The sequence below is a fragment of the Cohnella baijiui genome (assembly GCF_020731285.1).
Classification (GTDB): Bacteria; Bacillota; Bacilli; order Paenibacillales; family Paenibacillaceae; genus Cohnella.
On the sequence record NZ_JAJFOW010000017.1, the window covers coordinates 57,255 to 111,992 of the forward strand.

Consider the following 54,738-nt stretch of genomic DNA (forward strand, 5'->3'; position numbering starts at 1 on the left):
AAGTGCGCCAAAGCTCGAATACTTCGGATATGATTTTTCCGGTAGATGAAATTGTAAGTTACGTGTCGCAGCATATGACCTTGCTTCCCGGGGACGTCATTCTTACGGGAACGCCGGAAGGCGTCGTTCTCGGCTATTCGCCGGAACGGCAGATCTATTTGAAGCCGGGAGACGAAGTCGTCATCGAAATCGAAAAGCTCGGCCGTTTGGTGAATACGTTCGTGGCCGAGGAAGAGGTCGTTCTTTGAATAAGCGATCTTGGGATATATCGTGTACGATACGTTGCTCTGAGGGGGAACAAGAATGGTTTTGTCCGGAAAAACGGCGATCGTAACCGGCGGCTCGTCGGGCATTGGCGAATCCATCGTGCGTTTATTTGCCTCGCAAGGGGCAAACGTGGTTATTGCCGACCGGAACGGGAAAGAGGCTTCCGGCGTTGCCGATCATTTGAAGTCCGAAGGATTCAACGCGATTGCCGTTAAAACGGATGTATCGCGAGATGATGAAGTTCGGTTGCTCGTTCAAGAAACGGTGAGACACTTCGGACAGATCGATATCTTGGTCAATAACGCAGCCGTAATCATGCCTAAATATTTGGAAGAGTTCGAGGAGGAGGAATGGGATCGCGTTTTCAATGTGAATTTAAAAAGCGTGTTTCTGATGGTGAAGCATTCGATCGCGAAATTGAAGGAAACGCGCGGGTCCATCGTAAACATGTCTTCTCTGAACGGCTTGATCGGTCAAAAGATGAACCCGGTCTACGCGGCTACCAAAGGCGGAATGAACGCGATCACGAAGTCGTTGGCGTTGGATTATGCGCCCTTTGGCGTACGCGTGAACAGTGTTTGTCCTGCCGGCGTTACGACGCCGTTGCTGGAACAATGGATTAAGGAGCAGGATGATCCGGCCAAGACCGTACAAGATTTGAATGACATGCACGCGCTCGGTAGGCCAGCGACTTCGGAGGAAGTGGCGCAAGCCGTTCTTTTCTTGGCCAGCGAAACGTCCGGTTTCGTAACCGGCGTCGTTCTTCCCGTCGACGGCGGCGCGTCGCTCGGTTATTGATCCATTTCATACTGCATGCTAAGGGAGAGTTTGAGGATGAAAATCACAAAAGCGGAAAGCTTTGTCTTGCATGTGCCGATTACGCCCCCTATTACCGATGCCATTAACGTCGCCACGCATTGGGGACTGGCGGGAGTACGCATCTACACGGACGAAGGATTCGTCGGTTATGGCTATACGGGTACTTGCGCGCATGGCGATGATATGATCGCGGATACGATCGATAAATACTACGCGCCGTTGCTGATCGGCAAGGATCCGTTCATGGTGAAACAGCTGTGGGACGAGATGCGCTTCGGCAAGATGCACTGGATCGGTCGATCCGGCATTACGCACATGGCGCTGGCGGCCGTCGACATCGCGCTTTGGGACATTATGGCGAAGGCTTCGAATAAGCCGCTGTGGCAATATCTCGGAGGGGCGAAGTCCAAACGAATCGAAGCTTATAATACGAACGGCGGATGGCTCAATTGGTCGAAAGAGCGCTTGTTAAAAGACGTAACGGAGATCATCGAATCCGGCTTCAAAGGCGTTAAAATCAAAGTCGGCAAACCGGATCCCCGCGAAGATTACGATCGCTGCAAAGCGGTCCGCAAGGCCATTGGCGACAATGTGATATTCATGATCGATGTCAATCAGCAGTGGAACATCAACACGGCCATGACATGGGGCAAGAAGCTGGAAGAGTTCGATTTGTTCTGGCTGGAAGAACCGCTGAATCCCGACGATATCATGGGCCACAAAAAACTCGCCGACGAGTTGAACGTCCCGATCGCTCTGGGCGAACATGTGTACAATAAGTATGCTTTCAGGGATTATATTCATCATGGCGCCGTGGAATATTGCCAGGTCGACGTTACCCGCGTAGGGGGAATAACGGAATGGCTGCAAGTCGCCGGATTGGCCGCGTCTTACGATATTCCGATTTGTCCGCACGTTGGAGATATGGGACAAATTCATCAGCATCTCGTCGCGTCTACGCAAAATGCCATTATGCTCGAGTATATTCCTTGGATTCGGCACATTTTTGTGGAACCGGTTACGGTGAGAAATGGACAGTATGTGCTGCCGGAAATGCCGGGGGCCTCGACTGAGATCATACCGGAGCTTTTTGCTGAATACAGGGTGAGATAATAGGGGAGGAGGTCGTGGAAAGGGTGAGAGTCGACGCCCATCAGCATTTCTGGAACATGGAGAAGCTGAGCTATCCATGGCTCATCCCGGCATACGGACCGATCTTCCGTACGTTCGAAGCGCCGGAACTGGAGCCGCAGCTGAGAAGTGCCGGCATGGACAAAACGGTGATCGTGCAGGCGGCGAACGCCTTCGAGGACACGGATTACATGCTGGAAACGGCTGAAGCGTACGATTGGGTCGGAGGCGTGGTCGGTTGGGTGCCGCTCGACCGTCCGGACGAGGTTTCCCGCAAACTGGAAGCTTACGCGAAAAATCCATATTTGAAAGGCGTCCGCCACCTGATTCACGAAGAGCCGGATCCGGACTGGGTCATCCGTCCGGAAGTCATCGAAGGATTGAAGGTGCTTGCGCAGTTCAATATGTCCTTCGACGTTGTCGCCGTATTTCCTAACCATTTGAAGCATATCCCCACTCTCGCCGAGAAGGTCCCGAATCTGCGCATGGTCATCGACCATCTGGCAAAACCGCCGATCAAGGACCGGGGCTGGGAGCCGTGGGCCGGACAGCTGGCGGCGGCAGCGGCTTCTCCGAACGTGTACGCGAAGATCTCCGGACTGAATACGGCGGCATCGGAAAAGTGGTCGGCGGCGGAACTGCAACGGTACACGGATTACGCCATCGAGGTCTTCGGCGCGTCCCGCCTCATGTTCGGCAGCGACTGGCCCGTCGCGATCCTGAACGGAGACTATGCTTCGGTATGGCGGGAAACGAACGCGCTGCTCGAGGGACGTACCCGCGAAGAAATCGACGCGATTCTAGGCGGCACGGCCGTGGAGTTTTACCGACTCTGAGGGGGCGAGCGCCATACAGCGTTTAGGGAGCGTCATTAATGGTGGGATTATTGCGAACCCTGCCAAGTACCGCTAGACACGCGCGGCCAGGTGAATGGTGGGCGAACATGGAAGAAGTGTTCCACCATGATTGACGTCTGCGGTTAACCCCCTTACCCATCCGGTAGAATGAAGTTTGACAGCAAGACAATGCTTCGCGGTAGTCGGTCGGAAGCAAGACAGTGGAGTGCAGCCGCGCCGACGGCATTTTTTCGTCAAAACACAGTACCGTCGGCGCTGGGTTTCGACTTCGCGCCCGTAAGCAGCTGCCGTCAAGGGTTGCCCGCAAGCGCCTCCCCCGCCTCCCGTTCCGCAACTGCGCTTGGGGACTTCGCCGCCTCGGTCTTTGCTTTTCTCCGCAGGAGAATCCGCTCCGCTTTCCCGGCTTCCTCCCACAAAATCGCCTCGAACGCCCGCCGCTGAAACTGCTCGAGCCGCTGGCTCGCGAGGGTGTACGTCACGCCGAACCTGCTCGACAGCAGCTCGATCGCGTCCCCTTGCCGATCCGGCAGCTTCAGCTCCTTGATCAGGTAATAAGGCATGGACGCGTACAGCACGAACCGCTTGGCCTCCGCCTCCTGATGCTCGAGGAACGGCAGCGGCATGACGGTCTGATTGCCGGCATGACGCAGCAGATGGCACAACTCGTGGAGGAAGTCCTCCCACTGCTCCGCCCTGCTGAGCCGCCGGTCGATCAGGATCGAGCGCAACCCCATCCATTCCAATGCCCGGCTGGAGTAGTTCAGGTAGTGAACCCACACGTTCAGGCGGCCGGCTACCTCTTCGATCGTCAATTGGGAAGCGGACGCGATGCCGGCTTTCGTCCACAGCGTCTCGATCCACTGCTCCAGCGGGGTCGGGTGATAGTATTGAAGCATCAGAGCACCTCGTTTATGGGAATGTATGTTCGGTTTTTGGCGGTAAAGAAACGCCCTTTCGGGCGCATAGGTGACTAGAAGGCGTTACGTTTCTCCCTGACGATCGGACGGGCGGCGTCCGCGCTCCTTTTCCCGAAGAAACTCCCAGAATCGGAGCATCTCCTCCTTGCGCGCTTCCGGGGCATCCAAGTAATCCTTGAAAAACATGCCGTGCTCCGGATTGCGGATAAACGCCTCGAAGGCGGAGGACGCTCTCGCATCCATCGTCGGATCGTCCGTCCGGCCCAACAGGTAATCCGTGGTCGTCTTATAGTACTCGGCAAAGCGGCTCAGGATCTCCGGTTCCGGCTTGCGGTCGTCCGACTCGTAACGAGACAACTGAACGTTGCTGATGCCCAGCGCTCTGGCGGCTTCGAGCTGCGATTTACCGAATTGATCCCGCCGCTCCCGAAGGCGGCTTCCCAATGACATCCCGATCTTCCTTCCGAAAGTGGTGCTCCCATTATAGCATTGATTTTCCTAATTGGCAAAATAAATCAAATCAAGTGCCAAAATTTGCTTGACAATTACCGTATTGGCAATATATGATCGTTTCACCGAATCGAATAGGAACACTTGTTCTTGTTTTGCGAAAGGACATGCACTTTCCCTTGCCATCGCGTTTGTCGACGGTTGGGACGAGGGGAAGGATTCGGAAAGCGTTGGATATCGTCATGGGGTTGAATTCACGATAGACTTTGCCAATTTGGCAAAATAAAAGGAGCGTGAAGGCAAATGAAGATCGTGGAAGAGGGCAACGCGACGCCGGCGTCTTATCGGGCGGCCCGGACCATGCTGCTGCTGGCGGCGGATCGGCTGACGCGGCGGATCCACGAGCTCGAACCGGTACGAACGATGGACGAAATGAACGCGCTGCTTCGGCTCGACCGCGAACGCCGGATCGTGTTTGAAATGATCGCGGACTGCTCGTACGTGATCGACTGGCTGGAGTCGGGGCGCAGGCCGGGCAACCGGCGGGGGATCGAGCGGCGGGCGGGCTATCAGCGGGAAGTGCCGACCGATCCGGCGAAGCTGTCGACGGTCCGGTCCGCGTGCGGAGACGGCCAAGCAGCCGGCCGGCCTGGGGACGAGCGGCGGAAACGACTGGAGGCGGCGCTTCGCGGGCTGACGGAGCGGGAGCGGGAGTGCTATAGGCTGGCGCTCGGAGAGGGATTCTCCTATGCGGAGGTCGCCGGGCTGCTCGACATCAGCAAGTCCAGCGTGGGCACTTACATCATTCGGGCGCAGCGGAAAATCGCCATGAATATCGGAGAACGGAACGATCGGGTCGGATGAGCAATAGGGTGGGAGGAGGGCTCGCGATCGGAAGGGTCGGGTTCAGGGAGGCTGTCGTACGATTGCCACCTAAGGATGAGAGGGTCGCAGCGCATCAAGCGGCCTGCTCGCCATCAACTCATACCGGGGAGGGCAAACGCGGGATGGGGACGGAAGAAAGGAGGACGGCGCGATGCGAAACGGGATTCGGCAGCGGCTGATCGCGGAAATCCCGGCGGTCGGCGGCCGCGTGCTCGACCGACATGAAGCCGAGGGCGCGGTGGACAAGCCGTACCTCGTGCTGGCCCAGGGAATCGAGACCGAGGAGGAAGGCTGGCCGGGCTGGCGGCGCACCTACAAGGTCTGGCCGTATGCGGATCGAACGGTCGGCTTCGCTGCTGTCGATGCGCTCTGCGAAGCGATTATCCGGGCGCTGCACGAAGTGCGGCTGACCGACCCGGATTCGGGCGAGACGTTCACCTGCCGCTACCAAGGCGCGATCGGCACAGAGCGGGCAGACGGCAAGCTGGACGCCCTCACGCATGGCCTGCGATTCCGGGTGGACGCCGTTCATCCGGAGGGACTGGCGGAAACGGCCCCGGCCGATCCGTGGCTGGAGGCGCTGGGAGCTTGGACGTCGCAGTCGCTGGGGGCGCCGTGGCGCGTTTATCTGGGGCGATGGCCGACGGATTACGAGCGACCGGCGGTGCTGTGGCGGCTGGAAGGCGTCGAAGCGCTGCTCGGCAACGCGGCGGCGGCCGAGACGCGCAAGCGCTTCGTCGGCCATGTGCTCGGCCGCAGCGACGGCGAACGCGAGACGGGCGTAGCGGCGCTGGCCGAACGACTGGCGCTCGCGGGCAAGCTCGCGCTGAACGCCGGGGAACGGCGGTACATGACCGTCCGCAGCCAGGCGGCCGATCCGTCGGCGGACGAATGGACGGAGGGCCAAGTCCGGCTGACGCTGGGCAGGCGCGTGCTTCGTCCGCACGAGGAAGAACCGCTGATGGAGGAAGTTGCTTTTCGCAGATCCATTCGATGAGGAAGAGGTGATGACGCATGGCTAGCAAAAAATCGGCGGCCGCCGAAGCTGCCGTCTATGCCCGGCGCGAGCTGGAGCAGCACGCGGATCAATTGTTCGGCGTCCGGCCGGAAGTATTGCAAGGCGCGCTGCATGGTGCGGCGCCGGAAGCCGAGTTGTCTATTAACGAGGTAAAGGAAATGATCGACCAATTTCTGAACAGGAAGGTGAACTGAAATGGCAGGAGGCACTTGGAATTTGACGGATATGCCGGTGTTGCCGGGATTTTATATGGCGTTTCGGTCGGCGGCCGCTGCGGCCATTCAACCGGGAGAGCGCGGCGTCGTCGTCGTGCCGGTCAAGGCGCATTGGGGGCCGGCGCGCCAGTTCGTGGAGCTGACGCGCGAAGCGGACATCGCGGAAGCATACTCGCTGGATGCGACGGGCGGCGCGACCGCCGCGCAGACGATCCGGCTCGCCCTGCTGGGCGGCGCGAGCAAGGTGCTCGCCTATCGCCTGACGGACGGCACCGAGGCCAAGGCGTCCAAGACGCTGCAGGACACGGCCGCGACGCCGGCGAACGTCCTGAAGCTCGAGGCCAAGCAGACCGGCTCGCGGGGCAACGCCTTCAAGGTGACGGTCCAGGCCAACCCGGTCGACGGGACGAAAAGGGACATCAAGCTCTATGAAGGCACGACGCTGCTGCGTACGTTCACCTTTGCGGGCAGCACGATCCAAGCCGCGGTAGATGCCGTCAACGGCGACGCCGCCAACAAATGGATCGTCGCGACGAAGATGGCGGACGGCAACGGCACGCTCGCGAATCTCTCGGGGTCCGCCCTGAGCGGCGGCGCTTCGGGCATCGCCGGCATCGCGACTTCCGACTACGTGAACGCCATGTCGGCGTTCGAGACCCAATCCTTCAATGTCGTCGCGCTCGACGGCGTGACCGACGCGGCGCTTCAGACGAGCCTCGCCTCGTGGGTGTCGCGTATCCGCAGCGAGGGCAACGGCGTCATCGCCGTGGTCGGCGGCACGGCGGCGGACGACAAGGCGGCCGATGCCGTCGCCAAAGCTTCCGCGCGCAGCGCGGGCTTTAACCAGGAGGGCATCGTCAACGTCGGTACCGGCGCGCTGCTGGACGGCACGGAGTACAGCTCCGCCCAGCTCTCTGCCTACGTGGCCGGCCTGATCGCGGGTCAGGCGCTGAGCGCGTCCACGACCTACGCCCCGACGCCGTTCGACGATGTGACCCGGCGCTGGACCCGTTCCGAGCAGGAGCAGGCGGTGCGCGGCGGCGTGTTCCTGTTCGTCCATGACGGTCGCCTGGTGAAGGCGCTGCGCGGGATCAACAGCCTCGTGACGCTCGGCGGCACCCAGAATGCCGCCTGGAAAAAGATCCGCACGATTCGCGTGCTGGACAGCATCAACGCCGATCTGCAGCGCACGGCGGAGGACCAGTACATCGGCAAGGTGAACAACACCGAAGAAGGCCGTCTGGCGCTGGTCGGCGCGTGCAAGCAGTATCTGAACACGCTCGCCCAAGCCGGCGTCATCGAGGCGACCGGGTTCGACGTCGCCGTCGATACTTCGATCGTCGCGGCGCCTGATCAGGTGTTCCTGAAGTGGGAAGCTCGTCTGACCGATGTGGTCGAACAAATTTTCGGCACGTTTATCGTGCAATAAGGGGGATAACGGAACATGATGGATCCAACCAGAGCGATTCTCGGCACTTATGGCCAAGTCTTCATCGACGGCGTTTGGCAGACGAACATTAACCATCTCGAGGCGTCCGTCGAGGTGGAGAAGCGCGAGCTCAAGCTCGCCGGCGCGGAGTGGACCGTACACAAGCTGGGCGCCAAAAAAGGCACCGGCACGATGAGCGGCTACAAAGTGACGAGCGACATGCTCCGCCGCGGCTTCGCCAAGTTCGACGTCATCAACAAGCTGGCCGACCCGGAAGCGTACGGCTTCGAGCGCATCCGCCTGATCAACTGCGTCGCGGACAAGCTGCAGCTGGCCAACTGGACGGCGGGCGAGGAAGTGGCGGAGGAGACGGCGTTCACGTTCGAAGGCTACGAGCTGCTGGATCCGATCGTGGCCGGCTAACCGAAGGAGGAGAAGATACGCATGTCAATCGACTACGAAACGATGACCGAAGAGCAGATGCTCCAGCGCTTGCTGGACGCCGATACGCTCCCGGAGCGCACGGTGCTGCTCGAGCGCCTCGGCGTGCCGGTGAAGCTGCGCGGCCTGACGGGCAAGCAGGTATTCAGCATCCGCGAACGCTCCACGGAGCGGAAGGAGAAGCGGGGTCAGACGATCGAGCGACTGGACGAGGAGCTGTTCAACGTGTCGCTGATCGCGGCGGCCACGACCTCGCCTAGCTGGGGCGCGTCCCAACTGCTCGCCAAGTTCGGCGCGAGCAGCGCCGAGGAGGTCATCAAGCGCATTCTGCTCGCGGGCGAGCTCTCGGCGCTGGGCGATGTGGTGCTGGACCTGTCGGGCTTCAACACGGAGCTTGAAGACGTAAAAAACTAATTCGATCCGGGGCGCTGGCCGGCATGCTACATGCCATCTGGGTGCGGCACCATCTGCGCCCCGGAGCGTTCTGGTTGCTCCCTCGGGGGGAGCAGCTTTTCCTGATGGCAAGCATGGAGCTCGAGCTCGAAGGCGAGCGCGACAAGTACGGCGGGAGAGGAGGATGAGCGTATGGCAGATATGAAACTTGCGGGCGTGGATTTCGTCATCGACGCGGACGGCTTCAAGCAGACGGAGTCCGCCCTTCAGGCGATGGACAAGTTCATGGAGAAGCTGCAGCTGCGCGCGGAGCGGCTGAGTCGGATCCGCATCACGCCGATCGTGAAGCTGAGCGACTGCCTGTGCGAGCCGCTAAGGAAGATCCGGACGAGCCTGGAGTCGCTGATGAGCAAATCTTGGGTGGTGTCGGTGAGGGCCGAGATGAGTGATTATTCGGCTATCGTCAACAGCGGCAAGGACGCGGGCCGGGCCTTTAGCGGCAGCTTCACGGCCGGGTTTGATGCTAGTGGGATTGCGGATAAGGTGCAAGAGGCGTTGAACGGTATTACGCTGAATGCTTCTGTTGCGATCGGCTCAGGAAGTGAAGGAAATAAGGACGATAAAAGCAACGGACTTGACTGGACTGCCATTATCCAAGATACGATTTCCGGCACGGCTAGTGACCTTCTTGCATCAGCAATAAAAAAAAGCTTGACTAAGGGGGTCGATGTTTATAAAAGCCGCAAGGGAGGAAAATCTTCGGGGGCGTCTAGTACCAGCAGTGGTATCTTAAAACCTGATGGAAAAGAATACTATCCGTCACCGCAGCCAGCAAAGAAACCTTCTTTATGGAATAGGCTTTTTAAAGGGAACAAAGCGGCGCAACCGTCCCCTATAAATGCATTAACGGGAAATAATGCAACCGCGCAGCCCTCCCCAGGTGGAAAAATACAAACAGGGAGTCATGTAGCTCCCAATGCACCAAAGGTAATTTACGGTGCTGATGGAAAGGTGCTCTCCACTGTCTCGTCTGAACCTTCAGCAAAAGTAGAATCTAAACTGAGCCGTGTTGTCGGAAAAACGAAGTCTTTCGGCTCGAAGGTGCTGGATAGCGCCTTGATAGCCGGCTCGACTCAAGCTACCAAAGGCGTGCTCAAAGCTTCCAAATTCCTAGGGAAAATCTCCAAGCCCTTGGGGATCGTATCCGATGTGGCGCAAATTGCCACCGCAAGCAACGGTACCGAACGGGCTAAAGCCGTAGGCAGCGTTGCTGGAGGCTGGGGCGGAGCTGCGGCAGGAGCTGCCGCAGGCGCGGCTATCGGTTCGATCTTTCCCGTCGTTGGAACGGCAATCGGCGGACTGATTGGCGGCGCTCTTGGCGGGCTCGGAGGCAGCAAAGTAGGGGACATGGTCGGGGGCTGGACTGCCTCGCTGTTTGGTAAGAAGAAAAAGAAGAAAGATCCCGTAAGTCTACCTCAACCAGAGGAAACCTCTAACCAGTTGAACGGAGGTGCGCAGGGCGTGCTTATGGGAGCTGCTATATCGGCCTCATTAACAAGCTCGCCGCCCGCTCCTACACCAGCACCAGCGCCAACGATTAACGTTCCGGCTGGTGCCGTTCAGATTACTGTCAAAGAGACGGAACTGGATTATGATGCTATCGCACTAACGATCGGTTCCAAGCTGGCTGCATCTATGAAGCAGACGATGGAAAACAGGGCCTAGCCCTTTCATATAAAAGAGTTTCTCGGAGAGAGGGTGAGGCAGCCGTGGAATTCTATCTCATTGATCCCGCAACGAAAAACCGATTCCAATTCCCCGTCAATCCGGAGGAAGTCTCGATTCGGCGGGACAAGCAATTCGAGACGACGAATATCCTCGCGCTGGACGAAGTGGATTTTGCGCAAGGTGCGAAGATTAAGGAGATTTCTTTTTCTTCGTTTTTTCCGTTGGTTCATCCCTTCGACGAACAGACGGCGACGCCCCATCCGGTCGAGGCCATGAACCTGCTGACCACCTATATGGATAGCAAGAAGCCGGTGCAGCTCTTAATCACGGAGACCGGCATCAATGTGTTGGTCTTTATCTCCAGTCATTCGACCACGCTGCGGGGAGGAGAACCGGGCGATGTCTACTTCGACATTACCTTTCGTACCTGGCGTGAATTGAAAACGCGAACCACACTTCCCGTCGGATCGGCGTCGCCTCGGACGGATACGAAGCAGGTACCGAAGGTATACAACGTTCGCAGCGGAGATACGTTGACCGCCATCGCCAAACGGGAGCTGGGCAGCAGCGCGAAGTGGAGCGCCATTTACGATAAGAATAAGACGTTGATCGGCAAAGATCCGAACCACATCGCACCTGGGCAAAAGCTGGTGATGCCATGAGCTACGAAGTCGTATACGCAAACAAGCATTATCTCAAGCATTTCGTAGAAGAAGTCTCGTTGGAAGACTCACTCGAGGAGATCGCCTATCGCGCGAATATTCGACTCGCCGTCACGTCCGACCTACCGGTCATCACGCCGGGTCAGGAGATTCGAATTTCTGGCGTCGCTTACGGCGGAAGTCAGATGTCTTACCTGCTGAATCCGGGCGTCGTCTGGGAGTGCGAAAGCTCGAACAACGGCACCAAACATCTCTCGGTGACCGTATACGATCGTACGATCTATTTGGCGAAGTCGGAGGACGAGCTGCTTCTGCAAGCCGGACAGACCGCCTCCCAACGGCTCCGGCAATACGCGCAATCTTGGAACATCCCGATCGGCAATGTGCCGGATACGAAGATTGTGCTAGCCAGGAGCGTCAAGCGCAGCCAGTCCATTTTTTCCATGATGATGGAGGATTTGAAGGAGACCGCCGACAAAGGCGGAGACCTCTATCGGCCACGCATGACACCGAACGGCTTGGAGCTGGCGAAGCTGGGGAACAACGCGAAAGTTTGGGAGCTGGAGTATGTACAAGACACGACGCAAAAGCGGACGTTGGAAGGCGCGGTAACCCAGGTTAAAGTATTGGGGAACCAGGGCAGCGATACCAAGCTCTCCCCTGTACTAGCCGTGGTGAAAGGCGAAACCGACAAGTACGGCACGCTTCAGAAAGTGCTTCAGGATTGCAAGATCGAGACGGCGCAGCAGGCCCGGGAAGCGGCCAATCGAATGCTGCTCGGGATGCAGGAGACGTTCTCGGTCAACGCGCCCGATATCAATACGCTGCGGGCGGGCGATCGGGTCAAGCTGAATGGCATAGAGCTGTTCGTCACGAACGTGCGGCACCAGCTCGGCGAGCCCGGACATATGCAGCTGGAGCTGGCCAAAGAAGCCAAAGTCAGGAGGGATTGGTGTGCCTGATCCGTTCAAAAAACTCGCCTCGACGCTTGAAAGCCGGTTCAACCGCATTGCTACCCAAGCGGTGTCCGGTCTGCCGGCCGAGCTCGGCGTTATTACGAATGCCGGCTTGAAGCTGGATTCGTTCAAGCACGAAATTCCCGACTATCTCGTCTCCGAACAGCTGCAAACCGGTCTTCGCGTCGGCGATCGGGTGCTGGCCGTTCCGGTGAACGCGGGCAATCATGCTGTGGTCGTGTGCAGGGTGGTGAGTCGAGGTGGCTAATCTTTTTCCGACGCAAGAGGTTCCGATCGAAATGGAGCAAGACGAACTGAGCGCCGAACCCGTATTCGGCAGAAGCTGGCGGTTCGACTTCGAACGGGGTGAATTCGTGCTGACGCCGACAGGCAAAGTCGCCTCCTCGGAAGGCCGAGAGGCTTGGTTGGAGTGGTGCAAAAAGGCCCTCATGACCGAGCGCTACCGATACCTGGCTTATTCGCGCGACTACGGACAGGAGTACGAGGACTACATCGGACTGGGCCTATCCCGCGCGGCGACGGAAAGCGAAATCCAACGGATTTCGACGGAAACGTTGATGGCGGACCCGCGCACCGCGAAGGTCGGCGGATTCACATTCCGTTGGGACGGCGACCGCTGCAGCTTCGCCTGTGAAGTGACGAGCGTTCGAGATGAAAACGGAACTTTACAAGGAAGTGTGGTGAATCGATAATGGCGGAATTGCCGGATTATTTGGCGGAACAGACGGAAGAAGCGATACTTCAGCGGATGTTGGGACGCATCCCAGCTGATGTGGATCGTTCGGAAGGATCCTATATTTGGGATGCTCTTGCGCCTGTGGCTTATGAACTTTTTCGATCTTCCGAGCAGGCAAAAGAAGTGTTGCGCAGAGGCTTTGCGTCAACTACATTCGGCCCCTATCTCGATCTCCGATGCGAAGAACATGGCATCGCGCGCCGCCCTGCGACGAAGGCGACTGGGAGTGTGAAATTTTTGGGTGCTGCAGGTACTATTCTTCCAATGAGGACGAGGGTAGCGACGGCTGCAGACCCGGTCACCAACTCGCCTTCGGTCGAGTTTGAGATAACAGGAAGCGAACCTGTGACGTTGGATGCGCAGGGACAAGCTGTTGTAAAGGTAGAGGCGGTCGATCCCGGAACAATCGGGAATGTGCCGGCTGGCGCAATTGTCATCTTAGTAACGCCTGTGCCGGGTATCACCGGTGTAAGCAATGAAGTGGGACTTTCCGGCGGTGTGAATGTAGAAAGCGACGAGTCCTTATTGGAGCGCTACCTGTTAAAAGTGCGCAGCCCTGGGACTAGCGGGAACAAGGCGGATTACGTGCAATGGGCGATGCAGGTCGAAGGTGTCGGCGGAGCACAGGTTCAACCCCTATGGAACGGACCGGGAACGGTCAAGCTGTTCGTGCTCGGCTCGGACAAACGCGCGCCTAGCCAGACTATTGTAAAGGCTGTGCAGGACTACATCGCACCGAATGCAGGTACGGGGGAAGGCAAAGCCCCGATCGGGGCCAGCGTTACAGTTGAAGCAGCAACGGAAGTGCCGATCAATGTGAGCGCCCGGTTGACGCTGAAGGCCGGAGCGACTTTGGAGCAGGCAGCTCTATCGTTTCAGTCGGAGTTAGAAGAATACCTTAAGAAGCTTGCGTTTACAGATTCGGTTGTTAGATATTCTCAAGTGACTGGCCTTCTGTTAGATAATCCTTATCTATTGGATTTCGATAGTCTTGTCATGAACGGCGGTTCTATTAATGTTCCCATTCAGCTCGGTCAAGTTGCTGTTAAGGGGACGGTAAATGTCAATGGATAATTCAAAGAAAAGCCAGCATGGCAACTTGTTGATCAATTCTCTTCCACCGTACTATGGAACATCTCGAATCATGCAGTCTCTGCAAGAATCACAAGGCTATGAGTTGGATGATCTCGATTATTCTTTGGATGAAGTGCTGAACCAGCTTTTTATAAACACCTCTACCTGGGGGCTTGCGACTTGGGAGCATGAGCTCGGCATTCCGTCTGATTCGTCGAAGCCAATCGATCAGCGTCGAAGTGTTGTGATGTCCAAAATTCGTGGAGTAGGTACGGTTACGGTGAGTTTGGTCAAGAACGTTGCGGAAGCTTATGATGGCGGGAAGGTTGACGTTACTCAATATCCGGAAAAACACAGTGTCACGATTAAATTCGTCGATACGCTTGGTATTCCGCCTAATTTGGACGACCTCAAGCAAGCCATTTATGAATTGATGCCCGCACATTTAGCTGTAAATTACGAATTCTCTTATTCTACTTGGCTCGATGTAAAACGTGCACAATGGAATTTGCTCTCGGAATTTACTTGGGGAGAAGTCAATACACGGAGGTGGAACTGATGCCGAATACGACAACGAACCTGGGTTTGAAAAAACCGCTTCTCAACGAAAATGCAGACATTACAGTCCTTAATGAAAATGCGGACAAGGTGGATCAGGCCCTTGGTCCGATGTCGTCTGTGCCAACGGCGGCGAAAAATGTGGCTGGGGCGATTACGGAGCTTTTTACCTCTGTCGGTAATGGGAAGACCGCGGTAGCCGCCGCTATTACCGACAAGGGCGTGGCAACGTCGCCGACAGATGCCTTCGCGACGATGGCGGCTAATATAAATTCGATTCGAGTCGGTATCGACACGAGCGATGCGACAGCTGCGGCGGGGGATATTCGCAGCGGAATAACGGCCTATGGAAAAGGTGCAATGATAAAGGGTACGCTGCCGGTTCTAGCTACTCAGGCCCAGACGGTTACCCCTGGGACGGCAGATATTATAAAAGGTGCGGGCATCTATGATGGGACGATTACCATCAAGGGAGATGCTGACCTGGTATCTGCGAATATTAAGGCTGGAGTCGATCTTTTCGGTGTCCAAGGCAAGGCTGAAGTCGTTGACACCAAGGAAACCTCTGCACCCGCATCTGCCCCGCAGGTTCTTTCGGGTAGGGTTGCTTATGTGAATGGGGCAAGACTCGCTGGCACCATGGCGAATCAAGCAGCACTTACTTGGGCTGTTAATGTTGCTTCCAATCCAACTGATTTGTATTTAAGAATTCCGCAGGGTGCATACCTTACCACAACCGCAGCTGGCTATCCTGAAATTAGATATATTGATAATAATTTCACTCCCGCTAATATTCGTGCTGGTGTTGGTATGCTTGGACTTACTGGTACATTTACAGGTGTTGCGGCTAGTGGTGTTACACCTACTGTTTATACAAATAGCAATCCCGTCTTTTCGTACTACAGTCGCTATGCGAGTTCTTATGATGGTCTTCCATACATGCAGTTAGTGACTAGTCAAAACTATATCGAGGTTGGCGGCCTTAATTTTAAACCATCAAGAATTTTGATGTTCGCTAATAAACCAGATGGTAGATATGCTTATACAACTGTCTACTATGGACAACAGATTGTTTCTAGTCTTGATCCATCTCTTAACATCGTATCGACTTCTGCTCTTATTACTGATCAAGCAAGTCAATATATGGGCGGCGTTATTTGGCGATGTTATTCTAATTGGAGTATTGATTGGGCTTATGTGGCTAATGGTGGGTTTAGGCTTCCTATTGGTGAGTTTGGTACTGCGACTAATGGAATGAGTGTTACTTGGTATGCATTTGCATAATAGGGGTGAAGTGAATGAAACAACTTGGACGAAAGATTTATTATGATCTCGCATCTGGTGATGTGATTTTTGCTACAGGTGAAATGCAAGGTGAAGTACGTAAAACTACAAATGAAGAAGATTTTCGGGTTTACCTTCCTTTGCGTGATAGGGTGCCTGAAACAGTTGGAGTATTGAAACTGGAATACGGACAATATCAGCAGGACTTCACCGCCTGCAGCGGGTACCGTGTAGACGTTAGCGGAATTGAACCAAAATTGACATTTTCATATCCGGATCCTTCCGATCCACAGGAACCGCAAGCTCCTCCAGTCTTCGTCCCGCCTTTGTCGACTGAGGTCGAGAGGCTGAAGTCTGAAAACCTCATCCTCATGGAAGCAGTAGCCGATCTATACGAGATGCTGCTAGCCCAGAAGGCGACAGTCTAATACGCGTTCTTCTCAACTCTTTTCCCAACAACCCAACAAAGGAGGCCATACCCCTTGGCAATCGCATCCGTATACGTTTCTCTTATCCTAGCGGGCCGCCGCGCGTTCGCGCAGGTCCCGGCGACGATCCAGCCGTCCGTGGAGGCCGAGCTGGCCGACATGGGGTTCGATACCGACGGTCACCCCCTCTAGTTCGTCGCGCGACCCACGGAACTTTCGCTGAATGGCGGGGCCTACTTCATTCCGATCGAGGTGAGGCGAATGTCTAGCGAGGAAGTGTTGTCCGAAATTCGGGAGCGCATGGTCCGAGTCGAGACGAAGATCGACAATATGAACGAAGTCAAAAAGATGGCCGAGGAGGCGAGGGACACCGCCAAGGAGTCCCTGCAGTCCACGCGCACGGCGAACCGTCAGATCGACGAGCAGAGCCGCCGCCTGGACGAAGCGGCCAAGCATTACGAATACGAGGTCCGGGCGCTCAACGCCCGGATCGACAGCGAGAACGAGAAACGGCGGGCGGGGCAGCGTTGGCTGATCGGCACGACATTGACGGTCATCGGATTGTTCCTGACCGCCATCGGTCTCCTCTGGAAGGTGGTGGCACCCTGATGGAATCCAGCCAATTGTTCACCTGGGAGGCGCTCTCCACGATGGGGGGCGCTTCTTTGTTGACCTTTTTTGTCGTCCAATATACGAAAAACTACCTGGACCGCGTCGCGGAAAAGCTGCCGACCGACCTGTTCGCCGTAGGGGTGGCAACGCTCATCCTGGTCGTCGCGCAGTTGGCGGCCGGGGCGAACGGGCGGGATTGGCGGCTGTATCTGCTATCGCTGGCCAACGGCTTCCTCGTGGCTGCCGCGGCGGGACAGATGCAGCACAAGGCGATGAACCCGCCCGGCGCCTCGAGCGGGGAAAAGGGCGGCCGGCAAGCCGAGTAGCCGAATGCCGCCGGACATCCGCCGTTCCGCGGACCGGGCGTCCAAGCATACGCTAATGACATGCACATTGGAGAAAGGAGGGAGACGCATGCCCGATTCTGCCGCGTTTATCGCGAAGATCGCCCCCGCCGCGCAGGCGGATCAAGCGCGCACGGGCATACCGGCGTCGCTGACGATCGCGCAAGCCGCGCTCGAATCGGCTTGGGGCACGAGCGGCTTGACGCGTCAGGCGAACAATCTGTTCGGCATCAAAGGCGCCGGCCCCGCGGGGAGCGTGACGATGTCGACGACCGAGTACGTGAACGGGCAGTTCGTGCAAATGCCGGCAACTTTCCGCGCGTACCGCAGCTGGAACGATTCGATCGCCGATCACTCCGTACTGCTCCAGACCAAGCGGTACGCAGCCGTTCTACGCGCGGACGGGCGCAAGGCAGCGAGAGCGGTCGCCACGGCTGGCTATGCGACCGATCCGCGATACGCCGACAAGCTCATCCAGCTCATGGACGAATACCATCTCTATGCCTACGATCAGACCGGCGTCGGCGAGCCGACGGTCCCTGCGCCCTATCGGATCGCGGAAGCCGACGCGGAGAAGATCATTCGCTTTTTGTCGGCCGGATGGGATGCAGCCGTTTCGCCGGCAGGGCGCGAGGAATACCACCGGCTGGCGAATGAAGTGCGGTCGTCGGCCGGTCTCCCCGGTCAGTAGCGCAGCAGTTGGTCCGAGTTTGCAAGGCAAGGTCTCTCCTGACGGACCGCCGGATGCAACCGGCAGCGCCCTCTCCGAATACCCTATGTCAGATGGCTGCGTCAGAAGGGAGGCAACGATGCAATGACCCAAGGAATTGACTGCTCCTCGCCGCTCACGGAGCAGACGGCAACAGCGATCGCGAAAGCGGGATACAAGTTCGCAGCACGATACTTGGTGCCGGATACGTACGCTTGGAAACGTCTGACTCCATCCGAAGCCCAGGCGATTACCGCCGCCGGCATGCAGATCGTCTCCGTCTTCGAGACGTCCGCCAACCGTCCGGAAGGCGGCGCGCCCGCGGGGCAGAGCGATGGGACCGCCGCCTACAAGGAGGCGCGGAGCATCGGTCAACCACTCGGGAGCACCATTTACTTCGCGGTGGATTACGACGCTTCCCCTTCGGATTTCAACGCGATCGAAGCTTATCTGCGGGCGGCTTCCGCCCAGATCCCGGGTTATCAGACCGGCGTTTACGGCTCTTACGCCGTCATCGAGGAGATGGCGAAGCGCAAGGCTTGCCGCAATTTCTGGCAAACATACGCCTGGAGCAGGGGCAAGACGAGCGAATCCGCCAACATCTATCAATACCAGAACAACGTCCAAGTGGTCGGCGTGACCGTCGATCTGAATCGATCGTTCGGCAACGAAGGCTGGTGGAATACGAACGGAGAGGAGGCGGTCACGATGACTGCGGATGACGCCAACAAGATCATCAAGTTCCTGTCGGCTGCCTGGTTCGCGGCGATCAACCAACAGGACAAGGACGAGTTCAACCGGCTCGCCAACGAGGTGCGCAAGGCGGCCGGCCTGCCTCCCCAATAACGCAATCCGCACCGGCAAAAAGGCTCCCGGCGGTCGTTTGACCGCACGGGAGCCTTTTTCCATCGTTGTTTATTCAATCCTCTTCCCGCCAAGCCGTGATGTCGTCTTCGAGAATGTCGGCGACGCTGCGGACGAAGTTGCTTCCCGCACCCCAGTCGATGTTGAAGAACAAGCCCTCGGAGCTTCCGGTGGCCACCGCCCGAACCTCGGTCTCTCCGCGCAGGCTATCCACGATGACGACGAGCGCCGCCCGGTTGCTCGTGCGGAAGTAGTACTTTTCAAATACCAAGGTTCCGATTCCCCGCCCGTCCCCCAGGTCATGATATTCCTCGTGCACCAATTCGGCGTCGTGCGAGTCCCTGACTTTCTCGAAGGCTCCATATGCCGATAGACCGACCGCGAATACCAATTTGCTCATCCGCCATCCTCCCATTCCTGCGTTTAAAGGTACCTATAATACGATTTCGTTTCCGAAATGTTTCGGCGCGTCTCGTTCGACAGGAGTTTCCAACAATCCGGCGAAGGTTATATCTAAAGAGGTAACCAAATTGAAAGCCGGGTGAACGTCTATGCCGCAGGGCAAATATTTCCGTATCGGATACGGCATCATCGTCGTACTGCTGATTATCCTTCTCGCTTCCAAAGTAAACTTTATTTTTCAGCCGTTTTTGAAAGTCTTGGAGACGCTGCTGCTGCCGATGCTGCTGTCGGTTATCATGTACTATTTGCTGCGTCCGATCGTCAATCTGCTGGAGAAACAGCGGGTGAACCGTTCACTCGCCATCGCGGTCGTTTATCTGGCCCTCGCAGCGCTGGTCACCTTTCTCATCATGCTGATCGGCCCGATCATCCGCACCCAGATCGACAGCCTGATGGACAATCTTCCCGAGCTCGTCAGACTAGCCGAGGCTCAGGTCGCGAAGCTCCAGCAAAACGAATGGGCGGCCAGGTATTTGAAGGAACACCAAATCGATCTGACTTCGAAGATCCCGGACCTCGTGAACGGCGTCATTTCGAATACCGGCAACGCGTTCAACAGCGTTATCGGCTTCGTTTCCAACATCGTCCTGCTGCTGTCGACGGTGCCTTTTATCGCCTACTATTTGCTGAAGACGGGGTACAAAGTGCCGGAATTCGTCATCAAGCTCGTGCCCGACAAGCATGACGAAGAAGCGAAACAGATCATGTACGAAATGGACTCCGCGCTCAGCGCCTACATCCAGGGGAAGATTCTCGTCAGCATCGGTCTGAGCATCCTGATGCTCATCGGCTATTTGATCATCGGACTGCCGTATGCGCTGCTGCTCGCGATCGTGTTCACGTTTCTCAACGTGATCCCGTACGTCGGCGTGCTGATCGGGGCGGTGCCGAGCGTCATCGTGGCGTTCATCGACTCGCCATGGATGGCTGTCGAGACCATCATCGTGATCGTGATCGCCCAGCAGATCGAAGACCGCGTCCTTTCCCCCCAGATTATGGGCAAAAAGCTTGATATTCACCCGCTCACGATCATCATCGTGCTCCTGTGCGTTGGCAGCTTGTTCGGTCTGCTGGGGATGTTTGTCGCCGTCCCGAGCTACGCGCTGCTCAAGGTCGTCGTCACGCACGTCTACCGGATCTGGCGTCTGCGCCGCATTGAGATCATCGAATGACAGTGATCGTTGGCGGCATTACCCTCTAGTCACGCCTAGCCTAGCTAGCTGCATATACTGGCAGCAACTAGGCACCATCTGCCGCCCTTCACGCGACAGATGGTCCGGACGAAGGGAGCGGTGGCCGTGCCGACGATACCGAACTTTCCGCAGGCGCTGCTGGATGAGCATATGACTTGGCATCATGCCAATCACGTAGACGATGTGACGAGATTGCCGCCGGGATACGGGCAGGCATTTTTGCAGTTTCACCGCCATTACATCCGCAAGGCGCTCGCGTGGTACAACCAACAGGGCTACGATCCTGCGCTGGTCGCGCCGTGGACGTCCGTGCCGGAACAGATTCGGCAATCGCCTTGCTACGATCAGCGGGCGGAAGCGCGGATTCTCTATCAGCCGCAGACGATTCGATCGGCCGAAGAGCTGGGGCGTTTGATCGAAGGCTCGGGCATGCACGGATGCATTCATCAGGGAGCGGCAGAGTTGTACGGCGACCCCGATCTTCAGGATTTTGACATTTCGCCTCGCAGCACGATCTTCTACAACATCCATGGCATGATCGACCGCTGGTACCAGAACTGGGAAGGGCTCGGCCGGTTCGCCGAGGGGTTGTCCTACTGGAACGGGCGCTTCGAGCGGAACGACGACGAGATGCTGCGCTACGTGCCGGAGGAGAGTCAATGGAAGCTGGGACGTCCTGAAGGGACGGAGCTCATATGGCGTACCGCCGGAGACAGCTCCGCATTCGGGCGTCTGGACGACGGCCGCCCTTTTCGCGTCTGGGATGCGGACGGCGACGGCCGGCTCGAGGTGCTCTTCCGGCAGCCGGCGGACGGCACCTGGTGGGAGGGGCGCGTCGTAGACGACACACTCGCATGGAGTCAGGTGCAGCTAAGCTTCGTGGAGTGGAAGTAGGACGAAAGTTGTTCGGGAGAGTGTGGATAGTTCGGAGGGCGGGGTTGAAAAGGTCATTCGGTACCGCGACCGACGTCCTGTTCCAAATCGAATGTTGACGAAAAAAGGGGATTAGACGTATAATATCCAAAAATAGGATAGCATCTTGCGAGGAAGCACCCGCAGACGAATGATAGACGTCTTCGTGCTTCCTTTTTTGCGTTATGAGGATTTTGCTTCCCTAAAGCTCATCAAACTTGGAGGGATTTATGATGAAAACAATGGCAAAAGCAACTGTCACTTTTAGTCTGGCTTATATTCTCTTTGCTGCTTCTGTTGCGGCAGCCACAGATGTCAAATTTACAGATGTGCCTCCGAAGCATTGGGCGAAGTCTTACATTCAAAGCGCGGTAGGGGTAGGTTGGATCGGAGGCTACGCAGATCAATCCTTCAAGCCGGAAAATAACATTACGCGCGCAGAGTTTCTTAAAGCGCTCATTGGCGCCATGAAATTCAATGTTACCGACGAAGACACGTCTTTCACGGACGATACCGGATGGTTCCGGCCGTACATTGCAACGGGTCTGAATCAAGGTGTCATTGTCGCCGGTGCGTATCCGAACGACGAGTTTAAGCCTAACCAAAAAATCACGCGCGGCGAAATCGCGGAGATGGCTGTACGGGCGCTTGGGAAAAACGATGAAGGGCAAAGCAAGGGATATGTGGCCGTGGCGAAGTCTCTGGGCATTTTGAGCGGCTACGCGGACGGCACGATGGGAGAAAACAAGAACGCGACTCGCGCCGAAGCAGTCGTCATGATCTCACGCGTACTTAATCCGGAATCGGCTCCAAAACCTCCGGTAAAAGTAACGGGCTTCCCGAAGACGACACAATCGATTATGGATATGGTTAACGCCGCCAAAAACAAATACGGTACCGTTGCAGAAGGCTTTGACGGGGCTGTCATTGTTCATTCCGGAAATGGTGAAAGCTACGATGATATAATATTCCAAATAATATACAATTCATCCAAAAAACTCTTACGCATTGAAATGTATGAAACAGGCGAAAAAGAGCTAGCTTTATTAAAAGATCTCTTAAAGGTTTATCTGCCTTCTTCCTATGAAAAAGCCTATAAGGATAGCGTCAGAGTAAGCAAGACCACCTATACTCCCGGTAACGATGAGAACCGTTCGGAGGCGAAATATGATAACCATAAATTTATAACGTATAAGCCCAATGACAATGTTGGTTTGTCGATTGTCATTTACGAGGAGTGACTTCTTTGAAATGTAAGCTATCTAAGTTACTCTCATTTCTTTTGATTGTCGTCATTGCCTTTCAGTCATTTCCTGTTTCGACGCACACAGCTAGCGCGGCTACATTATCGGAAGAAGCGAAAGCCGTTTTGCGAAAATACGGGATTCCCGAAACAGCTAGCGGAAGACAAATTAACGAGAAATATCTTCTTAATAAAATGGGGTACGGGGAGGCTATCGTAGTATATGGTGATCCGGGTGATGTCCCAGGTAATAGCGACATGCGGAACGGGCAGAAGCGTTACTTAGGCTGGGATACCCAGGGGAATCTGTTTACGAACTGGAAGTTCCCTCACGACGTGGATGTAACCGGAAGCATCGGCAAGCGCTGGATTACCAAGCCTTGGGATGAGGATGAAGGTATGAGACGAAACTTGCACATAGACTCATACCGATCTAACCTCTCGATTGTCAATGCAATAAAAGACAACATGATAGATACCTACACACAGGGTAACTGGCTCAACAGCTATAACCGCCTATCAGGAAATAACTGGACGGTAACTACTCTTCTAAATCATGCAATTATTCTTACTCCGCCAACAAGCTTTTCTCCGGGTTCGGTCCAAATGTGGAGCATGGGCGGGGACGGCAAATGGTGGTATCAGACCTTTCCTGTAAAGCCGCTGATCCCCATCGTTCCGAATGTTCCAACCATCGACCTGACGATTACGTATGTTGATCATCCAGCTGCGGTATACGTGAATGATCCGGTAACGATCAAGGTAACGGCGAAAAACTTGGGGGATGCCAACAGCGGACCGTTCGAGATCGGTCTGTTCGGAGTAACGGTTCCGAACGTTAGAGTCTCGAACCTGGCTCCGAGCGCTACAACTGTCGCGACCTATAACACTTCTTTCGCCACCAAGGGATTGAAGAATCTAAGTGCAAAGGTTGACATAACCGGCATCGTACAAGAAACCAATGAGGACAACAACGTTTATCCGTTTCAGATTATGGTGAATGTGAAGGGACAACCAGGACAGCCGGCCGAACCGGTTGACCCGATCGCCATCATCAGCCACTTGGAAGGGGACAACCAAGAGAAGTCCAACATCACTATAAAGCCCAATACGGACCCGAAGCTTGGGAGCGAGAAGTCATACTCTCCGGATGGCTCCGCGATCGTAAAAAGCGAGTGGCGCTTTAAGCCTCCGATCGGTGAAAACAAGCTGAATCGTAAACCGACCGTAGACGATTTCGCCAAGGAAGGCACTTTTGTAGTTGAGCTCCGCGTCACCAACGCCAATAACAGAGTGTCGGAGTGGACACATCTCACGATTCAGGTTGACGATAATCGGCCACCGCCAAAGCCGGAAATCGGGGTTAATGCCGTTTTTGTCCCGAGCACGATCATTACGGGAGAAACCTCCACGATCCAAGGCACCGGGTTCGGATACGACAATTTTAGTTGGTCGTTCTCCCCGAACCTACAACCGCTGGTCTCCGATTCTTCTGGCATGAACGTAGGACCGTTAACGTTTTCGGAGCCGGGCGTATACTCCGCCAAAATCACAGTAACCAATTCGTACGGCGACGAAGCGAACAGCACAGCATTCTTGACCGTCATTGACCCTCGGCCGACTGCTGTCGTATCCGGGATTAGCCGCTGGATTCAGGGGCGCCCTCTGCCTCGGCCATATGACTTGCTCAATTCGTTTACGCCTTTAGCGGATCGCGGTGTCACGATCAACCACGACAAAGACGAGATGCGTTACAAAAAGGAAGACGCCGACTCTTATACGTCCGGCTGGCCTACTGTAGCGCCTACGGAGCTCGGCAACTATTCCATCGAAGGGAAGGTCTACGATTCGCAAGGGCGCGTGAGCGAATGGGGATCGACGATACTCGAAGTGGTTCCGGATCAGCCGCCGGTTGTTGAACTGGTCGCTCCGGAGGAAACATACCGCAACGCAGACACGACGATCTACATCGACGCGTATAGCCCGGACAACGACAACATTACGTATCTCAAGCTCGAAGAACGGTACGATTCTAACAACGACGGCAACTTCGAGGACGAAAGCTGGAGAACCGTTTACGATGGCGATTTTACGCTAACCTACAAGGCGAAATATACGACCGTAGGCAAGCGGCAGTATCGAGCTACCGTTAAGGAAGAGTATGGCTTGTCGGCCACATCCAATATCGTAACGATCGATGTTTTAAACCTGGCTCCAACGGTTAACTTCAACGCCTATGGGATCACCCAGCAACCGGGTCAAGATCCGGACAGCGGCCCGCCTGTGACGAATTACGCGCCGGAGTCCATTCTGCGATCATGGGTGTTCAAAAAGCCTTACACGGGCGGCAACGCAAATAAAGTGGCTTGGAAAGCGGATGCCTCCACCCTCTCAACGAAGGCTGCCGTGAAAGCCAACTTCTTCGTTGGGTTTCCGGATTCGGGGAAAGGGGCAAACGCACAATCCCGGTATGACCTTAACCCTGACAACTTGGAGCTAAAAGATCCCTGGAGACTCTCTCTTGGTGATGCGTTCTCTGAACCGAACGGTAGCGGCCAAATGCAAAGCTACCAGGTTGTCGCTCCTGTTATCTCTAACCAAATTACAAGCACGGGGAAGATGTTAACGGTTGGAGAAGTCAGACCTTATTCTGCATGGGACTGTACAGATCCGAAATACGATAAATGCGGGTTCAGATATCAGGTCTATGATGCAAACTCGGGAACGGTATTAAAAACCTGGTACGTCACAAAAAATTCCCCGGAGTACGGATACTTCTTAGGGATTGGCCCTGACGAGAACATCTATACATTAGCAGGAACGTCCATTGTCGTTTATGATTTTGATGGGCAAATCGTGAGGGCGTATCCGGGGGCCAGCGGTTTAGCGGTTTATGATTATCAATTTTCGAGCGATGGCAAGTCGATATACTATGTAGGCTTGGGCTTGGATCTGAAATTACATCTCGTTCATTATTCTTTGCAGTATCAAACCGTGCTCTACAATGCCGTTATGTCTCGCGTTGGGGGTGACATGGTTGGCGCATATCTGACGCTAGCTCGTGATGGGAGCGCCTATGTATCCGCGCAGTACAAGACGCCTTGGGGCGGATCTAGCGGCACCTGTAACGGATGTACCCAATTTAATACGATCCTGTTTGGGATTAATCCAAGCGGCGTAGTCAAAGGCTCATTCGACTGGGGACTTGGATTTTCCTCCTACCCAATCGTGTCCGATGACGGCAGCAAAGTTTATACGCATACCCTATGGAGGGCTTGGCAGGAGTTAGAAGGCCTCTTTGCTTTCGATTCCAGCAATATGTCTTCGTTGGGGAACACGTGGGAATATTCGAGTATTTCGTTCCTGGACAAGAATCTGCTGTTCTCCAATCCAGTCTATAAGTCGGATGGGAACGTCCCGTGGTACAACCAGCAATATAGAGGCTATATGCACAATTTAGCGTGGGATTACTACTTTACAACCACAGCATTGCGTTATTGGGGCCAGTCTGACGGGTCGGATATTGGCATTGTCCCGTTTACAACCCGGGAAGATGCCAATTCTTCTGACGCTCGGATCGAGAATAACAAAGTATCCTTCTTCAAAAACGGGACGCTGGTTAAGCAGCTGCAGTACCCGACATACGTACCGCCAAGGCAATACCCTTATTCCAATTCGTCGTATTCGAATATTCTGCCGAACGGATCGATGTACATCTTCACCCAGCTTAGGGACTGGGGCGGCAATCAAATGGGCGAAATTGTAAACGCAACCCAAGTGTACCCGACGCTGGTTTCGCCGCTTCTTTCGAAGACATCGAATAACTTCCCGATTGGCAAAAATGCGGATACGGTCGAAATCATTGACGATGACTGGGGCGGTTTAACGTACGACCCGGCATCCAAGTTTATCAACCAAACGCTCGAATTCAATGTCGGGGTGAACCATGCGGCAAACGACAAAACGGTTGGAGCCGCGATTCAGATCCAAGACGAGAAAAACATGTATGCGGTCGAATGGACCAACAACACCCTATCCTTGTACCGGGTGGTAAACGGAACGAAGACGCTGCTCCAAGCGAACCCGTTGAATCGTTCGCCTTATATTGCTTACCCGGTAAAAATCGAGTCCGTTGCAGGGGTGCTAAAGGTATTCGTCAATAATGTCCTTCGCCTCGAAGTGAACGACAACACGTTCACCAAAGGATCGGCAGGCATCATGTCGCTTGGCCAGCAGCAAGCGTCCTTTAGCAATATGAAGCGTACGAATTACGGGACGACGGTTCCGCAGCCGACCTACGAAACGGCGCTCGTCGGAGATCCGATCATGTACGAAAAGCTGTTCATCGACATCGAGGGAGATCCGAAGCACGCGGAGGAGTGGACATACCGTCACAACCAGTACTACTTCGAAAACCCTGAAGGTGTCAGCGCCTATGACGGCAAGACGTTTAGCGAAACGATCAATGCGTTGGACAAGCCCGGCAAGTACGAGATCACGTTCCGAGCGCAAGACGATCCAGGCTTCGAGGGGTACCGACTGTTCTCCGAGCCCGTTACCAAAACCTTGTATGTCCATCGGCGGCCGGTAGCGGTGCCAAACGTGACCTTTACCGGGATCGTTTATCCGGAAGGCGAAGCGTTGGATTACTTAACGAACGACCAATCGTACGATCTGGACGTTCCCGGAAGGCTTCAAGACCGGCTTTTCCGGACACGTTGGGGAGATGAAACGAATTGGACCTATGGGCAGCGGAATTTTTACAATCGGCCAGGCGTGGAGCTCATCATCCAGGAGCAGGTTCAGGACATCCATGGGGCATGGTCCTATTGGGCGGAACAACGTCTCTACAAAGATGCACTTAACCCAATAAATCAGACCAAGCCGTCGATGATGATCACGGTTCCGAATGGCACTGCGACTAACCCAACCGTGTATTTGAAGGACCCGACCACGCATTGGAATTACTACGATGCACAAAACGACCCGCAGGAGATGTTCAGTCTGACGTTTACGTACGTCGATAGCGGGGAAACGGCGTTCTTCATTCAGCAAGCTAGCTCCGATAAGTTTTTCGAAGCTGCCCAAGGAACATTCGATACCGGGCGGGTTATCAAGGTACAGGGTCGCGTCTTCTTAAAGGGAGCATGGTCCGACCCGAGTAACATCGTATACTTCATCATCAACAAGCCGCCAATCGTGACGCTCCTGAACTATAACGGACCGGATGCGGATCACCCTATCTACATCAATTCCAATCAGCCTTTGTTCCAGGTGTCGGTCAAAGATCCGGAGAACGACCCGATCCGGTACGTGGATTACGAGACGTTCCTGGCGGAATTGGGCTTGAAGGTAGTGGACACGGAAACCGCGACTTCGGCCATATCTTACAAACCGACATCTCCGCTGCCGGAGGGCTTGCAGATATGGCGAGCGCGGGCGCACGACGGTTATCAATGGGGACCCTATTCGACGAACGGATTCTTCTTCGTGGATACCGTGCAGCCGGAAGACACGAACGAAGTGCTCGACATCAAGCCCACGTCGGTCAAGGTTACATTCGATGCTTTCAAGGATGCAGCTCCGTCGTCCGGGCACGACTACAGGCGTTTCTATATGCAAAAGGTGAACGCCGACGGCTCTACAACGAACATCGATTTGAACGGAGACGGGGTTGCCGAGAACTACGTGACGCTGCCCAACGCTTCGCGGTCCTATGAGGTCGGAGGCCTCATTCCGGGTCAAACCTATCGATTAATGGTCGTCGACTGGGATCGCGCGGGGAATATGGGCAAGTATGCGTACATTTACTTCGTGACGAATCGGCCGCCTACAGGCGACTTCGGGTGGACGCCGACACTCGTGTACGAGGGGGATACGGTCGCGTTCCGCTCCGAGGTCGACGACCCGGATCATGACGATCTGGACGTCATCTACGAATTGGTTTCTCCTTCGGGAGAGAAGAAAAGCTACAGCTACGTTTTGAAGTATCCATACCCTGCGACCGCTCCGACGCTGCGGACGTTGGAGGTCGGCGATTGGACCGTCACGATGACGGTAAGCGACCGGATTGCGCCACCGGTGACCGTCCGCAAGACGGTCAAGGTATGGCCGCTCGGCATCACCGGTGCGGTGCGCCATACGGAGGCGTGGGAAGCGAACCGGCTGCGCTACAACGAAGCCAACCCGAAGTCCCCGCGTCCGGCTCACTGGTTCTGGGCGGGCGAAGCGTTTGTCCTGGAAGCCTCCGTAACGGATACGGGCGCTTCCGAGACCAAGCCGCTGTCCGTGACGGTGCAGGCGGAGCAGGGACTGCGAGCCGATTTGCGTACGACGGACGCGGCGAGACCGGTATTCTGGAAAGGGACGATCCAGAGCCGGGACTACGGCCGCCCGTTGACGGAGCTTCCCGAAGGTCCGTACACCTTCGTCTTTAAGGTGAAGTACAGCAACGGCATTGAAAAGACCGCGGAAGCGGGCATCGTCATCCGGGATACGATCGACGACTATGTGCAGGTCCATCGGGTCCAATAACGCAAGGATGGCCGGGCGATGCGCCGCCAGACCTGCCGGTCAGCGTCGAAAAGGGCTGACGGCATAAGATGAGGCACGCTAACACGAAAAAAGAGGGGCATACGGGTTCGTAAACGAACCGTATGCCCCTCTTTTCATGTCTCGTCGAAGGCTTCCAAGTCGGATGTCGCCATGGCGTTCAGCGCCTCGAAGCAGCGAATATAGTAGGCCGGATCGCGCGGGACGAAGGCGTCCGCCGAGACTTCCGCCTCCACCGGGGCGAGCCGTCCGTCTTTCGTCAGCCCGACGCCTCGGGCGAGCACAGAGGCGACTTCCCCCCGAACGAGCGCGAGCAGCGCCTCGGCATCCGCTTCGTACAGGCCGGCGACTTCCTCCGGCTGCAGTTGGAACGCGTTCAGAGCGCGCACGGTCAGGCAGCCGAAGACGACGCTCTCCTCGCGGTCGATATACGGCACGCCGCCGGCCACGCCGCTGTCCTCTTCGCGGAACGTTCCGAGCGGGATCAGCCGCTCGAACGGCACCGCGAAGCCGATCTCCTCCTCCATCTCTCGCGCCGCGTCCCGGACCGTCTCTCCGGCTGACAGGTGGCCGGCTACGGTAATGTCGTAGCACCCGGGATTCGTATCCTTAGTCGCCGTGCGCCGTTGAAACAAGATCCGAGCCCGGCCATCCTCGCCGCGCCTGGCCAGCCAGCAGTGAAAGGAGCGGTGCCACAGCCCCTTCGCATGCGTCTCCGCCCGCGTAGCCGTGCCGATCCATTGGCCTTGCTCATCGTAGATGTCGAACCGCTCTGCCATATCCCCACTCCTCGCATCGTTCAGCCGCTTACGAATTCCCAGCCCCCGCGATTGCGCGCCTTCCAGTCGTTAGACAAGCCTTAACCGGCTTGTCCGGCGCCTTCTTCCAGCACCGACGTGCAATGAGAGCAGCGCGAGGCTTTGAGCGGAATGACGGAAAGGCAATACGGGCACTCCTTGGACGTCGGTTCCTCGGGAGCCGCTTCCTCCGTTTTCTTTTTCGCGGTCAGCTTGTTGACGACTTTTACCATCATGAAGACGCTGAACGCGATGATGAGGAAATTCAGGATGATGTTGATGAACTGGCCGTAGGCGATGACGGGCACGCCATTTTTCTTTGCCACATCCAAAGTATCGATCGTTACCTGGACGTTATCCTTCACCGGCGTCGCCCCGATCTGCCAGAACAGATCCTTGAAGTCCACGCCGCCCAGCAGGAGCCCGATCGGAGGCATCACGATGTCGTTGACGAGCGAGTTGACGATCTGCCCGAAGGCGCCGCCGATGATGACCCCGACCGCGAGGTCGATGACGTTGCCGCGCATGGCAAAAGTTTTGAATTCGGTAAGAGTTTGCCGAAACATGCCGATAACCTCCACTTTTTGGTTAGAATTAGGAGAGGATTTTTGGAAAATCCGTCGAAGATTAAGTTTATCACGAAATAATTGTCATTTTAGCCTGAAGATGCGAGGGATTGGCTTATGAACGGTACCGGAGCGGTGTGGTCCGCTAGTTTTCTGCTGCTGGCGCTGTTAATCAGCATACTCGCATCATATACCATGTTTAACTTCACCGGCAATCTAAGGCGCAAAAACAATCAATTTCGCGTCTTTTGGCTGTTAGGCGGCGCATTCGTTTTCGGCATCGGCATGTGGGTGAAGCACTTCGTCGGCATCCTCGCGGAGGGCGAGCCGATCTTCATCACCTGGAGCATGCCCGTCGCGCTGCTATTCACGATTTTCTTCTCGCTGATGGCGTTCGTCATGCTTACCTTCCACAATGTCATCCGCTACCGCCTGCTCGTCGGCAGCTTGATCCTCGGCTTCGGCGTCACCTTCATGAATTACTTCAGCGTGCTGGGTCAGCCGATTCGCGCGCCGGTCGTCGAGCCTTCGCTGCTCGTGCTGTCGCTGCTCTTTTTGTTCAGCGGCACGTACGCCTCGCTTTGGCTGTCGGAGTTGTCGGCGGAGCGCTTCACCTGGCTGGCGAGCCTCGTACTCGGATTCTCGGTCTTCGTCGAGCAGCTGCTCGGCTCCAAGGCGCTGCAGATCGAGTACCTGTCCCCTTTCTACGGCGCCAGCGTCGACAAGATGAATCAGGACATCAACCTGCTCACGCTGATCATCGGCCTGGGCATGCTGCTGCTTCTGGTGTCCACGCTGTTCACCTGGTACATCGACAAGCGGATGAACCAGATGGACGAGCGGTACAAGCTGCTGGTCGAAAATTCGCTCGACACGATCGCCATCTTCAAACGGGACAAGTGGGTGTTCGTCAACGCGGCGGGACTGCGCATGTTCGAGGCGGAGGAGCCGAGCGAGCTGCTTGGCGCTTCGATCTTCGCCTTTCTCCGTCCGGAGGATCACGAGGCGGTGCGGGAGCGGATGCACAATCTCGTCATCACGGGCAATAGCGGGCCGCTTGAGCAGGAGTGGTATACGCTGAAGGGCAAGATGCTGAACACGGAGATCGTGGAACTCATGACGACGCTCGAGAACGAACCTGCCATACAGGTCATCATCCGCGACATCTCCGAGCGCAAGAAAAACGAGGAGCTGCTCATCAACTCCGAAAAGCTGTACGTCGCCGGCCAGCTCGCCGCCGGCATCGCCCACGAGATCCGCAATCCGCTCACTTCTTTGAAGGGGTTTCTGCAGCTGCTCGCATCGGGACGCAAGGACTCCGGCACTTACTACGACATCATGAAGTCGGAGCTCACCCGGATCGAGGGCATCGTCAGCGAGATGCTCATGCTATCCAAGCCGCAGGTCTACGACTTGTCCTACCACGACGTGCGCAGCAGCATGAGAGAGACGGTCACGCTGCTCGAGACGCAGGCGATTTTGCACAGCATCATGATCGAGACGGACTTCGGACCCGACCCTCTATGGGTGTATGGGGTGGAGAACCAGGTCAAGCAGGTGTTCATTAACGTCATCAAAAACGCGATCGAAGCGATGGTCGACGGCGGGGCGATCCGGGTGCGCATGCGGCGCGTGGACGATACCGTCCAGATCCGCATTTCCGACGAAGGACCGGGCATCGAAGAGACGCAGCTGTCCAAGATGGGACAACCGTTTTATACGACCAAAGACAAAGGCACGGGCCTCGGTCTGATGGTCAGCTACAAAATCGTCGACAACCACCAGGGAAGCATCCGCGTCGACAGCGAGCTCGGCAGCGGCACGACCTTCGTGATCACGTTCCCCTTTCGCTATCCGGAAGCCAGCAGCATCAAGAAGAGCGGTTGATCGAGCCGTTCCCGGCCGTCATCCCCGATTTCCGCCCTCGCGCGACATTCCCGTCCCGCGCCGTCTCTTGATTTCTCCGATTCACTTTTCTTTCCCAAGGCCTCCGAATCCGCTCGTCCCCTCCGATAGGCACACCTAAGCCCGATCACCGGGCGGCCGAGAGGTCGTCCCTGGCGTCGGGCTCGATTCGTTTTTGGCGCGGAATGCAGCCATTAGGGACGAAAGGACGAGATCTTCGATCCAAACGAGGCGAAAATGGGTTATAGTGAAGTGGAAGGATATGGAGAAACGGAGAGCGGGAGGGTGAACTCGGTTGGCGGATACGCAAATGGTGGTCTTCACGGCCCGAGGGAGGGCTACGTTCACGGAAGCGCAAGCTTCGCGTCTGGAAGCCGCGGCACGCGCGACGTTCGTCGAGGCCGCGTCGCCGATTTCCGAAGACGAGCTGGTCCGGCTGCTGAGGGATGCGCAGGTTTGCGGCTTGACGCCGCGTTCCGTCCCGGTCATCGGCGAGAGTTGGCTGTCCCGGCTGCCGCATCTATCGGACATCGCGGTGTTCGCGACCGGCGTAGACTATATCGACACCGCCTGGCTTCGGGAGCGGGGGATCCGGCTGAGCCATCTGCCGGACTATTCGACCGTGTCCGTCGCGGAGCATGCGATCGGCCTGATGCTGACGATGTCCCGCCGCATCCATCTCAGCCAGGATCGCGTGCGGGGACGCGTGCCGGCCGGCACGAGCGTGCTCGGCTTCGAGCTGAGGGGCAAGACGCTCGGCATCGTCGGGACGGGACGCATCGGAAGCCGCGTGGCGGAGCTCGGGCGAGCCTTCGGCATGCGCGTGCTGGCCTACGACCCGAAGGAGCGCGAGCAGGAGGGCGTGGCGGCCGTCGGACTGGACGAGCTGCTCGCTTCGAGCGACATCGTCAGCCTGCATTTTCCGGCGGCGTGGCGTGGAGAGGCGGCGATCGGCCGGTCGGAGCTGGCCCGGATGAAGGCGGGAGCGACGCTCATCAACGTTTCGCGCTGCGCACTCGTGGAACCGCTTGCCGTCGTCGAAGCGATCGAAGCGGGCCGGCTGCGGGGCTACGCGGTAGACGACCGCTTTCCGCTGGCGGAGACGGACGCGCGGGCGGCGCGTCAGATTGCGGAGGGCCGGCTGCTGCAGACGGGCCATACCGCTTGGTACTCGGCCGAGGTGATCGAGCGCGGATACGAGATGTGGGTGGACAATTTGTGCGCGATGGCCGCCGGGGAGCCGCGCCGTCTGGTGGATGCCCGATGATGCGGCAGGATCGCAAGCGGGCGTCCGACCGTTGGACGCGGGCGGAGCGGCTGCTCCTGCTCGCCTTGTGGGTGGCCGTCGCCGCGTTCACGAGCGGGATGTTGGCGGCGGGCTGGCCGCGGTATTGGACCTACGTGGCGGCGGAAACGACACCCCAGGCTTGGCTCGAGAGCGTGCTCCTCGTGCTGGCGGCTGCGATCGCGGGTTTGAACGCCCTGCTGGCGGCGGGCGCGCCTGAGCTCCTTGCCGATACGGGGCCGAACGCGAGACGGCGCATCCGGTTTCTCGAGCGCCGGCAGGGGCTGGCCTGGACGGTCGTCGCGGCCGCCTTTGCCTGGCTGGCGCTCGATGAGCGGTTCGCGATCCACGAACGGCTGCGGGACCGGTACTTCAAGCAGACCGGAATCCGGCTGCTGCCCTGGATGGAAGCGGGGGACTGGCTGATCCCGATCTATGCCGTATGCGGGCTGATCGCGATGTGGAGCTTGTGGCGATTGCTAAGCGCCCGCAGAAGCGCTCGGGCGTTCTTTGCTTTCGGGGTCGTTGTGGCGGCGGTGGCCGTCGGGCTGGATACGATCGACATTCGCCAATTGGACAAGGACGCCGAGCGGCTGCTCCAGACGATCGAGGAAGTGCTGGAGACGACCGCGATGACCGCCTTCGTTTCGGCATACCTTGGCGCGCTTGGCGCCAAGATTTGCCGGGCGGCGGGCATCGGCGACAGGTCGGACCGAGCGGAGAAGGCCCGGCGGATGTTATAATAAGGGATCGAACGAACCGACGGAATCGGGCAAGGGGGAACTGAAGCATGGCCGAACCGCTAAAAGCGATATACGACGACAACTTCCTGCGGCAGTTCGGCGAGCAGGTCAAGCGGCATTGGGCCGCATTCGACGCGGACGGCTTCGTCCGGCGCGTCATGGGAGAAGGCTGGGAGGCGCTCGAGCTCAAGGGGCGGATCCGGCGCATCGCCGAAAGCCTCGGCGCGGAGCTGCCGGATCGGTACGAGGAAGCGCTGGATATACTCGAAGGGATCGCGGATGTGTGCCAAGGGTTTCCGTATTTGTTTTTCCCGGACTTCGTGGCGCGATTCGGACTGGCGCATTGGGAACGGTCGATGCGGGCGCTCGAGAAGTTCACGGCGCTGTCTACGGCCGAGTTCGCCGTGCGCCCGTTCATCGAGCGGGACCCGGCGCGGATGATGGCGCAGATGGAGACTTGGAGCCGTCATCCGAACGAGCATGTGCGAAGGCTGGCTAGCGAGGGCTGCAGGCCCAGGCTGCCGTGGGCGGACGCGCTGCCGGCATTTAAACGGGATCCCTCGCCGATTCTGCCGATCCTGGAGACGTTGAAGGCCGACCCGTCCGAATACGTCCGGCGCAGCGTCGCCAACAACCTCAACGACATTTCCAAGGACCATCCCGCCCTCGTGCTGGAGCTGGCCAAGCGATGGCACGGCGAGGATCCGCTGACGGACGCCATGCTTCGGCATGCGTGCCGCAGCCTCATCCGGCGCTCCGCCGATCCCGAGGCGCTGATGCTGTTCGGCTTGCCCCCGCTCGCGGACATCGAGGTGACCGCCTGGTCGGCATCGCCGGTCGTCGTACCGCTCGGAGGAGCGGCCGAGGTCCGTTATGCGCTCCGCATGCCGGAGGGAGCGGGGGCCAAGCTCCGGCTGGAGCTGGCGGTCGACTATCCGCGTCCCGGCGGCAAAACATACCGCAAGCTGTTCAAGCTGAGCGAGCGCGAAGTCGCCGGCGGCGAGGCCGTCGGCGGGACGCGGCGGCACGCCTTCGCCGACCTGTCGACCCGCCGCCACCATCCGGGCGTCCATCGGCTCGTTCTGGTGGCCAACGGACAGGCCGTCGCCGAGACGGAGATCCGGCTCGCGGGAGAGGAGGCCGGCTCGCCATGAAGATCGGCGCCCGCGTTTTCAAGACCGGGCTCGCGGTGGCGATCTCCCTCTGGGTCGGCGAACTGGTCGGGCTTCAATCGCCGCTTATCGCGGCCATCGCGGCGATCGTCATGATCCAGCCGTCGATTTACCGCAGCTGGGTGCAGGTGCTGCAGCAGCTGCAGAGCAACCTGATCGGCGCCTGCATGGCGCTGCTCGCGGTCTGGCTCTTCGGCAGCAGTCCGCTCGCCATCGGCCTCGTCGCGATCCTCGTCATCCTGCTTTGCATTCGGCTGAAGGCGGAGGAGACGATCGGCCTCACCGTCGTGACGGTCGTCGTCCTGATGGAGGCGCACGGCCTCGGCTGGCCGCTCATTTGGGACCGTCTCGCGGCGCTGCTGACGGGGATCGTCTCGTCGTTCGTCGTCAATATCGCCATCGCTCCGCCGAGACACCGCAGCCGGTTTTTGAACTTTGTTCAGGATGCCCAGTCGCAGCTGTCCCGCCTCCTGCGCACCTCCGTCTCCAACGAGCTGAAGGAGAAGGTGTTCAAGGACGAGCTGTCCGCCCTTCGGGCCCAACTGCGTAAGCTCGACGGCTTCTACGACCTGTTCGCGGAGGAGCGGGTGCTCCGCCGCAAGTCGCGAGTCCACCGCGCGCGGCTGCTTGTCGTGTACAAAGCGATGCTGGCGGCGCTGGAGCGGGGCGTCACGCTGGTCGACGCGGTGGAGGAATACTATTTTCCGGCGGCGCCGGAAGGCTCCTGGAGCCGTCTTGTGGATCGTCAGATCGAGACGCTGTGCAGCTATCACGAGCAGCTGCTCTGGAAGTGGGAAGGCAAGCTCAAGTCGCACGCCTCCGCCGCCGCGCCGCCGCCCGAGGGCACGATTCTGCTCACCGAGCTGATCAACGAGGGCGCGGCGGATCCCGTCGCCCGGACCCGTCTGCTAACCGTCGCGGCGGCCATTTTCGCCTACGAAGACCGGCTGCGCCGGCTGGACAAGCTCACCGAGCAGTGGCTGGACCGTCAGGAGGGCCCGGAGTCGGAAGCGTAGGCGGGGTGAGGCTAACGGAACCCTAGTAGGAAGATCCTGAAATAACGTACTAAAGCCCCAACCCGGGGATTAACGGGGCTTCCGGATCAAAACCGATATCGGTGCTTCGCCGGAGGAGCAGATGCGAGTGCGTACAAGCGGGCGAAAATGCTAACGGTTGTGAGCGACGCTATTTAGGTAAAAATGGGGTTAGAAAAATGTAACGGTTGCCAGCGAGCCTATTCCCCGTTATTTCGTAGGTAGAGGGGCTGTTCCGTCCAAATAAGCGCGCATGCAACCGTAAGAAAAGAAACCGCCGATTTTGAGGCCGATTAAGCGCTATGGCAACTGTTAGCGTAGCAATACTCCAAACAGGTCACTCGGTTCGAGGCTAACCCGTTGGTCAAGCATCGACTTCTAGGTCGAGCCGGAAATCCTCCAGCTTGAACGAACGGGATGATTCCACGACCACGCTGTTATGCGCAAAGAGGCTGCCCCGATCCGACATCATGTCGGTTTCCGGGACAGCCTCGATTTGTCCTGGCCGGAATCAGCCTTTCGAGCCGCGATCCACCTGCCGGCGCGGATGCACGATTTTGCTTTGCTTGTCGATATCCTTCTCCTTCGGCACGAGCCGGGGATCGGTTTCGCCTTCGTGGTGGTTGTCGAAGCTCATCTCCACCCATTCCCACTCCGTGTTGCCGAGCATGACGTCGGCCGGGAACGTGTCCCCGCGCTTCAGCTCTTCCTCCCGGCCCCACTCGTTTTTGTACACGCCGTCGACTTCCACGATTTCGCCGGAGACCGGATTCATGTCTTTGCTCATGGTGTCACCTCGTCTTAGGGTGCGTTACTGTCCGTGCTTCGGCACGGCCGCGCGGTCGGCCTCGGATTGCCGGCGGCGGGCGGCGGCTTGGCCTTGGCCGGTGCGGTCGGCTTTGGATTGGGCCTGGCTCGCCTTGATCTGCGCTTCGGACGGTTGTTCGCCGGACATGGCGCTTCCTCCTTCTTGGGTGAAGTCACCGCTTAGCGTGCCACGGACGAATCCCGGTTATGCTGCAAAAGGGAGCGCCGACGGCCGTCGCGCAGCCGCTTAAGCGCCCCCTTGATGGGCGAATCGCCGTAACCCCCCTGATCGGCGAATCGCCGCAAACGGGACTATTTCTTGGCCTCCGAGCCCACGTAACGCGCTTCGAGTTTTTTGCCGAGCAGCCAGAGGAGGACCAGGATGCCGCCGGCGACGACGAGGCGCCAAGGTTGATGGACGAGGGCGTACAGATCGTGGCCCAAAAACGACAGCGTGAAGATCATGACCGCTTTGCCCATCACCACCGCGATCATAAACGTATGGAGCGGGATTTTGGACATGCCGGAGGCGATGTTGACCAAGGCCGAAGGGGAAAAGGGGAAGCAGGCGAGTACAAAGATCGGCGTAAACCCCCGGGTCTCGATCCAGCCGAAAAAGGTGTCCATCCGGGGAAATCTTCGGCGGATGCGATCGCTGTACCTGCGGCCGATGCCGCGCGCCAGCAGAAAGACGAAGAGCGAGCCGATGCAGACGCCGATCCACGAATAGAGGAAGCCGAGCCACATGCCGTACGAGAGGGCGTTGGCGACGACGAACACGACGAGCGGCAAAAACGGCAGCAGCGATTCGGTGAGCGGCAGGAGGATGCCCGGCAGCGGGCCGAGCGCGGAGAAGCGGTCGAGCAGCGCCTGGATCTTCTCGAGGTCGAGGCTTCGGATTTGGTCGGTCCACTGCTGCCACCGGCCGGAGGCGAACGCCGTCCAGAGCAGATGCATCGTCGCGTCCCTCATGACGGCGTCCGGCGCTCGCCGCGGAATAGCCGGAACGGAAAGAGCAGGTAGATGAAGCTGATGACGGCGAAGATGACCGAGGCCGCGATGACGACGGACGGCTCCCCGTTCGCCGTGGCGATCAGGCCGCCGATGCCCGGGCCAAGCAAACCGCCGATGCCTTCGACGGTGGACAGAACGCCCCAGCCGAGCCCCTTCTGACCGGGCGGCACGTAGGCGGCGAGCAGCGCGTTCCAGGCCGGCAGCACCGCCGCGTAGGACAGTCCGAGGACGAGCGCCCACGTCAGCGCGACGCCCAGCACCGGATGCATCGTCAGCCCGTATAGCGCGATGCCGAAGATCAGGAAGCCGGCTACGAGAAACCACTTCTTGCCGAGCGAGTCGGACAGCCGCCCCATCGGGATGAGCCCGGCGACGGTGCAGCCTCCCCCGATGAAGAGCAGGATGGAGTACTGCGTCGGCGACATGCCGAGGTGCTCCTTGGCAAAGCTCGGCAGGATCGGCTGCAGCATGCCGGCTGCGAGCGTCTGCATGACCATGCCCGGCAGGAGCGGCTTCATCTCGGAGAGATGGGAGCCGAGGACGGCGAGCTGGCGGCGAAAAGGAACCGTCTCGACGTCGGCGTGGGACTCGGCGGGAATGAGAAACGACAGCAAGCAGGCGACGCCCGAGCCGATGACCATGACCCAGTAGCTGAGCGATTCGCTCCGCTCGAGCAGCAGGTTCATGACGACGGGGCCGGCGCCGAGCCCGACCAGCCATATCGTGTAGAGGAAGCCCATCTGCGCGCCGCGTCCTTCTTCCCGAACCTTGGTCAGACAGTAGATCCAGATCGGGGAGATGCCGAGGCCGTACAGTCCCGAAGCGGCGATGAACATCCACGGCACGTCCGCATAGCCGATCAGGAAAATGCCGAGCAGCGAAGCGAGGAGGCCGACGCTGATGATCGTCCGTACGGCGAACCGGTGCATGAGGTATCCGATACCCAGCTTCAAGGCGGTGTCGACGAGGTAGTGGGCGGTGATCGCCACCCCGATGACGTCGAGCTCCAGGCCGAGCGTGTCTTTGCCGTAAATCGGCAGAAAACTGATGAGGGCGGCGCCGCGTACGAACTCGACCAGGAATAGGATGAGCGACAGCAGCGACATTTCCGGGTTAAAAAAGGACCGTAACGGGGCTGATTTCACAGAAAATCTCCTTTGAAAACCTGCCGCGGACCCGTCCGCGCGACGGGCGGGGCAGGGGGCTTGTCCGTCGATCGCATCGATGTCTCCATAAGGCGGAGAGCGCTCCCCCAAAAAGGAGAGAGCGGGCCGATGCGCCCGTTGGGAACGCACGGATCAAGAATGCGTCGCGGATTCGTTTATTTCAATTATAGGCAATTCCTGCAAAATATCCAAAACGATCCGGTCCGCCGCCCCTTCCTTGCGCAGCCCTTCGAGCGCCGCCAGCATCTCCCGGCGCCTCGCGCCGTCTCGCAGGAGGGCGTGGACGGCGTCCGCGAGCTCCCGGTTCGTTCGGCAGACGACGGCCGCGCCTTTGGCCGCCAGATAGCGGGCATTGCCCTGCTCCTGGCCCGGCACCGGCCGGTAAAGGAAGATCGGGAGGCCGGCCAGGATCGCCTCCGACAATGTGAGCCCGCCCGGCTTGGTGACGATGCAGGCGGACAATCCCATCAGCTCGTCGATCTGCTCGACGTATCCGAACACGGCGACGTTCGCGTTGTCCACATAGGCGTGGCTCAGATGCGAGGCCAGCACCCGGTTGCGTCCGCAGACGATCGCCGTCTGCACGCCCGGGTCGGCGCATAGGCGGTCGCACAGCCCGCGAATGCCGGGGAGCGCGCCGTAGGCGCCGGCCATGACGAGCACGACGGGACGATCCGGATCGAGCCCGAACTTCGCGGCGGCGAATGCGGTCTTCTCCCGGTTCGGAACGAAGGCGCCGCGCAGCGGAATGCCGGTCGCCGCAATGCGCTCTCGGGGCACGCCGGTGCCGGCTAACTGCTCGCGGAGGTCTTCGGTGGCGACATAATACTTGTTCACATGGGGATGCACCCAGCGCATATGAAGCTCAAAGTCGGTGACGACGTTGTAAATGCGGATGCGGCGGCCGAGACGGCCGGCGATCGCGGGCACCACGAGGGTGGGAAACGTGTGAATGACGATATCCGGCTGCTCGCGCCGGATGAGCCGCTTCATCGTGTCCGCGCCGAACGAATGGAGCCAGTGGGCGAGCAGCGAGCGCGGCTTCATGTCTTTGGTCGCCCGGTACACCCATCCGTAAAAGTGCGGCCAGTAGGTGTAGCTGTTGCGGTAGACGAAGCGGCTGACGCCGTTTACGATCGGATGCGATTCGGCCAGCAGATCGAACAGTCGAACGTCTGCTATGCCCTGCCGGGCAAATCCGGCCTTCAGCGCCTGGGCTGCCTGCCAGTGGCCTTCTCCGTATTGGGCATACAAGATGAGGACCTTCGGTCCCGTCCGGGGCATGGTCGTCGTCTCCGGCTGTTCCCCCATCGTTTCCGCTCCTTTGCGTGACTTGATCTGTGGCTTCCACTCCTTATTTTAATGTAATCCTTCTTTGTAAATACCAAATTAACCGCAAGTCAAATCAGCAGGTTGAACAACTCGGGGTCTTTGTTCAGCTCGACGAAGCGGAAGCCTTTGCGCGTCATTCGCTCAACGAGCGGCGCGTAGTCGTCCGGGCTCTTGAGCTCGATGCCGACGAGGGCGGGGCCGTTTTCCTTATTGTGCTTTTTGGTGTACTCGAACCTCACGATGTCGTCGCTCGGCCCGAGCACGTCGTCGAGAAATTCGCGCAGGGCGCCGGCACGCTGCGGGAAGCTGATCATGAAGTAGTGCTTCAACCCTTCATAAATGAGGGAGCGCTCTTTGATCTCCTGCATCCGGTCGATGTCGTTGTTGCCGCCGCTGACGATGCAGACGACGTTTTTGCCGGCGAGGCGATCGGCCAGCATCGGCAGGGCCGCGACCGTGAGGGCGCCCGCGGGTTCGGCGACGATGGCATGCTCGTTGTACAGCTCCAGGATCGTCGTGCAGACGCGGCCTTCCGGTACGGCGACGATGTCGTCGAGCAGCTCGCGGCAGAGCGCGTAGGTGAGGTCGCCGACCCGTTTCACCGCGGCGCCGTCCACGAATTTGTCGATCTCCTCCAGCGTCACGACCTCCTGGCTGTCCCATGCGGCCCGCATGGAAGTCGCGCCTTCGGGCTCGACGCCGATCACTACGGTTTTCGGGCTTACCGTCTTCAAGTAGGCCGCGACGCCCGCCGCCAGACCGCCTCCGCCGACGGTGACGAGGAGGACGTCGATCGGCTGCCGGCTCGCTTCGATAATCTCCTTGCCGACCGTACCGTTGCCCGCCACGATCCGCGGATCGTCGAACGGGTGGACGAAGGCCATCCCGTTTTCCCGGCTGGCGCGAATCGCCTCGGCGTAGGCGTCGTCGAACGTATCGCCGGTCAGGCGGACCTCGACCTTGTCGCCTCCGAACAGCTTCACCTGGTTAATCTTCTGCCGCGGCGTGGTCGCCGGCATATAGATGATTCCAGGGATATCGAGGGCCTGACACGAATAGGCGACGCCTTGGGCGTGATTGCCGGCGCTGGCGCACACGACGCCGCGCGACCGGTCCTCGGGCGGCATCGAGGAGATGAGGTTATAGGCGCCGCGAATCTTGAACGAGCGGACGACCTGCTGGTCCTCGCGCTTGAGGAAAACGTTGCAGCCGTACTTGGCCGACAGGGAACGGTTGGCCTGCAGCGGCGTCGGGACGATGACGTCGTGCAGGACGTGAGAGGCTTGGAGGATGTCCTCCAGGCGCACGGGGCGGGCGGAGGCGGGGGTCGGACGGGATTCGGACATGGAGATCTTCCTTTCGCAAGAGGGTATAGGAGAAAGAGACCGGCGGGATGCGGCTCTCCAGCAAGGGTCAGGACGAATCGATCGGGTGTGCGGGGGTGTTGAAGACAAATAAAAAAACCGCCCCTCCAAAAGGGACGGATCGCTCCGTGTTACCACCCTTATTCCGCGGCGCGGCAGCTGGTCCAGGGGACCGTCGGCACGATGCGGCACTCATCGTCGCGTCCTAACAGACGCTGCCTCGCTAACGGGGGCTTCCGTCCGCGCTTGGCTGCCCGGGGGCAGGCTCGTTGGGCACGGCTTCTCGGGGAGGATATTCGCTCGGGCTCGAACGTCGGCTCGCAGCAAGCGCCGACTCTCTGGGGTTCGAGGAGTCCGGGGAACGCGTTCCCGTCATTGAATTTATATAATGTTATACTCTTACGTAGGGCAGAAGTCAATCGGGATGTTGCCCAATGGCAAGACGGAGTCGGGGGAAGGGGAGCCAAAAATGAAAAAACTGCTGATCGCCTTGCTCGTATTGATCATTCTCGCCGGCGCCGGAGGCGCGCTGGCTTACTGGTACGTCGCGCCGGACCGCAAGCTGGATCTGAGCTATTCCGAAATTCCGCTGGAGGAGCGGGGGCTCGAGATGCTGCGGCGTCTGTCCACCGAGCTCGCCCTGACCGAAGATGACGTGAACAATCTGGCCAAGGCGACGATCGCGGACCACCCGCAGTACAGCAAAGACGTCGAAATTACCGGCGCGGAGTTTCGCTTGTCCGGGGACGACCGTCTAGTCGCGGATTTGAACATCCGATACAAGGACAAAGTTCCGATGGGGTTGACGCTGACTTATCGGCTGAGCTGGAACAATCCGAATCTGACGGCCACGGTCGAGAAAGCGCAGCTGAAGGACGTTTCGCTGCCGGCCGATCGGTTCGACGACGTCGTCATCCCGCTCGGCGCGCAGCTGCCGAAGCTGGTGAAGGTCAAAGACGTTCGCGTCCAAGGAGGCGAGGTCGTCGTTTCTTTCCAGAAGCCGAGCCTCAAGGATTTGCAGGAACTGCTGCGATAGGGACGTTTGATGCGAGACCGCCGGGGAAAGGGAACCCTGGTCGTCAATTGTTTTCGGCAAATGTGCGTATGTAAACTACCTTCATTGGCTGTAGGCAGCTTCTTTCGGCAAATGTGCGTATGTAAACTACCTTCATTGGCGGTTGGCAGCATCTTTCGGCGAATGTGCGTATGTAAACGACCTACATCGGCGGTCGGCAGCTTCTTTCGGCGAATGTGCGTATGTAAACGACCTACATCGGCGGTCGGCAGCTTCTTTCGGCGAATGTGCGTATGTAAACGACCTACATTGGCGGTTGGCAGCTTCTTTCGGCGAATGTGCGTATGTATACTACCTACATTGGCGGTTGGCAGCTTCTTTCGGCGAATGTGCGTATGTAAACGACCTACATTGGCGGTTGTGCGTATGTAAACGGGCGGTCTTTTTATGGAGCGCGCTCTTTCCTCGCGGCGAGCATAGAAGAAGCGATCGAACGAATACAAGGGTCGGGAAGAAAAAAGGAAAGGTTTCCTTACCGCCGGAATGCCGGCATGCACCGATGAAACGTTCGGTCCCGGCATTAAAAATTTCTAAAATATGGATGTTCCGCATTGAAGCGAGTGGCAGGATTCGGTATACTGGAAAAAAGGGTCAGCATGATGACCTTTCTTCTTTCCACACTATCGTAAGCGTTTACAATATTCATTCGCAATAGGCGCAAGGGGGTGAAATCGGTGTCGCTCCGGACCGATAATAGTCAAGAGAGGAGGGAGGCATTGATGAACACGGTCGTGGGCCGGATCCGTCGATCCGGCCGGCGCGCGTTCGCGTCCGCCGGCGCCGTAGGCGGGCTCGCGGCGGGCGCGAACCCTGCGGCCGCGTCGATGAAGCTGGATGCGTCGACTGCGCAGACGGCGATCGGCACGCTGCCTCTGCTCGCGGCCATGGGGATTGGCATCGTCGTGGCGGCCGTCGCGGTCGTCGCGTTTCTGCAGATGACTGCGCGGGGTAAGGGTCGGGGAGATGCGTTTGAGCCGCCGGAGGTCGGCGCGAACGAGGAAGAAGCGGCGGAGCGGGAAGCATGCGCGGATATGGACGTCGTCGCGAAGGACGAAAAGGACGCGGCGGCAGAGCGAGGCGCGCCTTTGCCGGACTATACGATCCCGTTGTCGAAGCTGAGCGACGTGCCGGAGCCGCTCTTGCAGGCCGGCGAGGGAGAGCCGCGGCTGTGCGGCCTCCAGGGGGAGTTCGCCGGTGCGAGCTTCAAGCTGTCGGAGCGCCCGCTGTCGATCGGCCGGGATGCCGCCCAGTGCGGTCTCGTGTTTCCATTCGATTCGGGGGAGATTAGTCGCAGGCACTGCTCGCTGCGGTACGCGGCCGATCGGGGCGCGTTTTTCTTGGAGGACCATGGTTCCTCCAACGGCACTTTTCTGACCGACGGCCGACGGCTTCGGGCGGGGGAGCGCTACGAGCTTCGGCCGGGCGAGAGGTTCGCGCTGTCGGGCGGAACGCACCTGTTCGAAGTGAGGCTCTGAGGCGGTTTTGCTTTCAACCCCGTCCGATTACTGGTATACTGGTAAGGAGCAGGAAGTAAGCATCATCAATAGGCAGCCGGGGTGTGGACCGTGTAGTAGCTTAAACTTGCGGGATTTTTTCCGCCGGGAGGGAATATGGCATGGCAAAACGCAGTCACAACGAAGTTCAGGAAAGCCTGAGAGAACTGACGAGAATTTTCCGGCCTAAGGACCCGCGCAAGTTTGTGAAGGATTACATTCGGAAATACAGAATTACCGGCGGCTATGAAGATGAGCTTACGATGCTCGTGGAGCGCGAGTTGGTCAAATTGAATACCTCCGCATCTTGAGCGGAGATGATCCGGCAGGGGACGATCGGTCCCTTGCCGTTTTTTTGGGGAGTCGTAAGTCTTTGCGCAGGCAAAAGACGGCCGCTCAGCGTCGGGAGCCCGGCGGCCGTCCTCTTGTTGTTTCCTTTTATATATACGCGTTTCGCATTAGCGGTCCGAGATCGGGATCGGCACCTGGCCGCCAAGGCTGAACGTGTATTTCGCCAGCTTGTTGAACTCGGGAATGAGCGGCGCGAGCGGCTTGCCCGCCCAGGAGGCTCTCGCGAAGTCGAGGAGCTGGTTCATGTACTCCTGGTTCGCCGAAATGTGCACGCCCTGCACGTTCGGCGCCAGCTTGCGCACGTTCTCGGCGATCGTCTGGCGGAATTCGGTGGACAGGTCCGAGATGTCCTTGTGGGAAAAGTAAGAGTTGTAGGGCGTGACGATTTTCCGCGGATCCCAACGGCTGCTCCCCGTATCCACGTTGTAGACGCCTTCGGTCGTCCCCGTGTTGTCCTGCTCGCGCATCCGCTTGCCGCCGTGGGACAGCGTGCCGGTAGCCGTCCAGTCCGTCGTGATGCCCACATAGGCGTTTTTGTCCGTCAGCATGACGATCGCGTCGCTTACGCCGGGCAGATTCGAGACCTTGTAGCTCAGCTTGGAGCTGTACTCGAAGTATTTGTTGTCGTGCATCTTCGGATCTGTCGTCACCGCGCTGTAAGCGCGGACCCGCGCCATCTTCGGATCGTTCGCGAGGCGGCTCCCGTAGTCGTGAGCGCTTTTATGGAATTCGCTCTTATAGTTGCAGGCTCCGAGCAGTCCGCTCGTGATGGCGGCGACGCCAAGCGCGATGATCGCTTTTCGCAGCTGCTGCATGCTTCCTATCCTCCATCCCTTTTCCGCTTGATGTCCGTATTGTTCGCTCCCGGGACAAAAGTATGCTTGCTGCGCCGTACATAAAACCCGGTGCGGTTGGTAAAACATGAGGGGAGGGAACTTCAAGCGGAGATCGCCGATCCCGGTCCGCGAACGGGTCCGGACGGCGCTTTCAAATCGCCGTAGAAGCCCTTTCAAGACCGCCCTGAGAGACGGAAAACCCTTGTGTGGCAACGATTTTGACAGTTTTGAGAACAATTTGTGAACTGTTCTGTGAACATTGACAAACCGTCGTGCCAATCTTAATATTTATTAGAGTGATTAAGTACGTGTGTTGAATTGATTCAACATCGCGCAACACGTAGGTTGCCGCCGCCACGCCTAACGCACACAGGCAATCTATGAAAAAGTCAAAGTGGGGATGAATTGATGATGAATCGGTGGCGCGTAATGAAGCGGCTGCTCCCGCTGATGGCAGGAGTGGTTCTGCTCCTGTCGGCATGCGGAAGAGAGGACTTGTCCACGCTGAACCCGCAAGGGCCGGTAGCCCAGAAACAATTTGACCTCATGACGTTGTCGATCAGCATCATGGCGCTCGTCGTCATAATCGTATTTGCGATTTGCATCTACGTGTTGATCCGGTTCCGCCGCCGCAAGGGCGACAAGTCCGTGCCGAAGCAAGTCGAAGGCAACCATACGCTCGAGATCATCTGGACGGTCATTCCGATCATCCTGCTGCTGATCCTCGGCGTGCCGACGATCAACACGGTGTTCGGTCTGGCCAAGGACTACTCCAAGGATCCGAACGCGGTCCAGGTTACGGTAACTTCGCACCAGTACTGGTGGGAGTTCGAGTATCCGGAATACGGCATCAAGACGGCGCAGGAGCTGGTCGTGCCGACCGGGAAGAAGATCCAGTTCACGCTGGCGTCCGCCGACGTGACGCACGCCTTCTGGATTCCGTCGATCGGCGGCAAGATCGATACAAACGCAGGAACGGGTACCACGAACAAGCTGTTCCTGGAATTCCCGAAGGAAGGCGTATTCAAAGGGAAATGCGCGGAACTTTGCGGACCTTCCCACAGCTTGATGGACTTCAAGGCGAAGGCGGTCAGCCAAGCTTCGTTCGACCGTTGGGTCGCGGCGATGAAGGCGCCGGCAGTCCTGCCTGAAGACAGCAAGATCAAGGACGCGCTCGAGAACAAGTGCCTCAGCTGCCACGCCATCGGCGAGAACAACGCGGGCAGCAGCGCGCCGAACCTGACGGGCATCGGCAGCCGCCAGACGATCGGGGGCATTCTCTACAACGATGAACCCGGCAAATCGGTGGAATCGAACATCAAGGAATGGGTTACCGACACGCAGAAGGTCAAGCCTGGCAACATGATGCCGAATGCTGGCGAACTGGGTCTGACCCAAGAAGAGCTCGACGGGATCGCCAAGTACTTGGCTGATTACAAGCTTGACTACTAATACTCTAGCTTCTGCGGGTAATGAAGGAGGTACGCGGCTTTGGCTGCACACGCGCACACAGTCAAGCGTTATCGGGGCTTGATGGACTGGCTGACGACCGTCGACCATAAGAAAATCGGAATTTTGTACTTACTCGCCGGCGGCCTGTTCTTCATCGTCGGCGGCCTGGAAGCGCTGATGATCCGGATTCAGCTGATGAAGCCGATGAACGACTTCGTAGGCGCAGATACGTTTAACGAATTGCTTACGATGCATGGTACGACCATGATCTTCCTCGCGGCGATGCCGATGCTGTTCGCTCTGATGAACGCCGTCATCCCGCTGCAGATCGGGGCGCGCGACGTCGCGTTCCCGTTCCTGAACTCGCTCGGCTTCTGGACGTTCTTCTTCGGCGGCGTGCTGCTGAACATCAGCTGGTTCGCAGGCGACGTGCCGGCCGCGGGCTGGACGTCCTACGTGCCGCTGGCAGGCCCGACCTACGGCAGCGGCCACGGCGTCGACTATTACCTGATGGGTCTGCAGATCGCCGGTATCGGCACCCTGCTGGGCGGCATTAACTTTATGGCGACGATCATCAACATGCGCGCGCCGGGCATGTCCTTCATGCGCATGCCGATGTTCACCTGGACGATCTTCATCACGTCCGCGCTGATCGTCTTCGCTTTCCCGGCTCTGACGGTAGGCCTCGTCGCCTTGACGTTCGACCGGCTGTTCCACGCGAACTTCTTCGAAACGGGCAGCGGCGGCAACACCGTCCTTTGGGAACATATCTTCTGGGTGTTCGGTCACCCCGAGGTATACATCCTGATCCTGCCGGCCTTCGGGATCATCTCCGAAGTCGTCAGCACGTTCTCGCGCAAGCGTCTGTTCGGCTACAGCTCGATGGTATTCGCGACCGTCCTGATCGCGTTCCTCGGGTTCATGGTCTGGGCGCACCACATGTTCACCGCGGGACTCGGCCCGGTCGCGAACGGCTTGTTCTCCATCGCGACGATGCTGATCGCGGTACCGACGGGGGTCAAGATCTTCAACTGGCTGTTCACCCTGTGGGGCGGCTCGATCCGCTTCACGACCGCAAACCTGTTCGGCATCGGCTTTATCCCGACGTTCGTCATGGGCGGCGTCACCGGGGTCATGCTCGCGTCCGCGCCGGCAGACTTCCAGTACCACGACAGCTACTTCGTCGTCGCTCACTTCCACTACGTTATCGTGGGCGGCTTGATCTTCGGCATCTTCGCCGGCCTGCACTACTGGTGGCCGAAGATGTTCGGGCGCCTGCTGAACGAGACGCTCGGCAAGCTGACGTTCTGGACGTTCTTCATCGGCTTCCACCTGACGTTCTTCGTGCAGCACTTCTTGGGTCTCTTGGGGATGCCGCGCCGGGTATGGACGTACCTGCCGAACCAGGGCTTCGACACGATGAACCTGGTCAGCTCCATCGGCGCGTTCTTGATGGGCGTAGGCACGATCGTATTCCTGATCAACGTCGTCGTCAGCGCCGCCAAAAAGCAGCGCGTAGCCGACGATCCTTGGGAAGACGGCCGTTCGCTCGAATGGTCGATTCCTTCGCCGCCGCCGGAATACAACTTCAAGCAGCTTCCGCTGGTGCGCAGCTATGACGCCTGGTGGAACGAAAAGCAAAAAGGCAATGCGGAAATGCCGCCGGCGGAGCCGGTCGGACCGATCCACATGCCTTCGCCTTCGATCCTTCCGCTCATTATGAGCATCGGATTGTTCGCAGCCGGCCTCGGTTTCATGTATGATAAACTGATCGTCGCCATCGCCGGACTCGTCGTTACATTTGGCTGTATGTTCCTCCGTTCCGTGTTTGACGACCACGGGTTCCACATCGAGCCGGAGGAGCAGGAGAAAGGGGTGCACGCATGAGCGCACATGAACACGCAGACGGACATTTGCCTCACGAACCGGAGAAGGCAACGCTAGAGGGACGCAACAAAGTCCTCGGCTTCTGGCTTTTCCTCGGCGCGGAGACGGTCCTGTTCGGCACCCTGTTCGCCGCCTTCATCGCGCTTCGCCACCAGACGCTCGACGGCCCGACGGCCGATCACCTGTTCGAGCTGCCGATGGTATTCGCGGCTACGATGATCCTGTTGTTCTCGAGCTTGACGAGCGTGTTCGCCGTTCAGGCGATGCACCGCCACCAGACCAAGCCGATGGTGCTCTGGCTGATCGTCACGATTCTGCTCGGCCTTTGCTTCCTGGGGCTTGAAATTTACGAATTCAACACGTACGTCAGCGAAGGCCATCAATTCTCGACTAGCGCATTCAGCTCTTCGTTCTACACGCTGGTCGGCTTCCACGGCGCGCACGTCGCGTTCGGGGTGCTCTGGATCGGTCTGCTGATCGCGCAAATCTTCAAGAAGGGCCTTACGGTCGTCACGGCTCCGAAGATTTACGTGTCGGCGATCTACTGGCACTTCATCGACGTCGTCTGGGTATTCATCTTCACCGTGGTCTACCTGATGGGAAAGGTGGGTTAACGCATGGCGAGCAACCATTCCGCTTCCTCCGGGGAAGAGACAAGACGCCACCGCGCAGAGGGACCCCAAAAGCACATCGTCGCTTTTGTCATGTCTCTCGCGCTGACGATCATCGCATTCGCCGCGGTGGCGGCCGGCGAGATCAACCAGACGTTCACCTACATCATTCTCGTAGGCATGGCGATTCTCCAAGTGTTCGTTCAGATGGCATTCTGGATGCACATGAAGGACCGGGGGCACCTGTTCCCGATCTTCGGGATTTTGTTCGGCATCGTCGTCGTGTTCACGATGGTGATCATGGCGCTATATTGGGTTTGGTGGTAAGTCTATCCATAAACTTCAGAGAGGCGGGCCGACTCCCCGCCTCTTTTTCCTTGGATGGGACGGTTTTGGCGTTGCGGCCAGTCGCTTGGCGCAGTTGATCTTGGCGCAATTGGGATATGCTGTAGAAAGGAGGGATCGAAGATGGGCTTGCAATACTTTTCGTTTGCCGACCTGTGGAGTCCGTATCTGCTGACGCTGATGCTGGCGATCATCGTACTCTATACGTTTGTGGTCGGGCCGTGGCGAGAGCGCTTCGGAGGCGCGGAGCCGGTCGGCGCGGGTCGTCAGATCTCGTTCATCGCGGGCATCGTGCTGCTCTATCTCGCGCAAGGCGGCCCCCTCAGCCTGATGGGTCACCTCATGTTTACGTTTCATATGACGGATATGGCGATCTCGTACTTCATCGTGCCGCCGATGCTGCTTTACGGCGTGCCGGTGTGGCTGTGGCGGGCTATCTTCTCGCAACGGGGTTGGCGGCCGCTGCGCTTCCTCATGAATCCGCTGTTCGGTCTGTTCGCGTTTAACTTGCTGTTCTCGTTCTACCACATGCCCAGCAACCACGACTGGATCATGACGCACTATTATGTGCACGCCTTGTATTATTTGGCGCTGTTCCTGACGGCGATGATCAGCTGGTGGCACGTCATGTCGCCGGTGCCGGAATGGTCGCGGCTTACGAACCTGCGCAAGCTCGGCTTCATCTTCCTGAACGGCTTGCTGCTGACGCCGGCTTGCGTCCTGATCATCTTCGCCGGGGCGCCCCTGTTCGCCGTCTACAACGATCCTCAAGTATGGGTGCGGGCGATGGGCTACTGCGTGTCGGGGGACCCGGCCGCGCTGCTCTCCAAATTCGAAGGCGGACCGGCGTTCTTCAGTCTGCTTTCGCCGCTCGACGACCAGCAGCTGGGCGGCATCATCATGAAGCTGCTGCAGGAGGGCGTTAATATCGTCGCGCTGTTTACCGTCTTCATGCAATGGTACAAACGCGAGCGGGCGCAGGACGACGATCCTACCTTTGATCATGCATCCTCGGGACGTTTGAACAATGTGTGAAGAACTCTGTTAACGTTTGATCAACTGCAAACGGCAGGGTACAATGGGGACAGTTGATTAAGTTCGCTGGAGCAGGTGAGCCTAGAATATGTCGAATTACACGATCATGCCGACGATCAGTACGAGCTTTATCGCTTTGAGCGCCATTCTGGTCGCGATCGGCTGGAATCTCATCATCAAGGGAAAGCGGGAAGCCCACCAGAAGACGATGATCGCCGCCGCGATCGCCGCGTTGTTGTTCTTCCTCATCTACGTGTCGCGGACGATTTTCGTCGGCAATACCGAGTGGGGCGGTCCGGACCATCTCAAGACGATTTATACGATCTTCTTGATCTTCCATATCATCCTCGCGATGGTGGCTGCGGTGTTCGGCATTACGACGCTGACGCTCGCCTTCCGGAAGAACTTCGCCAAGCATCGCAAATGGGGACGGACGACCGCCGTCATCTGGTTTGCAACCGCGATTACCGGCGTCACCGTCTACGTACTGCTCTATCTGCTGTATCCGGGCGGCCATACGAAGCCCGTCATCGACGCGATCTTCGGCTAATAGCTTCGCATCGTGTCGCGGGTTCAAACCAAAGGCTCATTCTTCCGACCAAGAGGGTCAGAGAATGAGCCTTTTTCATGCGCCAGCGGGAGGAATGCGAACTTCCTCGGCGCAGTCGTCGCCGAGCATCAAGCGCCGAATGTCAGCGGCGGGCAGCGGCTTGCTGATATAGTAGCCCTGCATTTCGTCGCAGCCGTGAGAGGCGAGGAAGGCGGACTGGGCGCCCGTCTCGACACCTTCGGCGACGACCTGCAGGTTCAGATTGTGCGCGAGCGAGATGATCGTCGCGACGATGGAGCGGTCGTTCGTATCGGAAAGCATCTGCCGGATGAAAGACTGGTCGATCTTGAGCCGGTCGACCGGGAAGGTCTTCAAGTAGCTGAGCGAGCTGTAACCCGTGCCGAAGTCGTCGATCGAGATGGAGACGCCCAGCTCCTTCAGCTGATGCAGCGTCGCGATGGCGCGGCCCACGTCCAGCGTCATCGACTCGGTGATCTCGAGCTCCAGGCAGCCGGGATCGAACGCCGTCTCGCGGATGATGCGACGGATCGAGTCGGCCAGGTCCTGGCTCAGGAATTGGCGGCTGGACAGATTGACGGACATGCGGAGCGAGCCAAGACCGTCCTGGTGCCAGCGCTTGGCTTGGCTGCAGGCGGTGCGCAGCACCCATTCGCCGATCGGGACGATCATGCCGGTCTCTTCGGCGAGCGGGATGAATTCCGCGGGAGAGATGAGCCCCTTTTTCCCATGATGCCAACGGATGAGCGCCTCGACGCCGACGATCCGTCCGCTCGCGATGTCCACCTGAGGCTGGTAGACAAGGTAAAATTCATCGCGCTCGAGCGCCTTGCGCAGCTCGTTCTCCAGCTGCACCCGCTCGGTAAGCACTTCGTTCATCGTTTGCTGATAGAAGCGGTACGTGTTTTTGCCGTTTTCCTTGGCCGAGTACATGGCGGTATCCGCATGCTTCATCAGCGCGATGCAGCTGTCGCCGTCCTCGGGATAACAAGCGATTCCGATGCTCGCCGTGATATGGATGTCGCGGCCGCGCAGGGAAAATGGAATGTCGATTTCCCGGTTGATCCGCATCGCCATTGCCTCCACGGACTCGCGCGCGACGCCGCTGGAGAGCAGGATGCAGAATTCGTCGCCGCCGAGTCGGGCGACGATCCCGGCGTCTCCGACGGCATTGCGCAGACGCGTCGCCACGGCGCGCAGCAGAAGGTCGCCAATGTCGTGTCCTTGCGAATCGTTGACGAACTTGAAGCGATCGACGTCGAGGAACAGGACGGCGAGCGGTTGGACGTCTCCGGTCGGTCCGGAAAGCATCTTGGCCACCTGACGCTCGAACAAGCGGCGGTTCGGCAAGCCCGTCACATCGTCATGATGCGCCATATGCTTCATGCGTCGCTCGGACCGCTTGCGATCGGTAATGTCCCGGACGATCGTGTAGACGCCTACGACCGCGCCTTCGACGACGACGGGAACGTTCGTGTTGTTGATCTCGATTCGGCTGCCGTCCCGGTGCGTCCAGGCGCTATCGAAGTTGCGGGACTGGCCGGCGACCGCTTCTTCGAAGTGAACCCTCGTCGTATGGCGGAACTCCTCGCAGATGAGATCCGCCGGCGGCATCGACAACAGCTCTTCGCGGCTGAAGCCGGTCATCCGCTCGGCGGCCTGGTTCGCGTCCAGCAGCCTTCCGGTCAGGGTAAAGGAAAACACCCCGTCCTGACTATGGCGGATCAGCGACTCGATGCGCTTGTCCCGCTCGAGCTGCTGCCTGTGCTGCGCCATCCAGACGCGGTCGATGTAGGCGCAGACGAGGGAGAGGACCAGCACGAGCAGCGTCGCGATCCCGATCGTGAACCCGAGCGCGGGAGAGGCGGTCTGATGGGCGGTCCCGATCAACGTGTGCGCATCGGTCGCGAACGAGGTGGCGGCCATGCTCGAGTAGTGCATGCCCGCGTTCGCCGCGCCCATGAGGAGGCCGGCTGCCGTCGTCTTGACCCTGCTTCCCGCATGGCGCTGCCGGTATGTCATCCAGAGCGCCGCGATCGAGACGGCGACGGCGATCAGGAGCGAGGCGGCGAGAAGGAGGGGGTCGTAGCGGATATGCGCGTTCAAACGCATGGCGCTCATCCCCATGTAGTGCATGCCGGCGATGCCTATGCCGAGCATGATGCCCCCGGCGACGAGCCAGCCTGCGCCCAGACTGTCGCGGCCGACGACGAACAGCGCGACGCCGGACGTCAGAATGGCCACGACGACCGACAGTCCGACGAGCCGATAGTCGTACCGGACGTCGACCGGAAGCTCCATGGCCAGCATGCCGACAAAATGCATCGACCAAATGCCGGTGCCCATGGAGGCGGCGCCGCACGCAAGCCAGACCCGCCGGGAGCGCCCTCGGGAAGCCGCGACTTGCCGGGCCATATAAAGGGCGGCGAGAGAAGCGACCGCTGCGATGAGGATAGAAAGAGAGACCGAGGCCCCGTTATAGTGACTTGGAAGTTCGTTCAAAAGAACCACCCTTGCGACAGAGTAGGGTAAGGATGAATTTACCGATTGACAAAAACCGACACAATCTGATTTTACCGGGTCTTGAACGGATTGAACAGGCCTAAACTTTATCGGGGCAAAGGAATGCTTGTGCCGCAAGGTTTTCGCTGGGGAGAGGATGGGAGCGGGCGATCGGCCCGCCCAAGTCATAACCACCGGCTTAGCCGGTGGCTTCCATCAGCCCTATAAGGGCATGTTA

56 protein-coding genes (1 of these 56 cut by a window edge) are annotated in these 54,738 nt (G+C 58.2%); 43 read left to right on the forward strand and 13 right to left on the reverse strand.

The window, feature by feature from the left end:
* The 4 genes in view from LKX83_RS16745 to LKX83_RS16760 are tightly spaced (at most 55 nt apart) and all read left to right on the forward strand, a layout consistent with a single transcriptional unit that may run on beyond the window.
* Positions 1-248 carry the final stretch of a fumarylacetoacetate hydrolase family protein gene (locus LKX83_RS16745; protein ID WP_227883433.1) on the forward strand. Its footprint begins 637 nt before the window's first position, so the window shows 248 of its 885 coding nt (coding positions 638-885); the start codon falls outside the window, past its left edge; the stop codon is at positions 246-248.
* 55 nt (positions 249-303) lie between these two features.
* The gene (locus LKX83_RS16750) at positions 304-1,065 is read left to right on the forward strand and encodes an SDR family NAD(P)-dependent oxidoreductase (protein WP_227883434.1); all 762 of its coding nucleotides are present in this window, start codon (positions 304-306) and stop codon (positions 1,063-1,065) included.
* A gap of 36 nt (positions 1,066-1,101) precedes the next feature.
* The gene (locus LKX83_RS16755) at positions 1,102-2,199 is read left to right on the forward strand and encodes a mandelate racemase/muconate lactonizing enzyme family protein (RefSeq protein WP_227883435.1); all 1,098 of its coding nucleotides are present in this window, start codon (positions 1,102-1,104) and stop codon (positions 2,197-2,199) included.
* Between the two features lie 14 nt (positions 2,200-2,213).
* Positions 2,214-3,053, forward strand: a complete 840-nt coding sequence (locus LKX83_RS16760) for an amidohydrolase family protein (RefSeq protein WP_227883436.1) — start codon at positions 2,214-2,216, stop codon at positions 3,051-3,053.
* 311 nt (positions 3,054-3,364) lie between these two features.
* Here LKX83_RS16760 and LKX83_RS16765 read toward each other — a convergent pair whose 3' ends face one another.
* Entirely contained in the window at positions 3,365-3,970 is a 606-nt protein-coding gene (locus LKX83_RS16765; protein ID WP_227883437.1) for an ImmA/IrrE family metallo-endopeptidase, read from the reverse strand.
* Between the two features lie 84 nt (positions 3,971-4,054).
* A complete protein-coding gene (locus LKX83_RS16770) occupies positions 4,055-4,441 on the reverse strand; it encodes a helix-turn-helix domain-containing protein (protein ID WP_227883438.1) in 387 nt (128 codons plus the stop codon).
* Positions 4,442-4,744: 303 nt separating this feature from the next.
* Between LKX83_RS16770 and LKX83_RS16775 the strand changes: the two genes are divergently transcribed.
* The 21 genes from LKX83_RS16775 to LKX83_RS16875 all read left to right on the forward strand — a co-directional run bounded on the left by LKX83_RS16775 (position 4,745) and on the right by LKX83_RS16875 (position 18,780).
* The gene (locus tag LKX83_RS16775; RefSeq protein WP_227883439.1) at positions 4,745-5,305 is read left to right on the forward strand and encodes a sigma factor-like helix-turn-helix DNA-binding protein; all 561 of its coding nucleotides are present in this window, start codon (positions 4,745-4,747) and stop codon (positions 5,303-5,305) included.
* Positions 5,306-5,477: 172 nt separating this feature from the next.
* Positions 5,478-6,323 carry a hypothetical protein gene (locus LKX83_RS16780; RefSeq protein ID WP_227883440.1) on the forward strand — a complete coding sequence of 282 codons (846 nt, stop codon included), beginning with the start codon at positions 5,478-5,480 and terminating at the stop codon, positions 6,321-6,323.
* A gap of 17 nt (positions 6,324-6,340) precedes the next feature.
* Complete coding sequence (locus LKX83_RS16785) at positions 6,341-6,538, forward strand: hypothetical protein (RefSeq protein WP_227883441.1); 198 nt, start codon at positions 6,341-6,343, stop codon at positions 6,536-6,538.
* 1 nt (position 6,539) lies between these two features.
* Positions 6,540-7,988, forward strand: coding sequence for a phage tail sheath family protein (locus tag LKX83_RS16790; RefSeq protein ID WP_227883442.1), 1,449 nt, complete (start codon positions 6,540-6,542; stop codon positions 7,986-7,988).
* Between the two features lie 15 nt (positions 7,989-8,003).
* The gene (locus LKX83_RS16795) at positions 8,004-8,411 is read left to right on the forward strand and encodes a phage tail tube protein (RefSeq protein ID WP_227883443.1); all 408 of its coding nucleotides are present in this window, start codon (positions 8,004-8,006) and stop codon (positions 8,409-8,411) included.
* A 21-nt stretch (positions 8,412-8,432) separates the two neighbouring features.
* Complete coding sequence (locus LKX83_RS16800; protein WP_227883444.1) at positions 8,433-8,843, forward strand: phage tail assembly chaperone; 411 nt, start codon at positions 8,433-8,435, stop codon at positions 8,841-8,843.
* A gap of 23 nt (positions 8,844-8,866) precedes the next feature.
* Positions 8,867-9,010, forward strand: coding sequence for a hypothetical protein (locus LKX83_RS16805; RefSeq protein WP_227883445.1), 144 nt, complete (start codon positions 8,867-8,869; stop codon positions 9,008-9,010).
* A gap of 4 nt (positions 9,011-9,014) precedes the next feature.
* Positions 9,015-10,547, forward strand: a complete 1,533-nt coding sequence (locus LKX83_RS16810) for a hypothetical protein (RefSeq protein ID WP_227883446.1) — start codon at positions 9,015-9,017, stop codon at positions 10,545-10,547.
* A gap of 44 nt (positions 10,548-10,591) precedes the next feature.
* Positions 10,592-11,212 carry a LysM peptidoglycan-binding domain-containing protein gene (locus tag LKX83_RS16815; protein ID WP_227883447.1) on the forward strand — a complete coding sequence of 207 codons (621 nt, stop codon included), beginning with the start codon at positions 10,592-10,594 and terminating at the stop codon, positions 11,210-11,212.
* Entirely contained in the window at positions 11,209-12,174 is a 966-nt protein-coding gene (locus tag LKX83_RS16820) for an XkdQ/YqbQ family protein (protein ID WP_227883448.1), read from the forward strand. The genes LKX83_RS16815 and LKX83_RS16820 overlap by 4 nt, the downstream gene beginning before the upstream one ends.
* Positions 12,167-12,436 carry a hypothetical protein gene (locus LKX83_RS16825; protein WP_227883449.1) on the forward strand — a complete coding sequence of 90 codons (270 nt, stop codon included), beginning with the start codon at positions 12,167-12,169 and terminating at the stop codon, positions 12,434-12,436. The genes LKX83_RS16820 and LKX83_RS16825 overlap by 8 nt, the downstream gene beginning before the upstream one ends.
* A gap of 31 nt (positions 12,437-12,467) precedes the next feature.
* Positions 12,468-12,881 carry a DUF2634 domain-containing protein gene (locus LKX83_RS16830; protein WP_227883450.1) on the forward strand — a complete coding sequence of 138 codons (414 nt, stop codon included), beginning with the start codon at positions 12,468-12,470 and terminating at the stop codon, positions 12,879-12,881.
* On the forward strand, positions 12,881-13,999 hold the full coding sequence (locus LKX83_RS16835; RefSeq protein ID WP_227883451.1) for a baseplate J/gp47 family protein: 1,119 nt from the start codon (positions 12,881-12,883) through the stop codon (positions 13,997-13,999). Before LKX83_RS16830 ends, LKX83_RS16835 begins: the two co-directional genes overlap by 1 nt.
* Positions 13,986-14,558 carry a YmfQ family protein gene (locus LKX83_RS16840; protein ID WP_227883452.1) on the forward strand — a complete coding sequence of 191 codons (573 nt, stop codon included), beginning with the start codon at positions 13,986-13,988 and terminating at the stop codon, positions 14,556-14,558. Before LKX83_RS16835 ends, LKX83_RS16840 begins: the two co-directional genes overlap by 14 nt.
* Positions 14,558-15,841: a hypothetical protein gene (locus LKX83_RS16845; RefSeq protein WP_227883453.1), complete on the forward strand. Its 1,284-nt coding sequence runs from the start codon at positions 14,558-14,560 to the stop codon at positions 15,839-15,841. Before LKX83_RS16840 ends, LKX83_RS16845 begins: the two co-directional genes overlap by 1 nt.
* A 14-nt stretch (positions 15,842-15,855) precedes the next feature.
* Positions 15,856-16,269, forward strand: a complete 414-nt coding sequence (locus tag LKX83_RS16850) for a hypothetical protein (RefSeq protein ID WP_227883454.1) — start codon at positions 15,856-15,858, stop codon at positions 16,267-16,269.
* A 54-nt stretch (positions 16,270-16,323) separates the two neighbouring features.
* Positions 16,324-16,461 carry a CD1375 family protein gene (locus tag LKX83_RS16855; RefSeq protein WP_227883455.1) on the forward strand — a complete coding sequence of 46 codons (138 nt, stop codon included), beginning with the start codon at positions 16,324-16,326 and terminating at the stop codon, positions 16,459-16,461.
* A gap of 69 nt (positions 16,462-16,530) precedes the next feature.
* Complete coding sequence (locus LKX83_RS16860; protein WP_227883456.1) at positions 16,531-16,878, forward strand: hypothetical protein; 348 nt, start codon at positions 16,531-16,533, stop codon at positions 16,876-16,878.
* A complete protein-coding gene (locus tag LKX83_RS16865) occupies positions 16,878-17,207 on the forward strand; it encodes a hypothetical protein (protein ID WP_227883457.1) in 330 nt (109 codons plus the stop codon). Before LKX83_RS16860 ends, LKX83_RS16865 begins: the two co-directional genes overlap by 1 nt.
* An 88-nt stretch (positions 17,208-17,295) precedes the next feature.
* Positions 17,296-17,916, forward strand: coding sequence for a glycoside hydrolase family 73 protein (locus LKX83_RS16870; RefSeq protein ID WP_227883458.1), 621 nt, complete (start codon positions 17,296-17,298; stop codon positions 17,914-17,916).
* 123 nt (positions 17,917-18,039) lie between these two features.
* Positions 18,040-18,780 carry a DUF1906 domain-containing protein gene (locus LKX83_RS16875; protein WP_227883459.1) on the forward strand — a complete coding sequence of 247 codons (741 nt, stop codon included), beginning with the start codon at positions 18,040-18,042 and terminating at the stop codon, positions 18,778-18,780.
* A 73-nt stretch (positions 18,781-18,853) separates the two neighbouring features.
* Here the strand turns inward: LKX83_RS16875 and LKX83_RS16880 are convergent, their stop codons facing one another.
* Entirely contained in the window at positions 18,854-19,198 is a 345-nt protein-coding gene (locus tag LKX83_RS16880; protein ID WP_227883460.1) for a DUF6054 family protein, read from the reverse strand.
* Positions 19,199-19,349: 151 nt separating this feature from the next.
* On the opposite strand from LKX83_RS16880, the gene LKX83_RS16885 reads away from it, so the two are divergent.
* The 4 genes from LKX83_RS16885 (at position 19,350) to LKX83_RS16900 (ending at position 29,142) form a co-directional block, all read left to right on the forward strand.
* Positions 19,350-20,432 carry an AI-2E family transporter gene (locus LKX83_RS16885; protein WP_227883461.1) on the forward strand — a complete coding sequence of 361 codons (1,083 nt, stop codon included), beginning with the start codon at positions 19,350-19,352 and terminating at the stop codon, positions 20,430-20,432.
* 126 nt (positions 20,433-20,558) lie between these two features.
* Positions 20,559-21,347, forward strand: a complete 789-nt coding sequence (locus LKX83_RS16890; protein ID WP_227883462.1) for a hypothetical protein — start codon at positions 20,559-20,561, stop codon at positions 21,345-21,347.
* 251 nt (positions 21,348-21,598) lie between these two features.
* Positions 21,599-22,606: an S-layer homology domain-containing protein gene (locus tag LKX83_RS16895; protein ID WP_227883463.1), complete on the forward strand. Its 1,008-nt coding sequence runs from the start codon at positions 21,599-21,601 to the stop codon at positions 22,604-22,606.
* Positions 22,607-22,611: 5 nt separating this feature from the next.
* Positions 22,612-29,142 carry an Athe_2463 domain-containing protein gene (locus tag LKX83_RS16900; protein ID WP_227883464.1) on the forward strand — a complete coding sequence of 2,177 codons (6,531 nt, stop codon included), beginning with the start codon at positions 22,612-22,614 and terminating at the stop codon, positions 29,140-29,142.
* A 134-nt stretch (positions 29,143-29,276) separates the two neighbouring features.
* Here LKX83_RS16900 and LKX83_RS16905 read toward each other — a convergent pair whose 3' ends face one another.
* The gene (locus LKX83_RS16905; protein WP_227883465.1) at positions 29,277-29,939 is read right to left on the reverse strand and encodes an NUDIX hydrolase; all 663 of its coding nucleotides are present in this window, start codon (positions 29,937-29,939) and stop codon (positions 29,277-29,279) included.
* Positions 29,940-30,019: 80 nt separating this feature from the next.
* Positions 30,020-30,523 carry a large conductance mechanosensitive channel protein MscL gene (mscL, locus tag LKX83_RS16910; RefSeq protein WP_227883466.1) on the reverse strand — a complete coding sequence of 168 codons (504 nt, stop codon included), beginning with the start codon at positions 30,521-30,523 and terminating at the stop codon, positions 30,020-30,022.
* Positions 30,524-30,640: 117 nt separating this feature from the next.
* Here mscL and LKX83_RS16915 point away from each other — a divergent pair, with 117 nt between their 5' ends.
* The 5 genes from LKX83_RS16915 to LKX83_RS16935 all read left to right on the forward strand — a co-directional run bounded on the left by LKX83_RS16915 (position 30,641) and on the right by LKX83_RS16935 (position 36,644).
* Positions 30,641-32,410, forward strand: a complete 1,770-nt coding sequence (locus tag LKX83_RS16915; protein WP_227883467.1) for an ATP-binding protein — start codon at positions 30,641-30,643, stop codon at positions 32,408-32,410.
* Between the two features lie 313 nt (positions 32,411-32,723).
* Positions 32,724-33,695 (forward strand): 2-hydroxyacid dehydrogenase, encoded by a 972-nt coding sequence (locus tag LKX83_RS16920; RefSeq protein ID WP_227883468.1) that lies wholly within the window; start codon positions 32,724-32,726, stop codon positions 33,693-33,695.
* Entirely contained in the window at positions 33,692-34,456 is a 765-nt protein-coding gene (locus LKX83_RS16925; protein ID WP_227883469.1) for a hypothetical protein, read from the forward strand. The genes LKX83_RS16920 and LKX83_RS16925 overlap by 4 nt, the downstream gene beginning before the upstream one ends.
* Before the next feature lie 47 nt (positions 34,457-34,503).
* Positions 34,504-35,610, forward strand: a complete 1,107-nt coding sequence (locus LKX83_RS16930; protein ID WP_227883470.1) for a DNA alkylation repair protein — start codon at positions 34,504-34,506, stop codon at positions 35,608-35,610.
* Positions 35,607-36,644, forward strand: coding sequence for an aromatic acid exporter family protein (locus tag LKX83_RS16935; RefSeq protein ID WP_227883471.1), 1,038 nt, complete (start codon positions 35,607-35,609; stop codon positions 36,642-36,644). The genes LKX83_RS16930 and LKX83_RS16935 overlap by 4 nt, the downstream gene beginning before the upstream one ends.
* A 529-nt stretch (positions 36,645-37,173) precedes the next feature.
* On the opposite strand, the gene LKX83_RS16940 is transcribed toward LKX83_RS16935, so the two are convergent.
* The 6 genes from LKX83_RS16940 to ilvA form a co-directional block, all read right to left on the reverse strand.
* The gene (locus tag LKX83_RS16940; protein ID WP_227883472.1) at positions 37,174-37,449 is read right to left on the reverse strand and encodes a transposase; all 276 of its coding nucleotides are present in this window, start codon (positions 37,447-37,449) and stop codon (positions 37,174-37,176) included.
* A gap of 24 nt (positions 37,450-37,473) precedes the next feature.
* Positions 37,474-37,617, reverse strand: coding sequence for a hypothetical protein (locus LKX83_RS16945; RefSeq protein WP_227883473.1), 144 nt, complete (start codon positions 37,615-37,617; stop codon positions 37,474-37,476).
* 164 nt (positions 37,618-37,781) lie between these two features.
* Positions 37,782-38,426 carry a TVP38/TMEM64 family protein gene (locus LKX83_RS16950; protein WP_227883474.1) on the reverse strand — a complete coding sequence of 215 codons (645 nt, stop codon included), beginning with the start codon at positions 38,424-38,426 and terminating at the stop codon, positions 37,782-37,784.
* 11 nt (positions 38,427-38,437) lie between these two features.
* Positions 38,438-39,628, reverse strand: a complete 1,191-nt coding sequence (locus LKX83_RS16955) for an MFS transporter (RefSeq protein ID WP_227883475.1) — start codon at positions 39,626-39,628, stop codon at positions 38,438-38,440.
* 153 nt (positions 39,629-39,781) lie between these two features.
* A complete protein-coding gene (locus tag LKX83_RS16960) occupies positions 39,782-40,960 on the reverse strand; it encodes an MGDG synthase family glycosyltransferase (protein WP_227883476.1) in 1,179 nt (392 codons plus the stop codon).
* Positions 40,961-41,049: 89 nt separating this feature from the next.
* Positions 41,050-42,327, reverse strand: coding sequence for a threonine ammonia-lyase IlvA (gene ilvA, locus LKX83_RS16965; RefSeq protein WP_227883477.1), 1,278 nt, complete (start codon positions 42,325-42,327; stop codon positions 41,050-41,052).
* 487 nt (positions 42,328-42,814) lie between these two features.
* Between ilvA and LKX83_RS16970 the strand changes: the two genes are divergently transcribed.
* From LKX83_RS16970 to LKX83_RS16980, 3 genes are all read left to right on the forward strand, one after another.
* Positions 42,815-43,381 (forward strand): hypothetical protein, encoded by a 567-nt coding sequence (locus LKX83_RS16970; RefSeq protein ID WP_227883478.1) that lies wholly within the window; start codon positions 42,815-42,817, stop codon positions 43,379-43,381.
* Positions 43,382-44,139: 758 nt separating this feature from the next.
* Positions 44,140-44,895: an FHA domain-containing protein gene (locus tag LKX83_RS16975; protein WP_227883479.1), complete on the forward strand. Its 756-nt coding sequence runs from the start codon at positions 44,140-44,142 to the stop codon at positions 44,893-44,895.
* A gap of 140 nt (positions 44,896-45,035) precedes the next feature.
* Positions 45,036-45,224 (forward strand): hypothetical protein, encoded by a 189-nt coding sequence (locus LKX83_RS16980; RefSeq protein WP_227883480.1) that lies wholly within the window; start codon positions 45,036-45,038, stop codon positions 45,222-45,224.
* Between the two features lie 147 nt (positions 45,225-45,371).
* Here the strand turns inward: LKX83_RS16980 and LKX83_RS16985 are convergent, their stop codons facing one another.
* Positions 45,372-46,079, reverse strand: a complete 708-nt coding sequence (locus LKX83_RS16985; RefSeq protein ID WP_227883481.1) for a YhcN/YlaJ family sporulation lipoprotein — start codon at positions 46,077-46,079, stop codon at positions 45,372-45,374.
* 429 nt (positions 46,080-46,508) lie between these two features.
* On the opposite strand from LKX83_RS16985, the gene coxB reads away from it, so the two are divergent.
* The 6 genes from coxB (at position 46,509) to LKX83_RS17015 (ending at position 51,980) form a co-directional block, all read left to right on the forward strand.
* Positions 46,509-47,552 carry a cytochrome c oxidase subunit II gene (gene coxB, locus LKX83_RS16990; RefSeq protein ID WP_227883482.1) on the forward strand — a complete coding sequence of 348 codons (1,044 nt, stop codon included), beginning with the start codon at positions 46,509-46,511 and terminating at the stop codon, positions 47,550-47,552.
* A gap of 81 nt (positions 47,553-47,633) precedes the next feature.
* Entirely contained in the window at positions 47,634-49,439 is a 1,806-nt protein-coding gene (gene ctaD / locus LKX83_RS16995) for a cytochrome c oxidase subunit I (protein WP_227883491.1), read from the forward strand.
* Entirely contained in the window at positions 49,436-50,053 is a 618-nt protein-coding gene (locus LKX83_RS17000; protein WP_227883483.1) for a cytochrome c oxidase subunit 3, read from the forward strand. The genes ctaD and LKX83_RS17000 overlap by 4 nt, the downstream gene beginning before the upstream one ends.
* Before the next feature lie 3 nt (positions 50,054-50,056).
* Positions 50,057-50,377 carry a cytochrome C oxidase subunit IV family protein gene (locus tag LKX83_RS17005; RefSeq protein ID WP_227883484.1) on the forward strand — a complete coding sequence of 107 codons (321 nt, stop codon included), beginning with the start codon at positions 50,057-50,059 and terminating at the stop codon, positions 50,375-50,377.
* A gap of 141 nt (positions 50,378-50,518) precedes the next feature.
* Positions 50,519-51,430, forward strand: a complete 912-nt coding sequence (gene ctaG / locus LKX83_RS17010; protein WP_227883485.1) for a cytochrome c oxidase assembly factor CtaG — start codon at positions 50,519-50,521, stop codon at positions 51,428-51,430.
* An 88-nt stretch (positions 51,431-51,518) separates the two neighbouring features.
* Positions 51,519-51,980, forward strand: a complete 462-nt coding sequence (locus tag LKX83_RS17015) for a DUF420 domain-containing protein (protein WP_227883486.1) — start codon at positions 51,519-51,521, stop codon at positions 51,978-51,980.
* A 75-nt stretch (positions 51,981-52,055) separates the two neighbouring features.
* Here the strand turns inward: LKX83_RS17015 and LKX83_RS17020 are convergent, their stop codons facing one another.
* Positions 52,056-54,500 (reverse strand): EAL domain-containing protein, encoded by a 2,445-nt coding sequence (locus LKX83_RS17020; protein ID WP_227883487.1) that lies wholly within the window; start codon positions 54,498-54,500, stop codon positions 52,056-52,058.
* Positions 54,501-54,738: the final 238 nt, after the last annotated feature.

What these genes read in the sequence shown, in the direction of transcription:
- LKX83_RS16750 (WP_227883434.1), top strand. Translation starts at nt 304, where the DNA reads ATGGTTTTGTCCGGAAAAACGGCGATCGTAACCGGCGGCTCGTCGGGC.
- LKX83_RS16755 (WP_227883435.1), top strand. Translation starts at nt 1,102, where the DNA reads ATGAAAATCACAAAAGCGGAAAGCTTTGTCTTGCATGTGCCGATTACG.
- LKX83_RS16765 (WP_227883437.1), bottom strand. Translation starts at nt 3,970, where the DNA reads ATGCTTCAATACTATCACCCGACCCCGCTGGAGCAGTGGATCGAGACG.
- LKX83_RS16770 (WP_227883438.1), bottom strand. Translation starts at nt 4,441, where the DNA reads ATGTCATTGGGAAGCCGCCTTCGGGAGCGGCGGGATCAATTCGGTAAA.
- LKX83_RS16775 (WP_227883439.1), top strand. Translation starts at nt 4,745, where the DNA reads ATGAAGATCGTGGAAGAGGGCAACGCGACGCCGGCGTCTTATCGGGCG.
- LKX83_RS16780 (WP_227883440.1), top strand. Translation starts at nt 5,478, where the DNA reads ATGCGAAACGGGATTCGGCAGCGGCTGATCGCGGAAATCCCGGCGGTC.
- LKX83_RS16785 (WP_227883441.1), top strand. Translation starts at nt 6,341, where the DNA reads ATGGCTAGCAAAAAATCGGCGGCCGCCGAAGCTGCCGTCTATGCCCGG.
- LKX83_RS16790 (WP_227883442.1), top strand. Translation starts at nt 6,540, where the DNA reads ATGGCAGGAGGCACTTGGAATTTGACGGATATGCCGGTGTTGCCGGGA.
- LKX83_RS16795 (WP_227883443.1), top strand. Translation starts at nt 8,004, where the DNA reads ATGATGGATCCAACCAGAGCGATTCTCGGCACTTATGGCCAAGTCTTC.
- LKX83_RS16800 (WP_227883444.1), top strand. Translation starts at nt 8,433, where the DNA reads ATGTCAATCGACTACGAAACGATGACCGAAGAGCAGATGCTCCAGCGC.
- LKX83_RS16805 (WP_227883445.1), top strand. Translation starts at nt 8,867, where the DNA reads ATGCTACATGCCATCTGGGTGCGGCACCATCTGCGCCCCGGAGCGTTC.
- LKX83_RS16810 (WP_227883446.1), top strand. Translation starts at nt 9,015, where the DNA reads ATGGCAGATATGAAACTTGCGGGCGTGGATTTCGTCATCGACGCGGAC.
- LKX83_RS16820 (WP_227883448.1), top strand. Translation starts at nt 11,209, where the DNA reads ATGAGCTACGAAGTCGTATACGCAAACAAGCATTATCTCAAGCATTTC.
- LKX83_RS16830 (WP_227883450.1), top strand. Translation starts at nt 12,468, where the DNA reads ATGGAGCAAGACGAACTGAGCGCCGAACCCGTATTCGGCAGAAGCTGG.
- LKX83_RS16835 (WP_227883451.1), top strand. Translation starts at nt 12,881, where the DNA reads ATGGCGGAATTGCCGGATTATTTGGCGGAACAGACGGAAGAAGCGATA.
- LKX83_RS16840 (WP_227883452.1), top strand. Translation starts at nt 13,986, where the DNA reads ATGTCAATGGATAATTCAAAGAAAAGCCAGCATGGCAACTTGTTGATC.
- LKX83_RS16845 (WP_227883453.1), top strand. Translation starts at nt 14,558, where the DNA reads ATGCCGAATACGACAACGAACCTGGGTTTGAAAAAACCGCTTCTCAAC.
- LKX83_RS16850 (WP_227883454.1), top strand. Translation starts at nt 15,856, where the DNA reads ATGAAACAACTTGGACGAAAGATTTATTATGATCTCGCATCTGGTGAT.
- LKX83_RS16860 (WP_227883456.1), top strand. Translation starts at nt 16,531, where the DNA reads ATGTCTAGCGAGGAAGTGTTGTCCGAAATTCGGGAGCGCATGGTCCGA.
- LKX83_RS16865 (WP_227883457.1), top strand. Translation starts at nt 16,878, where the DNA reads ATGGAATCCAGCCAATTGTTCACCTGGGAGGCGCTCTCCACGATGGGG.
- LKX83_RS16870 (WP_227883458.1), top strand. Translation starts at nt 17,296, where the DNA reads ATGCCCGATTCTGCCGCGTTTATCGCGAAGATCGCCCCCGCCGCGCAG.
- LKX83_RS16875 (WP_227883459.1), top strand. Translation starts at nt 18,040, where the DNA reads ATGACCCAAGGAATTGACTGCTCCTCGCCGCTCACGGAGCAGACGGCA.
- LKX83_RS16880 (WP_227883460.1), bottom strand. Translation starts at nt 19,198, where the DNA reads ATGAGCAAATTGGTATTCGCGGTCGGTCTATCGGCATATGGAGCCTTC.
- LKX83_RS16885 (WP_227883461.1), top strand. Translation starts at nt 19,350, where the DNA reads ATGCCGCAGGGCAAATATTTCCGTATCGGATACGGCATCATCGTCGTA.
- LKX83_RS16895 (WP_227883463.1), top strand. Translation starts at nt 21,599, where the DNA reads ATGAAAACAATGGCAAAAGCAACTGTCACTTTTAGTCTGGCTTATATT.
- LKX83_RS16905 (WP_227883465.1), bottom strand. Translation starts at nt 29,939, where the DNA reads ATGGCAGAGCGGTTCGACATCTACGATGAGCAAGGCCAATGGATCGGC.
- mscL (WP_227883466.1), bottom strand. Translation starts at nt 30,523, where the DNA reads ATGTTTCGGCAAACTCTTACCGAATTCAAAACTTTTGCCATGCGCGGC.
- LKX83_RS16915 (WP_227883467.1), top strand. Translation starts at nt 30,641, where the DNA reads ATGAACGGTACCGGAGCGGTGTGGTCCGCTAGTTTTCTGCTGCTGGCG.
- LKX83_RS16925 (WP_227883469.1), top strand. Translation starts at nt 33,692, where the DNA reads ATGATGCGGCAGGATCGCAAGCGGGCGTCCGACCGTTGGACGCGGGCG.
- LKX83_RS16930 (WP_227883470.1), top strand. Translation starts at nt 34,504, where the DNA reads ATGGCCGAACCGCTAAAAGCGATATACGACGACAACTTCCTGCGGCAG.
- LKX83_RS16935 (WP_227883471.1), top strand. Translation starts at nt 35,607, where the DNA reads ATGAAGATCGGCGCCCGCGTTTTCAAGACCGGGCTCGCGGTGGCGATC.
- LKX83_RS16940 (WP_227883472.1), bottom strand. Translation starts at nt 37,449, where the DNA reads ATGAGCAAAGACATGAATCCGGTCTCCGGCGAAATCGTGGAAGTCGAC.
- LKX83_RS16945 (WP_227883473.1), bottom strand. Translation starts at nt 37,617, where the DNA reads ATGTCCGGCGAACAACCGTCCGAAGCGCAGATCAAGGCGAGCCAGGCC.
- LKX83_RS16950 (WP_227883474.1), bottom strand. Translation starts at nt 38,426, where the DNA reads ATGCATCTGCTCTGGACGGCGTTCGCCTCCGGCCGGTGGCAGCAGTGG.
- LKX83_RS16960 (WP_227883476.1), bottom strand. Translation starts at nt 40,960, where the DNA reads ATGGGGGAACAGCCGGAGACGACGACCATGCCCCGGACGGGACCGAAG.
- ilvA (WP_227883477.1), bottom strand. Translation starts at nt 42,327, where the DNA reads ATGTCCGAATCCCGTCCGACCCCCGCCTCCGCCCGCCCCGTGCGCCTG.
- LKX83_RS16970 (WP_227883478.1), top strand. Translation starts at nt 42,815, where the DNA reads ATGAAAAAACTGCTGATCGCCTTGCTCGTATTGATCATTCTCGCCGGC.
- LKX83_RS16975 (WP_227883479.1), top strand. Translation starts at nt 44,140, where the DNA reads ATGAACACGGTCGTGGGCCGGATCCGTCGATCCGGCCGGCGCGCGTTC.
- LKX83_RS16980 (WP_227883480.1), top strand. Translation starts at nt 45,036, where the DNA reads ATGGCAAAACGCAGTCACAACGAAGTTCAGGAAAGCCTGAGAGAACTG.
- LKX83_RS16985 (WP_227883481.1), bottom strand. Translation starts at nt 46,079, where the DNA reads ATGCAGCAGCTGCGAAAAGCGATCATCGCGCTTGGCGTCGCCGCCATC.
- coxB (WP_227883482.1), top strand. Translation starts at nt 46,509, where the DNA reads ATGATGAATCGGTGGCGCGTAATGAAGCGGCTGCTCCCGCTGATGGCA.
- ctaD (WP_227883491.1), top strand. Translation starts at nt 47,634, where the DNA reads ATGGACTGGCTGACGACCGTCGACCATAAGAAAATCGGAATTTTGTAC.
- LKX83_RS17000 (WP_227883483.1), top strand. Translation starts at nt 49,436, where the DNA reads ATGAGCGCACATGAACACGCAGACGGACATTTGCCTCACGAACCGGAG.
- LKX83_RS17005 (WP_227883484.1), top strand. Translation starts at nt 50,057, where the DNA reads ATGGCGAGCAACCATTCCGCTTCCTCCGGGGAAGAGACAAGACGCCAC.
- ctaG (WP_227883485.1), top strand. Translation starts at nt 50,519, where the DNA reads ATGGGCTTGCAATACTTTTCGTTTGCCGACCTGTGGAGTCCGTATCTG.
- LKX83_RS17015 (WP_227883486.1), top strand. Translation starts at nt 51,519, where the DNA reads ATGTCGAATTACACGATCATGCCGACGATCAGTACGAGCTTTATCGCT.